Source organism: Pseudoalteromonas sp. Z1A2 (genome assembly GCF_011378755.1).
Lineage (GTDB): Bacteria > Pseudomonadota > Gammaproteobacteria > Enterobacterales > Alteromonadaceae > Pseudoalteromonas > Pseudoalteromonas distincta.
Genome location: NZ_WTKX01000005.1, coordinates 115,343 through 173,013, shown reverse-complemented (window position 1 = coordinate 173,013; position 57,671 = coordinate 115,343). Strand labels below are relative to the sequence as shown.

Sequence of the window (57,671 nt, the reverse complement as noted above, 5' to 3'; positions counted from 1 at the left end):
ATAGCCCTTGATGAAAATGGGTTAATTGATGAGAAAGCGCGAACTTTTTGGCTGCCAACTAATAAGCCTGCAGATGGGAATTTAGTAGCCCAGGGTGGCGTAAATTTACTTTTATCAACTTTAGACCCTGACAGTCGTAAAATTTACATAGATAAAACGGGCAGTATTATTGATTTTACTTTTGATAAAGTACAAACCATTTTAAATTTAGCGACAGGTACAGTTACCGATCTTGCCCCTGATTTGATTCCTAATATCGGGCTAACTTTACAGGAGAGTGATATTAGCTGGGCACGAGGGGTTGATGTTGACAATGAAGATGGTGATAACTCATCAGTAGATCAGCGAATCAATATTTTTGGCGACCCTTTGCATTCAAAGCCGGTATCTATAGATTACGGCGATGGAAGTATTCACATACTTGTTGGTACTAATGCCGGCTTTTTACATATGTTTGAAGACAAAGGCGATACTGTTGAAGAAAAGTGGGCTTTTACACCTGCTGCCTTATTAAAAAACATTCCTGCTTTGCGTAGTAATCTTGCAAATACAAAAGTGTATGGCATGGATGGGCCTATAAGTGTGTTCTTTAATAATAAAGGCTCAAATAGCGAAGGGTTAAACGATGGTGTTATTAGAGCAAGTGATGGTGATGAAGTGTGGGCATTTGCAGGTATGCGCAGAGGCGGTAAAAATTACTACGCGCTTGATATAAGTGACCCTAACGAACCTAAAAAATTATGGAATAAGCCTATTGTTGGTGGCTCAGAAGAATTTAAATATTTAGCGCAAACATGGTCTAAGCCTCAAATTGCATACATTAAAGCCTTTGGTGAGGATCCATTGCTAATATTTGGCGCAGGCTACGATACAAACAAAGATAATGCGATTAGAACAACAGATGAAACCGGGCTAGGTATCTACATTGTTAATGCTAAAACTGGCGAAAAGGTATGGGCGCTGACTCCAGATGAGCATGGTTTTACCGGAGAGCACAGTATTGCAGCGGATGTAACTACGCTTGACTCAGATTACGACGGGTATATCGACCGAATTTATGCAACCGATACTGGCGGTAATATTTGGCGAGTAGATATTCCTAGTGAAGATGAAGGTGATATTACCCATTTTAAACTTGCGGAACTTGGCAGTACATTAGCGTCGCAAGACAGACGTTTTTTTTACAAACCATTAGTTGCTAGAACGCTGTTTAGTAAAGTTACTAAAACCAATTATGGTGGTGAAATGATCACCACCCGTTTAGATACCCCGTACGACGCAATAGTTATAGGTAGCGGAAATCGTTCAAACCCACTTGCTACTAATGAGCAAGATCAGCTGTATATGATCCGTGATGAAAACACCCTAACAAAAATATTTACTGAATTTCCAGCCCCAATAATGCCAGATGATTTAATGAAAATGAATGAAGACCCATTTGGTAATGCACTTGATGACGTTGATAAATTTGTTAACCTTGAAGTTAAGTTAGCCGAATTTAAAGGGTGGCGATACGAATTAGGGACAGGCGAAAAGTCCCTTGCTGCAGCAACGGTCGTTGGTGGGGTTGCTTACTTTACTTCCTTTACGCCTGCATCTTCATCATCAACACAAAACCAATGTTCGTTAACGGGTGGTGGTGGTTCGCTTTACGCCTTTCATTTGCATTATGGAACGAAGGTTTATGACGATGTGAAATTTGCAACAAGTAATGATGTACCTGATACACCGAAACTATTTTTTGGGGAAGGCCCGTCGTGTGCAGATAATGATGCGGATGGTAAGTGCGATTGGGATGATGCAACGGATGTAACGCAAGTTAGTCAGTTTTATTTAATAGGCCCTGGGGTTAAAGGTTCTGATAAGCCGATAAAAGCTATTGAAATACTTGGGCCAAATTTAAATGTTGAAGGTGGAAAAGTTAAGCTAGTAAATGGCGCTGAACCAATTGGTTTTGGCTTTAAAACCCAACAAACCTATATTTATAAACGCGAAGAAAACGATACTCAGGCACTTTAGAAACACAATGCAATAAACATAAGCCACCTTAATTAGGTGGCTTTTTAATTTTAAGAGCGAATCAAAAATGCTAATGGTTTACTTATATAATTGGTTTAGAGTTTTCGAAGGGCTCTAAACCAACCTATGTATAATATACATTCGTTTACAAAACTCGGTCATCACTTGAGCCCTTTACTCTAGGTGCCTGTAGTCCATATTAGTTAAGAATAGCTGGCATTTGTTATATTTAATTAACAAATGTAAGAGCTAAATATAACATGCTGTGTCACTATATAGGTACAGGGCATGTTAACTTGTTGCCATCCCCCCATAAAAATTCAATAAATTTCTGTTGTTTAAATTTATACCAACCTGCATAAATCTTTGAGTAACTTAACAAATTAAATTGCACTATAACGTCGTTAAAATTTTATTTAGAACAACTAGATACAAAAATTTTTGCCTCGTTCTAGCGTAATTTCTTAACGTTAACTAGAACCCATATATAAGCAGATTGGCATTACTTATTTTGTATTAAAGTAACTTATTTAATTTATAACAATATGATTTTTAATAATAATTAAAGTGCAAAAAAGGAAGTCTTTGTATGTTTTTTAAAAAAAGTCAGTTAGCTATTTCATTAGCGTTTACGCTAGGCCTTGTTGGATGTGGTGGCGGTGATAAAGCGGCCGTTGTAGAGCCAGTTGTAGCTAAGCCAGATCCCGTGAAAGTAGAGCCCGTAGAAGTTAACACTATCTCTCTTACAGGAAAGGTTATTGATGGTTATGTATCTGGTGCAATAGTATGGCTGGATATTGATGGCGATGGTACTTTTGACGAGCAATCAGAACCTTCTGTAGTCTCTGAAGAATCGGGTAATTATAGTTTTAATTTTACAGAAGAGCAGGCGCTGTGTGTGCCGTATTCAACTATGTACGTTGATGTACCTGTCGGCGCAATTGACGAGGATTTAGGAGAGGTAACACAAGCGTATCAAATGTCATTTCCACCCTCAATTGAGGCTCTGACTGATGAAGATATTCGAAATATATCCCCTTTAACAACCGTTATTTGGGAACAGTTGAGCCTTCAATTACAAAAAATTGGTAACAATAATTTAAGTTGTGATGCACTTAAAGAAAATACTGAGCTACTGGCAAACCTTCAAAGCGAAATAACAAATGTTATGCAAAACTTGGTTGCGCATTATAATTTGTCGACGGAACAAATTTATTCAGATTTTATCGCTACTAACGACAGCGACGCTTACGACAGAGCACAAGCAATTGTTAAGGGGTTAAAAGCCGCCTATAAATTCAAGCAAGAGCTAGATGCTCAGTATCCTGATGCAGAAGAAGTAAGAGCAGTGATTTATCAAGACACAGCAAAAGATGCAGAGTATGGGTTTGAAAATGCATGGTACCGCGACAAAGTTATTTTTGCAGGCGCTGAACTTATTTATGAGCAAGTAAAGCTTCAAAATACAGACGAACTCGACAAAATTGACGTTATTTTGTCTCGATTGGATTCAATAGATACGCCTTGGGGCGAAGAATCGTTAAATGGAAAATTAACAGTTAGAGACGATGTTTACATTAACGCCGATCGTACTTACCGATGCTCTAGCATTGAGAACGTTAGTTTTGAGCAAAGCAATGTGCTTTATGGCGTTACTAATACTAGCCCATCGGTTAACTTCCCAACAGCAGATGAATGCGTTAGTGCTAATTTAGATACACCGTTCGAGCGAGGTTTTAGCATTAGCTATACTGAGTCAGGATCGTTTTACCAAATTGACTTTGCCTTTAGAGAAGAAAATGCCGACTTTCAAACATTATCTGATTGGGTAAATGTTAAAGACAAAGCTACTGACTTAGAAACTCAAGATTTAGTGACCGTACTCGCTGCTATGCCTTATAAGTTTGATGACGAAACATCTATTGATGCTAGCTTTTGGCGTAAATACAAAACCACAGACAACGTACGTATTATAAAAACAATTGAAGGGCAATGGTTTAGAGAGACTCGCCGAGAAGATGGAACAATGCTGTATGAATGCGGTGAAAACGGTGTTGATTGGGGGCCATGCGAATAATGTAAAAAGCACTTTAATGAATATTAGCTTAGTGCCAGTCAGTTAATAACTGACTGGCATTTTTTGTTTGAAAAAGCTTACTTTTATGTGCGCTTATAACTGTATACCTGATGAACTTTATTTTTAATCTGTTTTTTACTCGGGTTTACTGTAAAATTACTGGGTTAACATTTGTTAAGCAATGCTTACAATTGTTATTGCTCATTAAGTATTTAAACTAATTTAAGTAGAGCTTATGATTTTTTATATTATAGGGTTAAGTTTACTTGTTATTATTTTATGCGTTGCACTTTATGTAATTTACAGCAACGTACATAAAAGTCGGGTAAGAAAATCCAAGGAATACAACGTACTGTTTGATAAAGACACGATAGTTGATGAACTAATCACTCAACTAACAGAAAAAAATCAAACACAAGAAAACCAAGATAAAACAGCTAAAGGTAAAGAAGAAATCCTTGCAACATTTGTTGAGTTACATCGCTCTGGTAGCTTTTGCGCACATTTGAGTGAACAGGAAATTATTTACTTTGTTAAAAAGAAATTAAACATGGAGAGTAATAAAAATGGATAGCGAAAAAGCAGTCCCAGCAGTAAAAAGTGACTCATTTATGAGTCGATTTGGTCGTCGTAATGTAATTATAGTGTCATCAATTGTTGTTGTATTGGTAGTGATAGCAACCCTTACATCGCAAGTTGTTTCGTGGAATGAAGCAGATGAGCGTTTAGTACATCAATCGGCTTTTACAGGTAACTTAACCGTAATAAATCAAGCCGGCCCTTACTTAAAAGCGTTTGGTAGTACATCTGCTTATAAAAAAGTAATTTCGATTAACTTTACGGGCGATGCCGGTGCAACAGCAAGCGCAATTGTACCGCTAATACCAATTCGATTTTTAGATACCACAACAGGTGGCGCACGAGGTGTCTCTCGTTTTAGATTACCAGGCAATGTACCAGCAGCAGAGTCGGGTGCTCTACGTGGTTTACTTAAAATACACGAAGAGTTTGGTTCACAAGAAACATTAATATCTAATTTATTAATGCGTGCAACCACCGAAAATGTAAAAGCGTCGGCGCGAATGATGTCGGTAGAGCAACATTACTCTGGTGGTAATGGTCAATTAAGCCAAGATTTTGCAGATCAATTAACCAACGGTATTTTTGTTACTGAGCAAATTATTAGTACAGGTGAGCGCGATAAATCTGACGACTTAGGTAATTTAAGTAAACAGCAACGTGTCACTATTAATATTAAAATGGATGATGAGGGTAATACACTGCGTAACGCACCCATTTTAGGCGCTTACGGTATTACAGTAGTTGATGCCAGCATTATTGATATTGACTACGAAAGCAAAGTAAATGCTCGCCTTGAAGCCCAAAAGCAGGCTGCTGCTGATGAAGCGCTAGCGCGTCAAAACCTTAAAAAAGCAGAGCAACAAGCGCGTACTGAAGTGGCTTTAGGTGAACAAGCAATTGCTAAGCAACGTGCTGAATCTGAAAAGCTAAAAATAAAAGAGCAAATTGATGCTGAACGAATTAAGGCAAATGCCATTATTTCTGCGCAGCAACGAGTGGCTGTAAAAGCGGAGCTTGCGAAAGAGCAAGAAGAGATTCTAAAGCAACAACGTTTAGAAGCATTAGGTATGGACGTTTTAGCTGAGGCTCGTTTAAGAGCTAAGTCTGCTGCACTTGATCCAAAGTATGTATTTGATGAAACGCTAAAAGCAGAAGTTAAAATTCAAACCGCTTTATTTACAAGCCTAGGTAATAGCCGTTTAGTGCCTGAAATTGTAATAGGCGCAGGCCAAGGCGAGCAAAGTAATGGCTCTGAATTTATGCGTTTATTAGCCGCCGATGCTGCATTAAGTCTTAAAAAGCGTTTAGAAAAAGAGAAAAAATAAACGATTAGTTAAGTATTGCACAAACAATAAAAACGTTGGCTGATTCGCATTGGCCAGCGTTTTTTATTGCGTAAATTTTGTTATTGTATGGTGCGGCTTAGCTTGTGAAAACAAGCTTTTTAAATTATTAAATAAAAGAGTGAGCAGTACTTATGGACCCCAGTAATCAGTTTATTTTAGATTTAGGACAAGAGCATATTACCATCCAGCGACGATATGAAGCGCTGGGAGCGTTTAACGATTTTTTGATTGCTGTGTGGTTTTTAATTGGCAGTTTTTTCTTTTTAAATGACTCACTAATAGAAAGTGGCACATGGTTGTTTATAGCGGGCAGTGCTCAATTACTTATAAAACCTGTTTTGAAATTGATCAGCTTAGTACATGTTAGTCGGGTATTTCATTCAAATAAAACTTCATAAATAAAACCATAAATACGACTCATGATGAGTTCAGTTATTATGGCTAATAATTTACCAGTATAAGTTATTTAAATATCAAGGATAGAAAAGTGAAAGTACTTAAGTGGATTTCAATTGGAATAGCTACTTTACTAATTATAGGCTTACTAATTCCCGAAAAAATAATGATTCCGGTACAAGGTGCCACAAGTAAAGATTGGAACCATAACACGTTTTGGTACGAGCCTTGGGGTAGGTCGGGTGTGCACAAAGGAATTGATATTTTTGGCACAAAAAATACTCCCGTAGTTGCCTCAACAAGCGGTATTGTTATATTTGCAGGTGAGTTAACTCGTGGTGGTAAGGTGGTTGCGGTGCTTGGGCCTAAATGGCGCGTGCATTATTTTGCACATTTAAATAACTACTCGGTAAGTACAGGTGATGTAGTAAGCATAAACAGTCAAATTGGCTTACTGGGCGATACCGGAAATGCCGCAGGAAAACAGCCTCATGTGCATTATTCTATTTTATCGTTAGTGCCCATGCCGTGGCTTTTTACAACGCAAAACCAAGGGTGGAAAAAGATGTTTTTTTTGAGCCCACATAAAAAACTCACTGCTAAATAATAGTTTTAGCTGTTAAATCAAGATGTTTAACAGCTAGAATTAGTTAATAAGCAAGCGTGTATTTAAGCTAAAAATTAGCCTGCAACTGGGGTTTTACCCGCGCGAATATTTTTAATGCTTTTAATAAACATATAAATACAGGTAGTGATTAAACAGCCTGCTAAATAAAACACAATACCGTTGGGTGCATCAGATAAATTTGCAGCAAGCATAGGGCCAAATACCGACCCAATACTGTAACTCAAAAGCATTACCTCAGTTGCAGATACTATTTTTGCCATTGGTAATGAGTCGCACGCAAGTGTTATAGCAATCGGGTAAAGTGCAAAGCTGCATGCGCCTAGTATTAAGTAGCTTACTATTAATCCTGCTAAAGTGTTTGCTTGTAGTATACCCACAGCACCGGCTGCGCCTACTAAACAAAACATACCCATTAATAAGCTTTTTTCAAGCCGAGTAGATAAGTAACTCACAAGCGGCTGCACGACCATGCCGCCTAAGATAATAACCGCCATAAGTGTTCCTGTGTACTGAGCTTGATCAGCTTGTGCTGCAATATACACCGGCATTAAGCCGTAAATAGGGCCCAGTAATAAGCCCGATGCTAAGCATCCGAGCATAGCTGGGTGGCTTAATGTTTTTATTTCTTTTAGTGGTAGTTTTTCAAGGTGCTGTTTTTCGGGCTGACCTTTGGTTATTAATAAAGGGGCTAAAATAGCTAAAAATAATAACGAGGCTACAAATAAATAAGGCGTTGAACCTTCGGTGCCAAGCGGCCCTATAGCAAGTTGACCAACCGCGCTGCCCCCATAAAGTGAGGTCATGTATAAACCCAAACGTTTAGCACGCGACTTTGCTGTGTTGGTCATTAATAACCAAGACTCAACAACGACAAACACACCGGCAACAGCAACACCAGCTACAAATCGTGCAATTAACCAGTTAACGGTATTTGGCAGTGCAAGTTGTGCAAGCACGCTTGCTATTAATAGGCTTAAAAATAATATAAATGCGAAGCGATGACCCGTTTTTACCACAATGCGCTCTATTGTGGTGGCGCCAATAAGTAAGCCAAAGTAAAAAATGCTCGCAAGCCAAGGCGCTAGGTTTTCATCGAGTTTAAATGCGGGTAACGACAGCGGAATAAGGCTCATTAAAAAGCCGGATGCGATAGCAAAAAATGACAGCCCGATAACGGGTGCTAAAGGGTTATTAGAGGTGCTTGTGGCGGCTGATTCGGCCATGTGTGTTTATCGACTCATCAAGGTAAATAACCACTGTTTTAAAGTTTGAGAGGTTACTTTAATAATAAAATTTGCGCGAATTTAGAGCCAAATTAAAAATAAGTAAAGTGATATTTTATTAAATAATATAAATAAATTTAAAACGATCTTTTTGGTAAATTATCGGATCTATTATGCTTTTTATTGTAGTGTTTTTATGTAGATATTGTTTTATATTTGTGAGCATTTATGTCTGAATAGAGTTTTTTGTAATGCAAGCAGATAGGCACATATCGCATGCTGCACGTCACTTTTTAAAGTTTTCGCAGCAGCACGTAGAGCAATACGTAGAGCAATACGTAGAGCAATATTTAGATACGCAGTGGGTACGTAATGAGTTACATAACTTAGATTTAAAGTTAATTAATATCCGGTGTAGAGTCTCTTAAAATAAGCTTTGGCTGAAACACGTGCTTTACTGTTATGCCGCTTTTTTTGTAAATGTCTTTAAGCACTAAGTTAGCCGCAGCTCGGCCCATTTCGGGAACTGGGTTATCTATAGTAGTCAGTGTTGGGTAGAGATAATTGGTAAAAATTACGTTATCGAACCCAATAATGGCTAAATCTTTTGGCAGGTTAAAACCGTGTTCGCGGGCGTATTTCATAGCACCCGATGCCATTTCGTCATTGGCACATACAAGGGCGGTTATTTGCGCTTTATTTTGAATAAAATGCCTTAAGCCGTCGCTGCCGCCGGTTTCTTTAAAGTCGCCTATGTAAAATAAGTTTTCGTCAAAGGTTAGGTTGTATTCTGCGAGGGCTTTTTTGTGGCCTTTTAAACGATTTGACGCGTCTTCTTTAAACTGCGGGCCTGCTATGTACGCAATGTTTTTATGGCCTTTGTTGATCATGGCTTTAGTGGCTAAGTAGCCGCCCATTACGTTGTCGAGGCTAATGCAGTTTTCTTCAATTTCTTTAACGTAGCGGCTCATTAAGTAAATAGGGGTTTTGCCTTTACTTAACTCAATTAGGTACTCGTTTGATACCGCTTCTACGTGGGCAATAATAGCGTCGCAATTACGGCCTATTAAAAACTCAAAGCCGCTTTTTTCTTTTTTCTCGTCACTGTGCCCAGGGGTAATAATAACGTGTTTACCCGCAATACGAAGGTGCTCTTCAATGGCTGACATCATTTGACCAAAAAACGGACCATCCAACTCAGAAACTAAAATACCGACGCTGTTTGTAGTGCTAGACGCCAAAGAGCGAGCAATAGAACTTGGCTGATAGCCTAGCTCTTTCATTGCTTCTAATACCTTTTTTTTAGTTTTTTTGCTTACGTAGTCGTTGTCGTTAAGTACCCTTGAAACAGTTGATAAAGACACACCTGCCATTTCTGATACTTGATAAATTGTCGCCATTGATGTCCTAGCTTATATGTATTTTTACTCGCACTTTATAAAAAATATAAAGTGCGAAGGGTCATTAAAAGTTAATTTACACATTACTGCGTCTAATTGCTAAGTCTTCTGTTATTTTTTGCGTCATCGCTGAGGTTAGCGGATAAATAAGCATCAATGCGGCGCCTAAAAAAGCAAATGCGGCAGGTATCCAGCTCATAAGTAACTGCATACCAGGTAGGGCTTGTGTAATTGTTAGCTCATCCATACCGTTATAGCCGTAGCCTGCAAGTACCACCAATACTAATGCACCGGCAAAACCACCACCGGTTTTTTGCACAAATGTACCCGCAGAATAAATAAGGCCTGTAGCGCGGCGTTTGTTTTTCCACTCTGAATAATCGGCTGAATCACCAAGCATACTAAAAAATAATGTTGGCATCATCGCGGCAAAAAATTCAGCAGCGCAACCAAAGGTAAATACAGCAATAAGGTTATCACTAGGTACCCAGTAAAATGCAGTAGTGAGTATGCCGCTTAGCATTAATGAAGCAATAAATAGGTTTCGTTTACCCATAATTTCGGCCAGTTTACCTGTGGCAAGTGCGCCAAATATAGATACAACCAACAAAGCAATAAAGTATTGCCCAGCCATGAGTTCATTGGCTACGTGATACTTAAAGTAGTACGCAATTACACCGTATTTTATGCCATTAAACATCATGGTTAAAAAACCAATGCCGAGTAACACCAACCAAGGTTTGTTGGTCAGAAGATCAACCATGTCGCGCTGTGATCCCGTTAAGCTTTGTTTATCTTTATTGAGTAATTTTTTAATAACGAATGTCATTGCAGCCATAACAAGGGCAAAAAATACGCCGCTGTATAAATCGCGGTAATAAAAAAACAGGGTGGTAGCAAGCAAAGGTAGGATTATAAATGGCAGGCTTTTGGTTAAATCAAACAACTCTGATTTTAAATTCCCTTCATTTGAGGCATGCGGTGTTACACGCTCTTTGGTGGTCGCAAACGTTATAATCATTAAAATAATAAGTAAGCTGGCAAATAAGTACATAGTAAGCTGATAGCCTTTGGCGTTGTCGCCGCCACCAAAAAATGCCACTAGCTCAGGTAAAAAACCCATAACCAATAAGCCACCCGTAAACGCACCTGCAAACCTAAAACCAGAGAGCTTTGTGCGCTCTGTATCGTCTGGTGTCATTACGCCCATAAGTGCCGAGTAGGGCACGTTACTTACGGTGTAAGCAAGCGTTAAACCTATGTAAGTTACGTAAGCATAAATAAGTTTATTGGTGGTGCTAAAGTCGGGTGTAGTAAAACACAACACCATAAACAAGCCCAAAAACGGTGCCGAGTAGAGTATCCACGGGCGAAATTTACCAAAGCGCGACTGCGTTCTGTCGGCAATCATACCCATAATAATATCGGTTACGCCATCAGACAGCCTTACCACCAAAAACAACATGGCAGCGGCGGCTGCCGATATGCCAAATGTATCGGTGTAAAACACCGCTAAATAAGCAAGCGCGCCGCGCCATACTAAGTTAGCACCGGCATCGCCCATGGCGTAACCGACTTTTTCGTATAAAGGGAGTTTGTTCACAGTGTGTGTTCTTCTTGTTATAAGCCGATAAATTATCGGCTAGTTATTAGGTTACTGTACGCTTTACCGCTGGCTTTAACAGTTCGTTTTTGTGTGTTGTAGTCTACGTGTACTATTCCAAAACGTTTTAAATATCCTTCAGCCCATTCAAAGTTATCCATTAGGCTCCACGCAAAGTAACCATCTACTTTTACGCCTTGCTCTGTTGCGTTATGCAGGGCATTTAAATGCTCGTGGTAATATTCAATACGGTCGTTGTCTCTCACTTCACCGTCTGTAAATTCGTCAGCCATAGCTGCACCGTTTTCGGTAATATAAATAGGTGGTAGGGTGTATTTTTTGTTTAACGATACAAGTAATTCTGTAAGCGCTTTAGGATAAATTTCCCAGCCTATATCGGTCATTGGCGCTTTATGTGGCAGCTCATGGTAAAAGTCGGTATTGCTTGCTTGATAATGCATGCGGGTATAAAAGTTAACCCCTAGGTAATCTAGCGGTTGAGCAATTATTTCCATGTCGCCATCTAAAATATCTGGGCGGTGGGCTTTAGGTAATTGCTTAATAATATCAGGGTATTTACCTTGCATTACAGGCTGCATGTACCATTGGTTTATATAGTCATCAGCAAATGCAGTGGCTTTTAAATCGTCTTCACTTTGGGTAACTGAGTAACAAGGCGTAAAGTTAAGTACAATACCGTTTAGTGTATTTGGGCTATTTTTAGCAAGTACTTGCATAGCCAAACCGTGACCCAGTAATAAGTGGTGCGCGGCTTTACGACCAAATTCGCGACCTACTATGCCAGGAGCATGTACGCCAATTTCGTAGCCTAAGTAAGAGCTGCAAAAAGGCTCGTTTAAGGTGGCGTAAGAGTGTACGCGGTCACCAAATGCTTTTGTAATTAAATCTGTGTAATGCGCAAATTCGTAAGCGGTGTTACGGTTAAGCCAGCCACCTTCGTCTTCAATATGTTGTGGTAAATCCCAGTGGTACAGCGTTACAAAAGCTTTAATGTTACGGCGTTTTAATTCATCTAAAATGTCGGTATAAAACTTAACGCCTGTCGGGTTTAAGTGACCGCTTTTAGTCATTACACGCGGCCACGAAATAGAAAGTCTGTAAGCGTCTACACCTAATGATTCAATTAAGTTTATATCGTCTTTCCAGCGAGTGTAGTGTTCGCAAGCTACATCGCCATTTGAATTATCGACTATTTTGCCTTCTTTACTGCAAAAGGTATCCCAAATACATGGCAAGCGATCAGCTGCGCCGCCTTCAATTTGAAATGAGGCCGTAGCTACACCATAAGTAAAATTTTTGGCTAAAAGTGGTGAGCCACTAGGTAAAGATAATTGTTTCATTAAGAGAAAACCTCTGCTTCTTTTTTGGTAAAGTTTGCTTTGTATAGAGCGTATATTAAATTCATTATTGGAAGCGCTTCCATATTTAATTTGATTAATCACTAAGTATGGTATTTAATAACTTTAAGGAAGCGCTTCCATATTTAGGTTAGTGGCTATTGTTAAACAGGTCAATAGTTAAATTTAAATAACAAATAGGCGCTCACAAAATCACACTGACACAACACAGGGCTATAAAAATGAAAAAAAGCTTAAACACTAACAGGTTACACATGCTCCCCATTTTAATAGGCGGATTATGCGTTTTAAGTGCGTGTAATAAACAAGAGGTTAACGCTAATAATAGCCAAGGCGCCGTAGCCAAAAAGGCTGAGCATGAGCAAGGTGATTTATCACTTTGGCCAACGCTTAAAAGTAAGGTAGTGAAAACGCCTGAAATTGAAAATACGATTGCACAGTATTTAAAAACAATGACGCTTGAACAAAAAGTAGCGCAAATGATCCAACCTGAAATTCGCGATATAACCGCTTCAGACATGCGCAAATACGGTTTTGGTTCGTATTTAAATGGCGGTGGCTCGTTCCCAAATGCCAATAAGCATGCAACGCCTGCAGATTGGATAACACTTGCTGAGAGCATGTACCAAGCCTCGGTTGATGACTCAATTGATGGCAGTAAAATTCCAACCATGTGGGGCACTGATGCAGTACATGGCCATAATAATGTGATTGGGGCGACGTTATTTCCGCACAATATTGGTTTAGGTGCTGCTAATAACCCCGCATTAATTGAGCGCATTGCAGCAGCTACTGCAATAGAGGTAATGGCAACAGGCATAGATTGGGTGTTTGCACCGACTGTTGCGGTGGTGCGCGACGACCGATGGGGCAGAACGTACGAAGGCTACTCAGAAGACCCTGCAATTGTACGTGAGTATTCAGCCGCAATTGTAAACGGATTGCAAGGCAGAGCCGATGAAGACTTTTTAAGTGACAAACGCGTAATTAGTACCGTTAAGCACTTTTTAGGCGATGGCGGCACAGTAGATGGTGACGATCAAGGCGATAACATTGATAGCGAAGAGGTGTTATATAACATTCATGCGCAAGGTTATATAGGTGGCTTAACCGCAGGTAGTCAGTCGGTTATGGCATCGTTTAATAGCTGGAATGGTAAAAAAAATCACGGCAACAAATACTTACTTACCGATGTATTAAAAACAAAAATGGGTTTTGATGGCTTTGTTGTAGGAGATTGGAACGGACACGGACAAGTTGCAGGCTGTACAAATGAAAGTTGCCCACAGGCTGTTAATGCGGGGCTTGATATTTTTATGGTGCCAACGGGTGCTTGGAAGCCACTTTATGAAAATACAATTAAACAAGTAAAAGCGGGCACAATAACAATGGCGCGAATAGATGACGCCGTAGCACGTATTTTACGCGTTAAATTACGTGCGGGTTTATTTGATAAGCCAAGCCCTGCAAATCGAAAATATTCAGGTAAATTAAAACTAATAGGTGCGCCAGCACATCGCGATATTGCCCGCCAAGCGGTACAAGAGTCGCTAGTACTGCTTAAAAACAACAACCATTTATTACCGCTTAACCCATCAAGCAACATACTTATAGCAGGCGATGCGGCCGATAACATAGGCAAGCAATCGGGCGGTTGGAGTATTACATGGCAGGGAACTAATAATCAAAATGCAGATTTTCCTGGGGCAACGTCTATTTATGCGGGGCTAAAAACGCAAATAGATGCCGCTGGCGGTAACGCTATTTTAAGCCCAACGGGTGAGTTTAATACCAAACCCGATGTAGCCATTGTTGTATTTGGTGAAGAACCATACGCAGAGGGACATGGCGATAAAGACAACCTTGAGTTTGAACGTAACAATAAACGCTCTCTTAAAATATTAAAAACATTAAAGCAGCAAGGTATTGCGGTGGTGTCGGTGTTTATATCGGGCAGACCAATGTGGGTTAACAGCGAGCTAAACGCGTCAGATGCATTTGTAGCAGCATGGCTTCCTGGCACTGAAGGACAAGGCATTGCAGATGTATTATTAGCGGATGAAAGTGGGCAGGTACAATACGACTTTAAAGGTAAGTTGTCGTTCTCGTGGCCTAAATCGCCACTACAAACCGCAGTAAATAAGGGGGATGCTGATTACTCGCCATTATTACCCTATGGCTTTGGCTTAACGTATAAAGATGAAAGTACGCGTGCCAATAATCTAAATGAAGACTCAGGTGTTGATGTTAGTAACCTTGCGTCCTTATCTATATTTAATGGCAGCTTTAAAACACCGTGGCGTTTGTTTTTAAATTCAAACAGCGAGCAGCACCAAGTAGCAAGTAACAGTGTAAAGCTTGGCGGCATTACTTATCGCACTGAAGACAAAGCGATTCAAGAAGATGCGATGCAATTTAATTTTGATGGCACTGCAGCCAGCTACATCGAAATTAATAGCAACTTTACCGAAGACAAAGTGGCCTACATTGAAGCAAATTCGGCCCTTAGCTTTAGCTATAAAGTAAACCAAATACCTAGCTCACAGACATACCTTGCAATGAAATGCGAACAAGGCTGTGGTGGCGAGCTTGATATTACCCGTGATCTTGAAAATGCTGATTTAAATACATGGCAAACCATGAGCATAGATTTAACGTGTTTTGCTAAAAAGGGTGTTGATTTTGCCAGAGTAACCAGCCCTTTTATTATTAAAACGGCAGGCGAGCTTAACGTTTCAGTTGCAGATATTAGCTTTGAACCACAAGGCGCTGAAACAGCAAAAATAAAGTGTGAGTAGTAGAGTGCTTATAAGTTAAGTTTATTGTGTGTTGTCTCAAAGCCCTTAGTAATAAGGGCTTTTTTTAAAGAGGATATTTATGCTGGGCAATACTGCTTTAAAAACTCATGATGAGATGGTAATTGGCTGACGCGCTGCTCTATTTGTTGCTTAATACCGTGTAAAAAACGGGTGAGTTCTTCATCGCTCATCATGCTGGCTATTAAATGATGTTGATTAGGCTCAATACCCTGACCAAGCATAACTTGCACCCACGAGTCGACTCTAAAAATGTCGCCATCGTCTAAAAATACACGGCCGGTTTGTTTAAACAAATCAATTTTATGCTGAAGTGTTTTTGGCACTTCCATGGCATTACAATGCTGCCAAAACTCACTGTCATCGCGATTAGTTACTTTGTAGTGCAGCACAATAAAGTCGCGAATATTTTCAATTTCGCTTTTAAGCTGTTTGTTGTATTCGTCAATGGCGTGATTGGTAATGCCATTAAACGGAAATAAACGCATAAAGCGAATAATACCCGACATAATTAAGTGAATGCTGGTGGACTCAAGTGGCTCTACAAAACCGCTGGCAAGGCCAAGCGCTAGGCAGTTTTTATTCCAGCCTTTTAAGCGGCGCCCTGTTTTAAATTTAATAATACGTGGCTCTGTAAGCGCCTCGCCCTCAATGTTACTTAATAAGAGCGCTTTGGCTTGCTCGTCATCCATATATTGGCTGCAATAAACTAATCCGTTGCCTACACGGTTTTGCAGCGGTATACGCCATTGCCAGCCGCTTTTGTGGGCAATAGATCGGGTAAGTGGTAATACGGTCTCGCTGGTTGATTTTGTTTGCACCGCAATGGCGCTATTACACGGTAGTAAATGCGACCAGTCTTCGTAGCCAGTATGTAATGCTTGCTCTATTAATAAGCCTCTAAAGCCAGTGCAATCAATAAAAAAGTCGCCGTTAATGTGCTCGCCATTATTTAAAATCAATGATTCTATATGGCCCGTTTTAGGGTTTTTTACTACTTTTTGTATTTTACCTTCAATGCGTTTTACACCTAATGGCTCTGAAAATTCACGTAAAAACTGCGCGTAACGCGTGGCATCCATATGGTAGGCATAGTTAATAGGGTTTTGCTGATTAAACGCAAACTTACCGGCTTTAGCCGCTTGCAGCTCGTAGCAGTAATCGCCAAATGGGTTGTTTATTCCAAGTGCTTTACCTTGCAGCCAAAAGTGATGAAATTCACCCGCCCAACATTCTTTGCCCGTTGCGCCAAATGAGTGAATATAATGCGTGTTTTCATCGCCCCAGTTTTCAAAGCTAATACCTAATTTAAAGCTTGCTTGAGTGGCTTTCATAAATGCTTGCTCGTTTATACCCAGCAATTTATGAAATGTACGAATAGGCGGAATTGTTGCTTCGCCAACACCTACAGTGCCAATATCGTCAGATTCAACAAGGGTTATGTTTATATTGTTACCAACTAGTTTAGCAAGTGCCGCTGCGGCCATCCAACCTGCAGTGCCGCCTCCAGCAATTACTACGTTTTTAACAGCGTTTGTTTTAGTCATTATGTGGCTGCCCATTATTTGATAAAAGATGATTTAAAAGCGCGCGATTACTTGGCAGTCCATTTAAGCACTGCGCTATTTTTTCGCGATTTTGCTGATAATAGTAATCCCCAGCGCGTGGGTCGTTAAATGTATTTTGTGCAGATACTGTTTGTGTATCAAAGCCCATGCCATATAAAACGTATTGGTAACTACTTGATGAAAACACTTCTTCGTTTTCAATAAAATCAAAGCGGCTAGGGGGTTGAAATTGCCAAAGTTTAAGTAAGTTTTGCAGGCGCTCGGGCGCGGTATTTAAATTACTAATATCTTGCCAATAAGGAGTGTCGTCGCGCTCGCTTAGCACATAATGAAGTTTTAAAAACTCAATAACGCGCTGCCAACGAGTGCTAAAACGCTCATTAAAACGCGTTTCAAGCTGGCTCATGTGGGTGCGGTTTTGCGGGAGTTGCTCGCTTATCATGCTAATTGAAAGCTCAACCATAGCAAGAGCTGACGCTTCAAGCGGCTCTAAAAAGCCAGCAGACATACCCACGGCAACACAGTTTTTAATCCAAAATTTTTGCCTGTAACCAGGGCTGAATTTTAATACGCGGTAGTTAAGTTGCTCAGCTTGTTGCTCACTGGTAGTTTTAGCTATGTAGCTTTTTAGAGTATTTGTTGCGCTTTCATCACTTTGATATTTACTGCTAAATACATAACCTGTACCACGGCGCGTTGGTAGGGCTATATCCCAAATCCAGCCGTTACTTTGCGCTGTAGATAGCGTAGCAGAGGCAATTGGTTGATTGATGTGTGCATTAGGTATTTGCGCCGCAACAGCGCTGTTATTAAATAAAATATGATCTTGCGCTATAAACTCATTATTAAAATGCTCATCAATTAAACGAGCACGAGAGCCTGAGCAATCTATAAATAAATCACCTGTTATATCGCCATTATTATTTGTTTTTAATGAAGCAATATAACCATGTTCGTCGTTAATAACCTCGGTTACATCGTCAATAATATGTGTAACGTTTAGATTTTTAACACAGTGATTTTTTAAAAACTCAGCAAATTTACCCGCATCTAAATGATAGCCATAGTTGGTGACCGCTGCATATTCGGGTGTTTGTAATTGCTTTGGTGCAAGTGCTGCTTGGCATACAAAGCTTTGCATATTAACAACGTCGGCAAATTTTTGATCAGGTGCAATACGTTGCCAGCTGGCGTGTAAATTGGTTTGCTCATAGCCTTGTGGATTCATAAAAGGGTGGTAGTAGTTTTCTCCCTCACTGAGGTTGCGCCAATTTATAAATTTAGAACCTTGCTTAAATGATGCGTCGCACTGGGTTATAAAATCAATTTCTTTAATGCCAATGCGCTGCAGCGTGTTGCGCATTGACGGCCATGTACCTTCGCCCACACCCAATATAGGCACGTTTGCTGACTCCACTAACGTTACATTAAGGTGCGGGTGTTCGGCAGCTAATAAGCCTGCGCTTAGCCAGCCGGCAGTGCCACCACCTAAAACGACTATTTTTGTTATTGGTTTGGTCATGAGTTAACACCCTAAAGTTGATAACAATTAAACTAGCATTAATACTGTTTTAAATACAAAAAAGCCGCTAGTAAAAACTAACGGCTTTGCTTTGTATTACCTTTAGAAGTTGTAACGCATACCAATATTGTAACGTGCACCTAGCTGTTGTAAGTTCCACAATTGGGCTGACGTACGGCCATGTTCGCGGCTGTTTTGCTCAGTAATGTTAAGGCCTTCAACAAAAAACGATAGTTGTTCGCTGTAGTTGTACGCAACATTAAAGTCGATTTGATAATATTCTTCAGTAAAGCCTGGCTCATTTACGTATCGAGCTGCGCTATTTAAAAACTTATCACGCCAGTTGTAAGCAATACGTGCCTGAAAATCATCGTTTTCGTACATTGCAATAAAGTTAGCTGTATCGCTTAAACCCACTAGTGCAAATTGTGTTGTAGTAGGGTCAGCGTTTACATCAAAGTCTATGTCGCCATTAACTGTGGTGTAGTTTGCTTGCACACCAAAACCGCTTTCACCAAAAAAGTGCTGAAAGGCAATTTCGAAACCATCAATGGTGGCATTTTTATTGTTGGTAGGTACTTGCGCTGTAAATTCTAGTAATGGGTCATCGCTGTTAGCAATTACATCGTAAGCGGCTTCAAACTCTTCGTAGGTCATAGAGTCAAAATCAACGCCATTTTCTGTTGCGGCAACCATTTGAAATAAGTTTGAATCGGTTAGAGCAAGTCCGCGAGATTCTAGCTCAGCAATGGCAGCTTGTGCGCGAGGACCCGCTGTTGCATCGCGTAATCCGTAGTAGTTTTGCGTCATTGGTGTTAAACCAATAAAGTTTTCAATGTCTTTAGTGTAATAACCTACCGACACATAACTTGTTTCTGCAAAGTACCACTCAGCCGATACATCAATATTATCTGATTCAAGCGGCACTAAACCAGGGTTACCTGTTGACGCTGTAGCCGGTGAAGAACCCGCTAAAAGAGTAGGGGCACCTGGTACACCAACAGTAGCTGCTGAACTTAAGTTATCGTAAGTTGGGCGAGCAATTGTCGTGCTATAAGAAAAACGCGCTTTCACGTTTTCGATTACTTCTATGTCAAAGTCAAAGCTTGGTAAAAAGTGATCGTAGCTAGATTTAAGCGTGAAATCTTCTTTAGCCGAGCCAAAACGAACATTAAAGTCGTTATTACCTTCCCACGCTACTGCGTTAGGTAAATCGATATTAGCCGTTGAGGTAATGTCGGTAGACTCTTGCCGCGCGCCAATAACAATGTTGTATGGCATATCGCCAATGTAACCGTTGTAAGTAAATTGCACAAACGCAGCGGTTATGTCTTCTTCAATGGTGCGGTTAGTTGCAAATGCGCCATCGGCTGCAAAGTTAAAGCCGTATTCTTCACCTGCCCAGTAACCAATTTGAGATGCGCTGCCAGTATAACCTTGGTTGAACGAGCCCGATGTATCGTAGTCGTCAAACTCAGCTAAAAAGTTTGTTGGGTTTAGGTAGCCATCAGGTAGTTCGCCTGGGTTTTCTATACCCCAGTTACCCATTGTATTACGTGTAAGTGATTGCAGTGAATGGCTTTCCATAGAGCGAGACTCTATACCAAAGTCAATTGCCCCGTTTTCAATTTCGTATTTACCATGGATTCTAAATTCTGTGATTTCAGATTCTTGGCGAGCAAAGTTAGAATCTAAAATAGACGTACCCACATCAGAGGCATCTAATGTGTTATTACAATTTAGGTTGTCTCGGCGGCAATCATCAAAATCGATACTCATTGATGGAAGCTCGCGGCTAAAATCAACTTCTTGTGCGTTAACTACGTTTGCGCCTAAGCCTGCGTTTACCCAGCTGCCGTAAGGTGCATCTGGTTTGCTAGTGGCTTTTGAATTGTGCGCATCAAACATAAAGCTTAATTCTGAGTTGAAATAGTACTCAACGTTTAAACCAATAGAATCGTTTTGGTTAACTTGGTTTAGCTCTTGAAACGCTAAACCTAAATCGCGTGTTTGCTGATCGCGACGTTCTTCTCGGTAATAAATCGGGGTTTTTACCGTGTTATCGTCAAACGTTAGCGCGCTTTTGTAGTTATCCATCCAAATTGATTGCTCAGCACGGGCTTCGAATAAATCTTGCTTAGAATATGTGTAATCAAGCGTGGCTGTTAAATCGTCAATAGGGCTGTATTGCAGCGTTAATTGCGCGTTTGTACGAGTACGTTCTCTGTCGGCAATGGTGTAGCGCAAATCTGATGGCATTGAATAAAGCTGGCCAACGGCGGGTGCATTAGTTAAAACAATATCGTCTGCAGCTTGTGGGATTGTGCCGTCAAAAGCTGATGTATTCCATTGATTTACAAACGCACCTGTTGATGAGCTATCGCGCTGTTGCATGCTTGCAGTTAACGAGGCACCAAATTTAGCTTCACTGTCGGTCCAGCTAATTAAGCCCGAAAGCTCAGGTGTTATGTCATCACCAACGCGGTTTGTTGAGTCGTGTAAAGCTTTTACGCCAATGCTTGAAACAAAGCCTGGGTTATCAAGTGGGCGAGCGGTATTAATATTAATTGTTGCGCCAATACCACCTGATGCAATGCTTGCTTTACCAGTTTTATATACTTCAACCGATTTAACGCTATCAGACGCTAAGTTTGCAAAATCAAATGCACGAGAGCTGGGTGTACCACCGCCTGCAGGCAAAGATGCCGCCGGCATTGTACGCCCGTTTAGGGTTACCATATTGTAGTCGGGGCCAAAACCACGAACCGTTACTTTAGAGCCTTCACCATTTGAGCGATCAATCGACACACCCGTAATACGCTGTAGCGACTCGGCTAAGTTGGTATCTGGGAATTTACCAATATCTTCAGCTGATATAGCATCTACAACACCGGCGGCGTCGCGTTTTAAACGAGTCGACTCTTTAATACTGCTTTTAAAACCAGTAACTTGGATTACTTCAACATCTGTATTTGCTTCTTGTGCATATACAGGCAAAGAGATTGATGCACCTAAAATCAGAGATAGGCTGGTCGCTATCTTTGTTTTTCTTACAATATGGTTGGACATTCGGTTTCCCTCGCGCTTTTATCATTATTATTAACAGCTTGTATGGGGCTGTTATTGTGTAGTTATAAACATTGTCAAATGTGTGGAAGCGCTTCCAGAAAAATCTGTTTAACTAGGATTTGTGGAAGCGCTTCCAGAAATGCTAGTTTATATTTTGAATAGGGTCAACTGTTGTTTTAATAAAATGAGACTAAATTGTTTTTAAAATGTATGTTTTTTGGATTTAATTTTATTTAAATCATAAATTACAATTGGTTATAAAAAGCCGTTTGCAATAGTGCTGTAACAACATTTTATTATAAGAAAACCAATTATTGATTAATTTAGTTATTTACACATTTTTATAAGGTGTTTAAATCAGCTTTTAATACTAGCTAAAATTAATAAATCGGCCGTTGGTCACTCAACAAAAAATAGGTACATTTGCTAACTTAGCGAAAATGCCGATGTAGTGATTATGTACAACGCAATTGAAGCAATCGCATCAAGCGGCGGTTCTATCTCAGTTTATGTATCGGTCATTAAAAACCAGTAGTTGTTTAAAAAATCGTTAATTAAATCACTAAAAAGTAACGTAGTTTTTGCAGAAGATGGTTTAAAAATAAACTTATAAAGTATTGCGCATAAGGTGTTGCGAGTCGCTAGTTTTATCGCTATTTTAAAGGCTCTCTCATAGATGGATTTTATTATGCGCATTAAATTTTTAGCGAGCTTTTATTCTTTCTTCTTGTTTGCATTGTTTGGTTGTGACGACCAAAGTATGGCAATTCAAGGTAGTCCTCAGCTAAATAATAATGTAAGTAACTCACCCTCTAATCTCAAAGTAAACACGCCTTCAGCAGCTCAAACACACGAACCCGCTTTAGTGGTCGGTATGCTAGCAACACATTGTAAAAGTAATGAAGCAGCCTACATTAACGCAAAAATGCATAAAGTTGTGCGTAACCCAGATGAAAATACAGCCTACAAGTTAGAGCCTACCGATAAAGTGCTTTCTATTTGTGTTGCAAAAGATGACTCATCGCTTAGTTATCGATTTGGTAGAGTTAATGACATAGGGCTTGAAAAAGAAGCAACACCGAATGCTCCATTTGGCAGTTACTACAGGCAAGTAGGGCGTATTGGCGAGAGTATTTTATTTTTTAGTAACGGCGAATATCACTACTATATTATTAACTCAGGCGGTATGGGCAGCGGTGTAACCGTTAATGTTTATAAAAACGATACATTAATAACTGAGCTGTTTTCGGGTAATGATCCTTACGATGATTTTGTTATAGCAACCGATTTAAATTTCCCTAAAAAATTGGTTATCGAAAAACAGCCATTTAATAAGCAAATGCAGTAAATAATGACTCCACAGCAGCAAAACGTTATAGAGCAAGGGCATTGGTTTAAAAACCGTAGCGCTTATTTAAAAAGCTTTTTATTAACGCAGGGCAAAACGCTCTCACTAAAGGCTCAGCAATCATTATTTTTGCGAGGTGATAAGCACGATGGAATTTATGCCGTACTTAGCGGCGTGGTGCGTATTAGTGGCGTAAGTAACGAAGGCAAAGAAGCTGTATTGAGCTTTATTGATTCATCACTGTGGTTTGGCGAAGTTACCTTGTTTGATGGTGGCCTGCGCACTCATGATGTATATGCACAAACTGATGTTGTGCTTTTTTACGTGCCCCAACGCGAGCTTGAACAGCTATTAAACAAGCAGCCACAATATTGGCAAGAGTTTGGTTTATTGCTGGCACAAAAGTTACGCCTAATGTTTACCTCAATGGAAGATCACGCATTACTAAGCGCTGAGCAAAAAGTATGCAATCGACTTTTAATGCTTAGCGAACATACTGAGCACTTAACACCGCTTGTTTTATCTCAGCAGCAACTTGCTGATATGACCTACCTAACGCGCCAAACTATTAATCAAATACTGCAACAGCTTGTTAGCCTACAAGCCATTAGTTTGGGGTATCAACGCATAACTGTTTTAGATAAACAAAAGTTACAGGCGCGTGCTACACAAGCTTAAATAGAGACTTTTTTATTTAGTTGGAACCAAAATTGCTACAGATAATGTAACGCAACAATGGATTTGACCTAATGACTACAATAACCTTTAAAAATCAATATAGTAATTATAACTCTCCTACAGTAAATAAAGCGGCAGGTTCAAGCGAAGTTGCGGCAACTAATACCCTCCCTAATGAAAAACCAAATGGTGTTAAAGGCATAAGCTCAACGCCTAAAGATCAAACGTTTTTAGAAGGTGCCCAAGAAGCGCTGGTTTATCAGCGCTTAGGTGTAAACAAAGACAAAATAGACGAGCTAAAAGCGACAATAGAAGAGCTCACTAAAGAGCTACAAGGTCAGGGCGCAGACCCTAGCGCAATTGCTAATAAAATAGAGGAACTTCAAAAAATGCTTGAGCAAGAGTATCAAAAAGGGCGCGAGCGAACGGATATGCAAGATGAGCATGAGCCGGGTAAAATAATTTCTGCATTTGTTTAATTTACAAAATGTCGGATACCTGACATTGTTGCTATGCTTACTTTTGCTAAAGTAAGTTTTATATATAAAAATAAAGGCAAAACAATGAAAACACTTCAACAGCAACTTGGTAAATATGGTTTATATCATCGTTCTAAACGTAATGTACTAACGCACTTTATTGGTATTCCGCTCATTGTATTTGCAGCGTTGTGTTTACTAGCGCGTATTCAAATCCCCCTTGGTAGTGTAGTAATTGATGGCGCACAACTTTTTGTATTAGCGTCGGTTGTTTATTATTTTATGCTGAGCTTTTCGCTTGGCTTTATTATGGCCGTGATATTCACTTTACTCCTTGTTGGTGCTCAGCCTATTGCGGCAATGTCGTTTTGGCCTTGGTTGAGTATTGGCCTAAGTGTGTTTGTATTTGGTTGGGTACTGCAGTTTATTGGGCACTATTACGAAGGTAAAAAACCAGCGTTTGTAGATGACCTAATGGGTTTAATTATTGGCCCTTTGTACGTAACTGTTGAACTACTATTTTTAATGGGTTTTTACAAAACATTAGAAGATGAAGTAAACGCGATAGCTGGTCCTACAAAGGCGTAAAATACTTTTCTAAGTACCTTAATAAAACTTAATAAATAATAATAAAAGGCAGATAACGCATGCAATATAATAATAAAACCGTGTGGATCACCGGCGCATCATCAGGTATTGGTAAAGAGCTTGCTATACAATTTGCCGAGCTTGGCGCGCGCGTTATTTTATCGGCGCGCAATGTAGATAAACTAAACGATTTAAAAGCAACGCTTAAAGGCGAAGGGCACTTAGTTTTGCCGCTGGACTTAGCCCAGCCAGAGCATGTACTGAGTACAATAACAGCAAACATGAGCGAGCTTCCTGTAATAGATATTTTAATTAATAACGGCGGCGTATCTCAGCGTAGCTTATTTTTAGAAAACGACTTTAACGTGTACCGCCAATTAATGGAGGTTAATTACTTTGGCTCAATTGCACTTACTAAAGCTGTATTGCCTACTATGGTGGCAAGGCGCAGTGGCTCAATTGTGTCTATTAGTAGTGTGGCGGGTAAAGTTGGGTCAAAATTTAGAACAGGTTATTCGGGTTCTAAATATGCGGTGGTTGGTTTTATGGATTGCCTACGAGCAGAAGTAGCACAACATAACATTCATTGTTTAACAATTTGCCCAGGCTCTATTAAAACAGCAATTGCGCATAACTCACTAAACGAGCAAGGCATAGCTCAAAATAAACCAGAAGAATCGATAGAAAATGGGATGGATGTAAGCGTAGCTGCTTCAAAAATGATTCGTGCCATTAGCAATAAAAAAGACGAAGTGATTATTGGCAAAGGTTTGAGTGGTTGGGCGCCTACAATTAAGCGCTTTTTTCCTACTTTGTTTAATCGCATTACTGCAAAAACAAACTATAGGTAGCGTCGTTTATTTCAAAGGCGTAAAATGCCGTAAATTTGATCAATTTAGAAAAGGATTCTAAATGAAGTATTTATGGTTGAGCCTGTTTTTTATTGTATTAATTTGGTCTGGTATTAACCCAAAAGATCAATTTACATGGCTGCTTGAAGTTATCCCCGCAATTATTGGTTTAGTGCTGCTAGCAAGTACCTATAGCCATTTTAAACTTACCCCTATTTTATATACATTTATTTTAGCGCATTGCATAGTGCTGATGATTGGCGGGCATTACACCTACGCCGAAGTCCCTTTTTTCGATAACCTATTTGGTAGCGAGCGTAATAACTACGACAAGGTAGGGCACTTTTTTCAAGGTTTTGTACCAGCACTACTAGCACGCGAAATTTTACTGCGCAAAAAAGTAGTAAACGGCAAAGGTTGGTTAATCACCTTTGTTATTTCGGTATGTTTAGCATTTAGCGCGTTTTACGAATTAATAGAATGGTGGGTTGCAGTATTAAGCGGCGAAAACGCAGAAGCATTTTTAGGCACGCAAGGTTACGTGTGGGATACCCAATCAGATATGGGACTGGCGTTATTTGGGGCTATTTGCTCGCTATTAGTACTTTCAAAGGTACACGACAAACAGCTTAAAAACGTTAAAAATTATTTATAGACTATAGGAACGTTAAAGACTTTCTATAAGAATGTTTATAAAAACATTGGTAAAAAAGACTATTAACTTATGACCGCAAACATTAGTGATTACTCAATCAGCACAGACAAAAGTAAACTTAACTTTAACGTTATTTATAACTTTATTGCTAATAGCTATTGGGCCAAAGGCATTCCTAAAAGCGTGATGCAATCAGCTATTGATAACTCAATGTGCTTTGGTGTTTACAGCGCTCATAACGAACAAGTTGGCTTTGCCCGAGTAGTGACCGATAAAGCAACCTTTGCCTATTTAGCCGATGTATTTATTACTCCGCACTTGCAAGGTAATGGGCTGAGTAAGTTACTTATTAAAACAATAGTAGAGCACCCTGAGCTGCAAGGGCTCAGGCGCTTTTTATTAGCGACTTCTGATGCGCATGGTCTTTATGCGCAATACGGGTTCAAACCGATAGATAACCCCGCACTGCTAATGCAAATAAATCCTGAGAATGTGTATGGGAAATAGCAGCGTATTTCTACTTTTTCCTCCTCGATGTTAAGAGGAGGTGTTCACTAAATTGGGGGAAAACCAAAATCCCATTTCAATGGCTTGTTATGCCGCATTGATTGGTTTACTAGATGAGATAAGTACTCGATGTGCTAAGAAATTAGCCAGTTCAATATCATAACCCAAATTTTTAACTTCTTTACTTTGAGGGTGAAGTACATCTAACTCTCCCTCTGCTCCTTTTGTATGTACTATTCGACATCTTATATTATAAAACCTTTGCCATACCTGCTTTAATAAATCACCATCGTCTGCATTGGAATTTACTTGATATTCAGAAAGTTTAACTGCATTTTTTGACCGAAAATATTCCTCTCTGTTATTTTCAGACTTTAGCCAGTCTCGAAGCAAACTTACATCGATGCATTCCCTGAAGGTAGACTCCAGTTGAGAAAGTTCTGACCGAGCAGATGAAGCAGACTTAACTATATTAAAAATTCTAGCTATATCTTTTTCATTATGAGAATTGAAGCAAGGGTCTTTAAGAGTATTGGCAACTTTCTTTTGAGCAGCCAACTCAGAATATATTGGATAGTAAAATTCAATGACTTGGTATAAAGCTAAATACTGTAACAGTGGCATGCCAATAGAAGATTGTGCATACCAATATAATGACAATGCTTCGGTATCATACTTCTGATTAACTGCAGTTAACTCTAGGTTTTCCGTGGCTGAGTTATCAGTTTTAACGCTTGAAAAACTTCGCTCTACCGCAAGCATTAATGGGAGATTTGTTTTGCAGTCAAACTGGAAGCATATTGATGCAAAAATAGTCTCTATTATTTCTTTTGCTTTGTCATGGCTAGTAACATTCACCCCTGTAATCTTTAGAGAAGTAGCCCAGTTTTTTCTTCTATCAAACCGTTCAATATCCATCATTGGTCGAGAACGAGCTGTATCTTTATATATATCTAGGAGGTGAAACTCATATGATACTTCAGATAGTTCGACCTTTACATTCGTAAGGTGTGTATCAATAATTAGTTTCCCAGCTTCAGAAACATCTTTATTGCTGCGAAAAATTCGATCAAAAACAAAGCCTCTTTGTGGTAGTTCTATCTCACATTCAATAACATCATGCTCTTGTGACCAAATAGCTTCATAACCTTCAATAAACCGATAATCAAGAAAGTTAATATTACGCTCTACAGCGAACTGAGCAATTCCTTCATTTAAAGTGATATATTTAAAGGCACGAGCTTTAGGGATTTTTATTTTTAATAAATTGCGTTCTGTTACCTGTTCACATTCTATAGACTTTGTTAGACAGTTCGTGGAAATAATTTCGATGCTCAATGAACACTCCTTTGCGGCATAAAACTTTATTAAATTTTACTTTAGGGTTTATAATTCCCCAAAATAGCTTGCATTACATTATCTAATAATTCCACTTAAAAACGCTATTGTAAACAGTTGTTTATACGAGTTGTAAAATAAGCTTTGTTGTCAAATCTCAAAACGACTTTTAATAATATTATGAGACAATATATAAAACAGTTTAGACCCACAGTGATTTATTTTGTTTTATGAAGTGAGATTTGGCTGTTTATCTGAAGTTTTAAAGTAATGGTAGGGTGATATTTAATGACTACTTTTACTTGGCAGTAATTAAAAAATACTAAACCTGTATAAGTAGGGGCTATACGAATTTACGATTTATTTACTAAACGAAGCTCTGTGCTTTTATAGTAGAGCCTCGTTTAGCATATTTACTCACTTGGCTTTTTTAGCCTCTAGAGTTTCTATTTCACTCCAGATTTTTTCGGCTTCTGCACTTAACATTGCAAAGCTTTTAATGTCGCCTTTTCTTTGTGCCTGCATGCCTTGCTCTAGTTTTACGTCGTATTCTTTACGCAGTTTTTTTATTGGGTCAGGCTTTAAAAATGAAAACATTATTATTCTCTTAATTTATTAAATTATATGTATTTAGTGTACGCATTAATTGGCTTAATAGTTCTTTGTTTGGTGAAAATGTTTACTTTGCGCTTTAAAAGCGCAAAGTAAACACGGTGTAGTTATTAACGTACTGTGTGCTAGTTCTGGTTCTAGTGCTTACGTTTCTGGCTCTAGGCGTTTAATACCTTGTCCATCAATACCTAAATAAATAAAACCATCGCTGCCTTGGGCTAGGCTGCGTACTCTGCCAATTCCATCGAGTATTTTATATTGCTTAACAACCTTGCCCTTTGAGAGTTCTAGTGCGCTAATGAATGCAAATTTCATTGATGCTAGTAATAGCTTACCTTTAAGCTTTGGGTATTTATCACTCGTTACATACAACATATCGGAGGGGGCAATTGAAGGGGTCCAATGTAATACAGGCGATTGCATGCCGTCTTTTTCTTTAAGGTCGGTAAACTTGGTACCACTGTAGTTAACGCCATAACTTACTAAAGGCCATCCGTAGTTAGCGCCTTTTTTTATAATATTAAGTTCATCGCCGCCGCGTGGTCCGTGCTCGTGAGACCATAAAATATTGTTTTGATTATTAAACCACATGCCTTGTGGATTACGGTGCCCATAAGACCATGCCGCATGTTTTGCATCTTTTTGTTTAACAAACGGATTGTCGCTTGGGATACGGCCATCATCGTGTAAGCGATAAATTTTACCGCCATCGCGAGTGAGATCTTGCGGGTTTATGTCGCGCGAGCCGCGATCGCCAATTGAAAAATAAACATAACCTTCATTATCAAACACAATACGGCTGCCGTAGTGCTGGCCTTTGGTACTATTATGCTCGCCTTTGTATAGCAATTGCTGATCAGACAACTGCGTATGATCGCTATTTAGCTTGGCGCGCATTAAGGCGGTGTTACTTCCGCTTCCTTTGCCTTCACTACTTGCGTAACTAAAATACAGCCATTGGTTTTGTTTACTGTCGGTGTGTAGTGATAAATCAAGCAATCCGCCTTGGCCATTTGCATCAATGTTTGGTAGGCCCTTCACTTTAGTTAATGTAGTGGTATTTTTAGGCAATAAAAATAACGTTCCGCTGCGCTCAGATATTAATAAGTCACCGTTAACTAAAGGTTCAATAGCCCAAGGTATAACTACACCTTCTGCCGCTGTTACTGCGTTAACGCTAAGCGATAAAGTATCGAGCTGTTTATAGTTTTTTACGTAATCGCTTTTTGCATTTGCGGGGGCGTTAGTAGCAAACATAGCAACGGCTAAGCCTGCACTTATTAGTTTAGGGAGTGTGTTATGTGACATTAAATTTATCATTATGGCTTCCAAAATTAATCCAATCTTACATAACCTTATCATGGCATAAATAAATTTGTTAAGTGTTGAGTTGAATGAAAAACACACACTTCTATTTATAAAATTACCTCTTCACAGGAAATTGTTTTAGCAATTAGCGCTAATAAAAAAATTGAATAATTACTCTATTGGGGTTGAAAACTTGAAATTTGAGCGTACACTTGTGCGCTGAAGTTTGGGCGTACACGTGTAAGTTCAAAGCAATTAAGATTTGATAGAGATTTAATCATGATGACTCAAGTATTAAACCAATTTTCAAAATGGTTTTTACACCATCAAAGTTTTGCAGGCTACATAGAGCCCGTAATGCAGGTGTTTAAACCTGCGTGGCGTGCAGGGCAGTTTAGAGCGCAAGTAGTTAGTACCGCTGTGCTTGATGGCGGTTTTTTAAGTGTACAACTTAAGCCAAGCAAACAATGGCAGGCGCATACGTCAGGGCAGCATATAAGTTTAACGGTTGAAATTAATGGGCGATTATTAACACGCGTTTTTACCGTGGCCTCAAGCGCTAAGCAATTTAAAAATACAGGTTTGGTGCGCTTACTAATCAAAACAAATGCGCAAGGGCGCTTTACAGGCTTACTCAGCAGTGCATTAAAAGCGGGGTTGTGGTGCAATATTTCTGCGCCAAGCGGCGACTTTGTGTTTAAAAACACACACACGCCAGCCACTTTTATTGCAGGCGGCTCGGGTATAACACCTATGCTGGCTATGCTTGATGATTACTTAGGCCAAACTACGCAAAAAGTGTCGTTAGTGTATTACGCAAAAGCCACTGAGCATCAATGTGTTGATGAGCTAAGTGAGTTGGCAGCGCAATTTGAGCATTTTTCGTTTTTATTATTAACGCGCGAGCAATCAAGCGATATAACCAGCAATATTAAGCCGTGGGAAAACCCAGACATTTACTGCTGTGGCCCTGCTGCATTTATGCAAACGGTGAGCGATTTTGCTAAAACGCATAAGCTAAATTACTACCAAGAAGCATTTGGTTTAGCGCTGCCTACCTTAAACGACGACAGCCAATTTAATGTAAAAATTAACGCCAGTGCCCATGTTGTATCGGGCAACGATGTTTTACTGACTCAGTTTGAAGAAAAAAAGCTCCCCGTTAAACGCGGTTGCGGTATTGGTATTTGCCATCAATGCCAATGTATTAAAAAGTCAGGCGTGGTACGTAATTTAAAAACAGGTGAATTGAGTGACAACGGCGAGCAATTAATACAACTTTGCGTAAGCCAACCTGTTAGTGATTTGGAGTTACAATTATGAAAAACATTAACTACGACATGCTCGCAAGCGAGCTAGATGCCATTAAAATGGACACCCTTGGCAAAGTTGGCCAACAAGATGCTGACTATATTCGCTCTGTTGTGCGCAAACAGCGAGTGTGTGAATGGAGCGGGCGAATTTTGCTTATGCTTGGTTTTATTCAGCCACTATTGTGGGTTGCAGGCGTGCTGCTATTAGCGCTTGCTAAAATTTTAGACAATATGGAAATTGGCCACAATGTAATGCATGGTCAATACGATTGGATGAACGACAAGCAACTTAACTCACAACATTATGAGTGGGACATAGCGTGCGATGGACAAAGTTGGCACCGCGTTCATAACTTTGAACACCATACGTATACTAATATTATTGGTAAAGACAGAGACTTTGGTTATGGCTTGTTGCGTTTAAGCGATGATTTTAAATGGCGCTTTAAAAATGTATGGCAGTTTTTTACATATATTAATTTAAGTGTGCTATTTCAGTGGGGCGTGTCGTATCACGAGTTAGCTGCAGAGCGTGTTTTTATTGGTAAAAAGAAAGAAAACCGCGAAGGGCTTGTATCACACTCTACATTAAAGCAGCGCTTTTTTAGTAAAGGCGCTCGCCAGTTAATTAAAGATTATGCGATATTTCCGTTACTTGCAGGGCCTTTATTTTTATGGGTGTTAGCGGGTAATTTAGTGGCAAACTTAATCCGTAATTTATGGACATCAACCATAATATTTTGTGGTCACTTTACTGAAGAAACGCAAACCTTTAAACAAGAAGACTGCGTAAACGAAACGCAAGGACAGTGGTATTACCGCCAAGTACTGGGCTCGTCAAATATTAAAGGGTCGCATTGGTTTCATGTTTTAACGGGGCATTTGAGCTGCCAAATAGAGCATCACTTATTTCCTGATATGCCGTCTTCGCGCTATCAAGAAGTTGCACCTCAAGTACAAGCCGTTTTGAAAAAACACGGTATTGATTACCATACAGGTAGCTTTTTTAAACAGTATACCTCGGTGTTAAAACGTATTATTAGATATTCGTTCAAGTAAATTATTTACCTTTAAGAATCGGCTAGTGCAACTGTATTAGCCGATTTTTTTGTTTATAGCACCCAAAGCGGTTGATTAGTAAACAGCACTTGCAAAAAATTCTCATAGTTAATTAAAAAAGCCTTACTTTAGCTATGGTTAAATAGCGTGTGATTGTCATACAATGGAGGGAAATAGACCACACAAGAGAGATTAAAATGGCCGCATTTGGTACCGTGTTTATGCCGCAGATGATTCAAGCTCGTTTTTCTGATAATAAATGGAGCGAAAGCTCAATTGTCCCTTCCGATAAACTTGAACTTCATGCTGGTGCGCACGTTCTTCATTATTCAAGTACATGTTTTGAAGGCTTAAAAGCCTTTCGCCATGAAGATGGTTCTGTTTATCTTTTTAGAATGGATGCAAATATTGCACGCATGCAACAAAGCTCAGCGCTATTAAGCTTACCGAGTTTTGACAGCGATATGCTAAAAACGATGATTATCGATATTATGCGCGAATACGCAGATGAAACGCCATTACCGCCGGGCTCTATGTATATTCGTCCAACGCACATTGGAACTGAGGCTGCAATTGGTAAAGCGGCAGCGCCATCAATGAGCTCGCTTTTGTACACGTTACTATCGCCAGTAGGAGATTACTTTGCCGGTGGTGCAACTGCACTGCGTGTACTGCTTGAAGAAGATGGCATGCGCTGCGCCCCGCACATGGGAATGGTAAAAAGTGGTGGTAACTACGCCAGTGCTTTAGCACCTATTAGTGCTGCACGAACTAAGTATCAAGCAGATCAAATTTTATTTTGCCCAGGTGGCGACGTACAAGAAACCGGTGCTGCTAACTTTATACTTATTGATGGCAACGAAATTATTACTAAAGCGCTTGATAGCACGTTTTTACATGGTGTAACGCGTAATAGTATTTTAACCATTGCAAAAGATTTAGGTATGACGGTAAGCGAGCGTAACTTTAGCGTTACTGAGCTACTAGAGCGTGCTGCTAAACCTGGTACTGAAGCGGCGCTTTCGGGCACTGCAGCTGTACTAACTGCTGTGGGTACGTTTATTCATAACGATAAAGAATACAAAGTAGGTACTGGCGAGCCAGGCCCAACTACTGCGCGCCTTCGCCAAGCATTGAACGATATTCAATGGGGTAAAAGTGAAGACAAGCACGGCTGGTTAACTAAAATCTAATAATAGATTTAATAATAGATTTAGTAATAGATTTAATAGTAACTCGCATTAAAAAGCCACCTAATCGGTGGCTTTTGTGTGTTTGGTTACTTTAAGCTGTGCTTATTAAAACTTCATTTCTATTTTGCCGTACACGTAGCGTCCGTTAAATCCATACGGTGAAAAGCTTGAGTATGCGAACAAGCGTGAGAAAGTGCTTACTTCGTCAACATTTTCGCGTGTTGCGTCTGGGTAAATATCAAAAATGTTATTCGCTCCCAAGCTTAACGATACGTTATTGGTAAGTGCATAAGCTACGTCTAAATCAGTGATCCATTTTGGTTTTAGTACTTCATTTAGCTCTGCCGTTGATGATGGATCTTGAGTTTCACCGTAACGTGTTGTTCTAAGCGTGGTACGTATGTCGTCGTTAGTCCATGTTGCGCTTAAGTTGTACTTATTACGCGGTGTGCTTACTTCAAAACGACGTAGCTCAGTGCCTGAGAACAAGTTGTCTTGATCAAACCCAGCACCTTGCAGCTCTGCTGGTGGGTCGATAATATTTGTTACTTCATTTTTACCGTAGTTGTAACCTAGGTTAAAGGCTAAATCGCCATAACCATCAGTTGCTACATTATAAGAGGCAACCACATCAACACCACGGGTTTTACTGTCAATTGCATTTAAGAAGAAACGACCTTGGTTAGCGCCTGTGCCTTGAAGTAAATCGGCAATAGCATCGCCCGATAAGTTGTTTGATAACACAATGCGGTCATCAATTAATATTTGGTAGTAATCAACCGATAAGCTGAAATTAAAGTCGGTAGACCATGTAAAACCAACGCCGTAGTTAGTAGCTTCTTCTGCATCAAGACCAGGTGAGCCCAGTGCTTTTGCTACATCGCTGCTTGGTGCGAACGTACCTGTTTCGGTTGGTTCGCCATCAACAAATACAGTGGCCACTGAGGTAAAGTATTGTTGCTGCAAAGAGGGTGCTCTAAAACCAGTTGATACAGAGGCGCGCAGCGCTAAGTCTTCAGTTAATGAATAACGAGTCGCAACTTTACCGTTAAGTGTATCGCCAAAGTCTGAGTAATCTTCATAACGGGCGGCAACCGCTAAATTCCAATCGTCGGTTAGGTAGGTTTCAAGGTCTATATACAAGCTCACGTTATGGCGGCTATTGTCGCCCTCTGATTCGGGTGTAAACCCCGGGAATACTTGTGCGCCCGCTGCGCCAAATGGGCCATCGACTGGGTCGGTTACTGCGCCTCCTGGGCCAAATGTGCCTTGTGCATATGAAGCTTCTTCGCCTGCATCTATTTGGTATCCTTCGCGGCGATACTCAGCACCTACAGCTACACTTACCGAGCTTTCTAAAAAGCTGACGTCTACTTCGCGACTAAAATCAACGTTTAAGGTAAGTTGATCGTAGGTAAGTGTTCCGGCATCAAAGCTTGTTTGGCTAGTAGGGCCGTATGAGGTATTTAAGCTATTTATAACGCCAAACTCGAACGCATCTTGACCATATACAGCCGATACATCGTAATTCCATTCACTTACAAAACCTTTAGCGCCAAGTGCCAGTGAAAAGTCATCTATGTCTGAGGTGATAACAGGCAAAAAGCCATCAGGGTAAACTTCTTCTATATTACGGCTATCGCTTGCACGGCGATAAAAACCACCGCCTTCGCCTTCGCGTTTGCTGTAAGAGCCAAACGAATATAAATCTACTTCGTTTGTTAACTGGTAACCTGCGTTATAAAACACTGAAAAGTCTTCAACATCGCCATTACCAAAGTTATGGTTATATCGATTTACGGTAAGTTCACGCGGGTCGAGAGAGCCATCATCTGATCGTGCGTAGTTTTCACGATTATCGTAGTCAGAGCGGTTAGTTGAATGGCGGTCGCGGTATTCTGTTGAAATGTTTAAAAAACCATTATCGCCAAGTTCAAAACCCATGTTACCTTGCAGCGTTAGTGTTTGGCCGTCTGTTAAAGAGCGATCGCCCCCTTCGGTAAAGGCTAAATTACCATCACTGCCTTCAGATACAGACTCAAGCTGTGGTACACCGTCCATTTCGGTTACGTTAGCACCATATATAGCCGCAACTGAACCACCGCTGCTGGCACTTTTAAGCACAATATTAATAACACCGGCTATAGCATCAGAGCCATATTGGGCTGCTGCGCCATCACGTAATACTTCAATGCGGTCGATAGCATTTGCAGGTATCGCATTTAAATCAACAGATGATGAACCACGACCCGTTGAGCCATTTAAGTTAAGTAATGCGTTGCTATGGCGGCGCTTACCATTAACAAGCACTAAAGTGTGATCGGGTGCTAAGCCACGAAGTTGAGCAGGGCGTACATGGTCACTACCATCAGTAAGTGATGCTTGCGGGAAGTTAAAGCTAGGTAATAAATTGCTAAGTAGGGCATTCGTTTCAGTAAAGCCTGAATTTTTAAGTGCATCTGCACCAATTATATCGATGGGTACTGCACTGTCTTCTACTGTACGGCCTAATCGGCGAGAGCCAATTACGCTTATTTGTTCGATGTTTTCTTCTGCTTTAGTGTCTTGCTCTGCAGCATTTACGCAGAGCGAACCAAGTAGTGCAGCAGACGCGCTCATTGCGAGTAATATTTGTGGTACCGATTGCTGTAATTTAAATAACGGTTTTCTATTCATGCTGTATTTCCCCATACCCATTGAATTATTTTAGTTTTGTACAAAAAGATTAATACCAACCCGCAATAATACTTAATCATTTTTAGGGGCTAAACGTGCCGTTACCTGCGTTAAAAAATTCTCATTTACGACTGCATGGATGCAGAAGGTAGAGCAATGCAGGAGCAATTGCCGAGAGCAACTAAATAGCGAATTTTTTGCCTAGCTATCAACACGTTTTTCCATCCTCAAAATAGATCACTTAATTAAGCGGATTGGTATAAACTTTTTTGTTACCTTGAACATATACTTAATTAACAAAGTCAGTCAATTGAATAACATTCAATTAATTTAAGGGTTTTTATAATTACATTTGGTTGTTTTTTATAATGATCATTGTTTTAGTTATATAGCGAAGGTAATTGCTAAGTAATTGACGAATAATGAATTATATTTAAAAGTTAAATTTAACGTTTAATTAACTGGTAAGATGAGGTGGATGGTTTAAATTAATTATGGGTAGGGAACCATTTTTATTGGGCTGGCAATAAATAGCTGTTGAGCTATAAATATTTTTTAAAATTTAAAATACAAATAAACCCATTAGATGTTAACTAAATTAACATTTAACAGGTGTGTTATAAATTATGTACTACTTATTAGAACCTATACTTTAAAGCATGAAGCAATTTTGTTTTTATAAGTAATTGGTATAAAAAAAGTGCTAAAAATAGTGTTAAAATTTAATTTTTCCAACAAGCATATCTTTAAACATTACCCAATCTCCCCATAAACTGTAAAAAGGGTGTTTAAAAGTAGCAGGGCGGTTTTTTTCAAAAAAGAAATGTCCGACCCACGCAAATCCATATCCAATAACAGGTAATAGCCATAATAAACTGTAGTGTTGTTTTAATAATGCTATTGCGATTACAGCAAGAACGAGGGTGCTTCCTATAAAATGTAAGCGGCGGCAAATCACGTTGCGGTGTTCTTTTAAATAATAAGGGTAGAAGGCTTTAAAGCTTTTAAACGTGGGGTTTTTACTTTGCATAGTGTGCTCTTTTATTGTTTTTTATTTTAATGAGGGTCGTGCTATTAAAGCGTAAGTTTACATTTGTTTACAGCGATAAATGGCGCTTAACGCATCTAAATAGACAAAAGGGCTAAAAGTTAATAACTTAGGCGCACTATTAATAAATAAGAATGGAACTCAGGATGTTTAAACATACTCTAGCGTGTGCTGTAATTGTAGCGCTTAGCGGCTGTTCAGAGCCAACTAATACGGTAACTCAAGAAGAAGTAAAAGCACCTATGAAGCAAGTTAATGCAGTTATATACCCAGAAACAAAAAAAGGCGATGTAGTAGATACCTACTTTGAAGAAGCCGTTAGCGACCCATATCGTTGGCTTGAAGATGATATGAGCGACGAGACTGCCGATTGGGTTAAAACGCAAAACAATTTAACATTTTCTTATTTAGAACAAATCCCTTATCGCGATAAGTTAAAGCAGCGCCTTGAAAAACTAATGAACTACGAAAAAATAGGCGCTCCTTTTACTGAAGGCGATTACACCTATTTTTATAAAAACGATGGCCTGCAAAATCAATATGTTTTGTACCGCAGTAAAGATGGCGGCGACGTTGAAGTATTTTTAGATCCAAACAAGTTTAGTGACGATGGTACGACGTCTATGTCGGGTTTATCGTTTTCAAAAGATGGGTCATTACTCGCGTATCAAATATCTGAAGGCGGCAGCGATTGGCGCAAAATTATAGTTATTGATGCACATACTAAAGAGCAAGTTGAAGAAGCGCTTGTTGACGTTAAATTTAGTGGCATTGATTGGTTAGGCAACGAAGGTTTTTATTATTCAAGTTACGAAAAACCTAAAGGGAGTGAACTTTCGGCTAAAACAGATCAGCATAAAGCGTATTACCATAAGCTAGGTACTGCTCAGTCTGCTGATAGTGTTGTATTTGGTGAAACTGATGAGCAAAAACATCGCTATGTAGGCGCTGATGTAACTCAAGATGGCCATTACTTACTTATTTCAGCTAGTACGTCTACTTCAGGCAATAAGCTGTTTATAAAAGATTTAACAAAAGAAAACAGTGAGTTTGTAACGGTTGTTGGAAATACTGATTCAGATACATCGGTTATTGATAACGAAGGCAGCAAGCTGTTTTTAGTTACTAACCTTAATGCACCAAATAAGAAAGTAGTGACGGTTGATGCAAGTAACCCAAGCCCTGAAAATTGGGTTGATTTAATTCCTGAAACCAAAAACGTACTAAACCTTACAAAAGGTGGCGATACCTTTTTTGCCAACTACATGGTTGATGCTATTTCGCAGGTAAAACAGTACAACAAAAAAGGCGAGCTAATTCGCGAAATTACATTACCAGGCGTGGGTACAGCACGTGGTTTTGGCGGTAAAAAAGATCAAACAACGCTTTATTATTCGTTCACTAACTACAAAACACCAGGTACTACTTATACGTTTGATGTAACTACGGGTGAATCGGGTGTTTATCGTAAGTCGGCTATTGATTTTAATAGTGATGATTACACGTCTGAGCAAGTGTTTTACACATCAAAAGACGGTACTAAAATACCGATGGTAATTACCTATAAAACAGGCATTAAGCTTGATGGTTCAAACCCTACTATTTTATACGGTTACGGTGGTTTTAATATTAGTTTAACGCCAAGCTTTAGCCCTGTTAATGCAGTATGGCTTGAGCAAGGTGGTGTATACGCCGTTGCTAATATTCGCGGTGGTGGTGAGTACGGTAAAGACTGGCACAATGCCGGCACTAAATTGCAAAAGCAAAATGTGTTTGACGACTTTATTGCGGCAGCTGAGTACTTAAAAGATAAAAAGTACACGTCTAAAAAGCGTTTAGCACTTCGCGGTGGATCTAATGGTGGTTTGTTAGTTGGCGCAGTGATGACGCAGCGCCCAGACTTATTTCAGGTTGCTCTACCTGCTGTAGGTGTACTTGATATGCTGCGCTACCATACATTTACTGCAGGCGCTGGTTGGGCATATGACTATGGTACCAGTGAGCAAAGCAAAGAAATGTTTGAATACATAAAAGGTTATTCACCACTTCATAATGTAAAAGCAGGTGTCGAGTATCCAGCCACTATGATCACAACTGGCGATCATGATGACCGCGTTGTCCCTTCGCATTCGTTTAAGTTTGCTGCTGAGCTTCAAGCAAAGCAAACAGGTAATAACCCAACGCTTATCCGCATAGAAACAAATGCGGGGCATGGTGCAGGTACACCAACGAGTAAAACAATTGAGCAGTATGCTGATATATTTGGTTTTACGCTATATAACATGGGCGTAGAGTCGTTATAAAAGCGCTTTAACAAAATAGCTAACTTTAATAGCTGAGCAAAAGGCCGAGTAAATTTAATTTACTCGGCCTTTTTAATGTTTGTTAGTAGTTAGTAGTTAGTAGTTAGTAGTTAGTAGTTAGTAGTTAGTAGTTAGCAGTTAGCTATTGCATAGGTGAAAACAATCGTTGATACGTTTTATAAGCGTATTCGTCGGTCATTCCGCTCAAATAATCGCAAATTATGCGCATCCCTTGATTTTGTTTTTCGGCTTCTATGTATTGTGCTTGTGTAGTTTCGGGCAATAAACGCAGCGGATCGCTAGCAAACGCGGTAAATAACTCTATTAGTAAGTTTTGACCTTTGAACTCTATTTGCTGCATTTCGGGGTCACGTATTAAACGTTGAAACACAAAATGCTTAAATATTTGCAATACATTGTCGTATTGGGCATCTAATTTAGCGGTGTACTTTAAAATAGGGCATTCAAAATTATCGTTTTGAATATCTAAATGTATATGAATAATAAAGGTATTAACCAGCTCACCTATGGCATCTTTTCGCTCATAATCATTTTTTGAAAACAAGCGCTGGGTCAGCGATTCAAGCATGGCGTTTAGCCAGTCAAAGTTTAGTGCTTTTAAATGGGGCAGAGCATGAGTTTGCCAATCGTCTAACGTAAGTACATGGGTTGCAATGGCATCTTCTAAGTCGTGTACGGCGTATGCTATATCGTCGGCATGTTCCATTATGGCGCTGTCGAGCGATTTATACGTTGTTTTAGCGCGGTACTTATCAATAGCGGCATGGTTACCCAGCAACGTTTTATCGTTTTGACTCAGTGGCTCTACTATCCAGTTGAATATGGCTGCATCGTCGTTGTATAACCCTTTGGCTGGTCGCCAATCATCTGCTTTTATAAATGCACGACCGGTTGTGGCATCGGGAATGGTATGCCAAAGCGTATTAATAAACGCGGGGTATTTTATAAAACCTAATAGAGTACGACGAGTTAGGTTCATGCCGTGGCCATTACTGTAGGGCTCAAGTTTTGCAACTATGCGCAGTGTTTGTGCGTTACCTTCAAAACCACCGTGATCGCGCATCATGTAATTTAGCGCTATTTCACCACCATGACCAAAAGGCGGATGGCCAATATCGTGCGCTAAACACAATGTTTCGAGCAATCCAGTTGATGGAAAGTGCGTAAAGTCGATATGTTGCGCTTTTAAATGGCGCAATATGCCGGTACCAATTTGCGATACTTCTAAAGAGTGGGTAAGGCGAGTGCGGTAAAAGTCGTTTAGGCCAATGCCCATAATTTGGGTTTTAGCTTGCAAACGCCTAAATGCAGCGGCATGAATAATGCGCGAACGATCGACCTGCCACGGCGAGCGGTTATCGTTAGGGCGATGTTTATATTGCTCTATTATTCGGCTTTGCCATTGTTTATCCATACTGCTTACTCACACATAGTTAATATTATTAAACTTTGCTCAGTATACCCATGGACTTATAAATTGCGAATGAACAAATGCACTACATAGGCTCTGTTTTATCTAAAACCCAAATACATTGCTGAAAATTCAACCGTAAAAGGTCATCAAACCCCAGTTATTCGCGTTTATAAAGTGGCTTAGGTATAATGCGCCTTCGTATGCTTGTGTATTAACCATGCATAGTTGTTGTTTCAAAGAGAGAATACATGTTAAAAACGATTTTTAAGCTTTTACTAACCGTGTTTTTTGTATGGGCGCTTGCTTACCCGTTTATACAAAGTGACGATGTTGAACTAGATGAACAAACGTCAGAACAACCAAAAAAAGTGAAGAAAAAAGAAAAACCATTACATAATGTAAAACTGCCAAAGTTTTCAGAATTTAGTGATGTTAAAGAAAAAAAACATGCATTTTTTAGCTTTATTCGTCCGCACGTTGAAGCCGAAAACAAAAAAATATTACAGCAACGCGCTAAGCTTGAAATAGCACGCATGATGCTACAAAACGAATTACCTTTAGAAAAAAAGCAAAGCAAAGATATTGCAGCAATATTAAAGTCGTACGGCTTACCAGCCACCATTGATACGCTAATACTTACGCAAGCACTACGCCGTGTTGATATAATTCCTAAAGAATTAGCGCTTATGCAAGCTGCGAATGAATCTGCGTGGGGCACATCGCGTTTTGCACGTATTGGCCTTAATTTTTTTGGTCAGTGGTGTTACACAAAAGGCTGTGGCATGGTACCAAAGCGCCGTAATACTGGAGCTGCACACGAAGTTGCTACGTTTAAATCGGTAAGAGCTGCTATAAACTCTTATTTTAAAAACATAAATACGCATCCTGCTTATAAAGATTTGCGCGCAATACGTGAAAACTTACGTCTTGAGCAAAAACCAATTTTAGCGACTGAACTTACACATGGTTTAATGTCTTACTCTGAGCGCGGTGAAGCGTATATAGAAGAGCTAAACACGATGATTAGCCAAAATAGAGCCTACTTTGATGAATAAATACATTTTTAATTGCACCAACGCCATTGCGTTAGTGCTGCTGGGCATGAGTGCATTTAATGTTAATGCAAGAGAATTTGTTATGTCGTATGACGGTTTTTATGACCGATTAAAAGTTGTTAACAAAGGCGACTTTCAATATGCGCGAGTTAATTTTTATATAAGTGATATAGCAACTAATGAAGCGTGTGCCATTAAAAGCGGCACTATTTTAACTGAAAGAAACGAGTACCCACTTAACTTCACCGATAAAGCACAGCTATTATTACCGTTCGATAAGCAACTTGATACAGATAAAGCCGTCATTGTGGTGCAGCCACAAAATCCAGATCATGATTGCCAATTAAAACTTCAAATAGAAGCAAACGAACTTGAAGACTTAACGTTTTCAAAGCAGTCGTTATATACCATTAACGAAGAACTTGATGAGCTGTTAACTGATTTATCGGGCTTTTTTGTAAGTAAATTAATGTGGTTTTTATTACCAGAGCAAAAGGGCGTAGCAGTTACATTTAAAAGCCCAATGCAATTTGATGATGAAAATATAACGTGTGAAAAGTCTGTGTGTTACTTTGCAGTTGAAGATAGCTGGGAAGATGATACCGCGTCACTTGGCGATATATCGCAGGTTATTAAAGTAACGCCTTGGATTGTTAAGTAGCTCACATATAAAAAGCGGCATTTAGCCGCTTTTTTGTACCAAAATTAGTATTCGCTTTTAGTTTTTACTTGATAAGTGGTGCAGATGAATCGCGCTGCATTAAAGTAGGTTCAAAAAAGCGATTTATAACAAGGTTTTTATTTTGATAAACATCTTTAAGCACTAATTTAGCAGCCATTTCGCCCATTTTTCCGATCGGATTATCTATGGTCGTGAGTGTAGGGTACAGGTAGTTTGCAAAAATAACGTTATCAAATCCAACAATCGATAAGTCGTTTGGTAAATTATAACCGTGCTCTCGAGCATATTTCATAGCACCGGAAGCCATTTCGTCATTGGCGCACACTAGTGCAGTAAAGCTGAGCTTTTCATCAATAAAATGTTTTAAGCCTTTACTACCGCCGGTTTCGTTAAAGTCCCCAATGTAATAAAGCGCAGGATCAAATTTAATACCAGCCTCTGTGAGTGCTTGTTTATGACCCTCTAAGCGGTTAAAAGCATCTGCTTTAAACTGCGGACCTGCAATGTACGCTATTTGTGTATGGCCTTGATTTAATATCGATTTAGTGGCTAGGTAGCCACCTAATTGATTATCTAGGCTGATACAGTTGTCTTTTAATTGCTCTACGTAACGGCTCATTAAATAAACGGGCGTAGAGCCTTTACTTAGTTTTATTAGGTAGTCGTCTGAAACGGCTTCAACGTGCAAAATAATAGCATCGCAGCGTCTGCTAATTAAAAACTCAATGCCTTCTTGTTCTTTGTCTTCTTCACTGTGCCCGGTGGTAATAATAACGTGTTTACCCGCAGCACGAAGCTCCGACTCAATACCTGCCATCATTTGGGCAAAGAAAGGACCATGTAACTCAGACACTAAAATACCGACACTGTTAGTACAGTTAGAGGCTAAAGATTGCGCTATTGAGTTAGGCTTGTAGCCAAGCTGCTCCATGGCATCAAGCACTTTTTGTTTGGTTTTATCGCTTACACGGGTATTTTTGTTCATCACGCGAGAAACGGTGGCTAACGATACGCCCGCAAGCTCTGAGACTTGATAAATTGTTGCCATGTTATTTGTTCACTCGCTTATCCTTAACTACTTCGGCTAAATAATACCTTAGAGTATATATCTTAACTAGCTGTTAGTTTAGATTGAATATTTTCAACAACCTGATTAGTCAGTGTATATTTTTTCATTATGTAGGCAACAAATAAAGATCCAAAAGCAGGTAACACAGTAAATGAAAGTAAAATACCGTGTTGAGTATCAAGTGTTTGTACTACATCGGCCTGATAACTGTAAAAAGATAACAACCAGCCTGCAATTGCGCCGCCTACCGCCACGCCCATTTTAATAAAAAATATGACGCCTGAATAAACTAAACCCGTAATGCGTACACCTGTTTTTTCATGCCCGTAATCTATGGTGTCGGCCATTTTTGCCCACAACAAAGGGGTTGCCATATCTAAAAAGAATTTCCATAAAATAAAGGCAGTAAATGCGAGTACTAATTGATCTTTACTAATAAAGTAACTAAAACCACAAATAGCGGCGGCAATAACTTGTAAGCTTATATAGGCTTTTATTTTACAAAAGCGCTTTGCAAGCGGTTGAGCTAAAGCACACCCTAGCATGCTTGCTGCAACGCCTAGTGTCATAAATAAGGTGATTAAATCGTCTCGACCTAAATAGTATTTTACGTAGTAAACAGCAAGCGTAAGCCTTAATACTTGACCGGTAAGTAAAAAAAACGCAGCTAAGCAAAGCGTTCGCCATTGATCGTTTTTAATTAATGCTTTAACACTTTGGGCAAAAGGAATGTTTTGCTCTTTTGGCTGTTGTATACGCTCTTTTGTGCCTAAAAAACAAAGTAAAAAAAGTACAAAGCCTAAGATGCTCATTGCAGTCATGGTGAATTGATAGCCCTTAGCTGCATCGCCTTGGCCAAAGTACTCAACCATTGGCATAGTACAACCCGCTACTATTACGCCGCCTAACATACCAAATACAAAGCGGTAAGACTGAATAGTCACGCGCTCTTTTACATCTGCAGTAAGTACACCGCCCAGTGCACAATAAGGAATATTGATAGCGGTGTAAGCCACCATAAGAAGTGTGTAAGTAGTAAAGGCGTAAATTATTTTATCGGTGCCTTCTAAATCAGGCGTAGTAAACGCTAAAATACTAATAATGGCAAAAGGAAGTGAAAGCCAAAGTAGGTAGGGGCGAAAGTGCCCCCAGCGCGTATGTGTTTTGTCAGCAAGGTTGCCCATTAATGGGTCGGTTACGGCATCAAAAATACGTACTGCTAAAAACATAGTACCGACAACAGCGGGTGATAAACCCACTACGTCTGTGTAGTACAGCATTAAAAACATCATAACTGTTTGAAAAATAATATTACTGGCGGTGTCGCCTAAGCCATACGCTATTTTTTCTTTTACACTGACCATGATTATTTATCCCGCTTTATACTTGTTTTTAGTTATGGGTATGCTCTTATCTTTTAGAGATGAGTTCTTTATAAGCTAAGCCACTGTTTTTAATAGTGCGTTGCTGGGTTTTATAATCTACATACACAATACCAAAACGTTTTAAATAGCCTTCTGCCCATTCAAAGTTATCCATTAGGCTCCAAGCAAAGTAGCCATGTATAACAACACCTTGTTCAATTGCATTATGAACCGCGTTTAAATGAGTATTATAATAACTTAAACGGTCTAAGTCGTTAACTTCACCATTATTATATGTATCGGGCATTGCTGCACCATTTTCGGTTATATAAATAGGCGGTAAGGTGTATGTTTTATTAAGCGATACGAGCAAGTCAGTGAACGATTGCGGGTAAATTTCCCACCCCATATCAGTTAGCGGGCCCGTAGGTGCAATAGGCTCATAAATGTCAGCAGGGTGCGCTTTATAAACTTGGCGGGTATAAAAATTAATACCTAAGTAATCAATAGATTGAGAAATTAGTTCCATATCGCCCTCAAAAATCTCAGGCTGATGGTTTAATGGTAATTGATTAATTATATCAGGATATTGGGCATCAATTATTGGTTTTATATACCACTGATTAAGATAGTCGTCTGCAAATGCAGTGGCTTTTAAGTCTTCATCACTTTGAGTAAGGCTATAACACGGCGTAAAGTTAAGCACTATGCCATTTAATGTATTAGGCGAGTTTTGCTTTAATACGCTCATAGCGAGTCCGTGGGCTAATAATAAATGGTGCGCTGCTTTACGGCCATATTCTTTACCCACTTTACCTGGGGCATGAATACCAATTTCGTAACCTAAAAACGCACTACAAAATGGTTCATTCAATGTGGCATAAGAGTGAACGCGATCGCCAAAGGCTTTGGTAATTAAATTTACGTAATGTTCAAAAGCGTAAGCTGTTTGTCTGTTAAGCCAACCGCCTTCATCTTCAAGGTGTTGCGGTAAATCCCAGTGGTACAAAGTAACAAAGGCTTTAATATTGCGACGTTTTAGCTCATCTAAAATATCAGTATAAAACTTCACGCCTACAGGATTTAATTTTGCGTCTTGGGTCATCACGCGCGGCCATGAAATAGAAAGCCTGTATGCATCTACGCCAAGTGACTCAATAAGGTCTATATCATCACGCCAAAGGTTATAGTGATCGCAGGCGGTATGACCGTCTGAGCTATCGACTATTTTATTGGGCGTATCGCAAAAAGTGTCCCAAATACATGGGAGACGATCTTGTGATCCGCCTTCTATTTGAAAAGAAGCTGTGGCCACACCGTATACAAAGTTTTTAGATAAAAGCGGTGAATGGGGTGGTAATGATAATTTTGTCATTAATAACAAACCTTTTGTTAGTCATTTACAGAGAAATCAGCTCTGTGTTTTTGCTTAATTAATGCTGTATGCGTGGTACAAAAAATAAAAAGTGTTGAAATATACAGCTTGTTCGTATTTAATTGCATATGAAAGCGCTTACATTTAAGGTTAGTGTTTATTAATTCTTAGGTCAACTCTTTAATGCTTCTGGATGGTTTAAAGACAGCTGAAAACTAAAACAGGGCACCTTAAGAATAGATTTATAATAATAAAATACGGAGAACACATGGCAAGTTCAGCACCAGTGACAACACACACACAGTCGCAAAACTATCAGGATAAAAATTACAGTTTTGCATTAACTTCTCTAACAACATTATTTTTTATGTGGGGATTTATAACCTGCTTAAATGATATTTTAATCCCACACTTAAAAGCCGTATTTAACTTAACGTATGTACAAGCCATGTTGGTTCAGTTTTGCTTTTTTGGCGCTTACTTTTTAATGTCACTTCCAAGTGGTTATATAGTTAAAAAGGTGGGCTATAAAAAAGGCATCGTGATTGGATTATTAATTGCAGCAGTCGGGTGTATATTATTTTACCCAGCAGCGTCTTTACATAGTTACCCTGTATTTTTATTCGCTTTATTTGTACTTGCCAGCGGCATAACATTATTGCAAGTATCTGCTAATCCTTACGTAAGTTTGTTGGGCTCACCAAAAACTGCGTCATCTCGACTTACGCTTACCCAAGCTTTTAATGCATTAGGTACCACTGTTGCGCCATCATTTGGTGCTCTGTTAATTCTAGACTCAGCGTCAGAAGCCTTTTTAACACCGGCTCAAAATGCAGAGTCAGTTCAACTTCCTTACCTCCTTTTAGCTGCAATGCTTATTTTACTAGCCGGTATTTTTGCTTGGCTTAAATTACCAGACATTATGAGCGAGCAAAAAGCAGAAGCCGAAAAATCAGAGGCAATTGAAGGCAGTGCTTGGCAGTATCGCCATCTTGTATTAGGTGCTGTGGGTATATTTATGTATGTAGGCGCCGAAGTTGCAATTGGTAGCTTTTTAGTAAGCTTTTTAGTACAAGAAAATATAGCAGGGCTAAAAGAGAATGTTGCAGCTCATTACATCACTTATTATTTTGGTGGTGCTATGGTTGGGCGTTTTATTGGTGCTGCTGTAATGCAAAAACTACCCGCAGGTAAAGTACTTGGCTTTAACGCAACCATGGCTATTATTTTAGTCATTATTGCCATGAGCACGTCGGGTCAATTAGCAATGTGGTCAATACTATTGGTTGGTTTATTCAATTCGATTATGTTCCCAACTATTTTTAGTTTAGCGTTAAATGGACTTGGTAAGCATACCGCTCAAGGCTCTGGTATTTTGTGTTTGGCGATTGTAGGTGGTGCAATAGTGCCACTTTTACAAGGTGCGCTTGCTGATAGTGTGGGTGTTCAACTTTCGTATGTTTTACCTATTTTATGTTACATATTTATTGTTTTTTACGGCCTACGAGGCAGCAAACCAGTATTAGTGAAGGAGCCATCATAATGAAAACGACTTTTAAACTTAATGCATTAGCAATTGCAACGTTAGTAGGAAGTGTTACTGCACTAAGCGGATGTACTAACGAAAGCAATGTTGAAAAAGTAAATGTTGAAGCGCAATCAAAGCTTGAGAAAATTTGGCCAAAGCTTTCAATTGCAGTGAAAAAAGACCCTGCTATTGAAGCTCAAATTGTCACGTTTTTAGAAAATATGACGCTTGAGCAAAAAGTAGCGCAAATGATTCAACCAGAAATTCGTGATATTACCGTTGAAGACATGCGCAAATATGGTTTTGGCTCTTACCTCAATGGCGGTGGTGCTTTTCCTAATGGCGATAAGCATGCAACGCCAGAGGATTGGGTTGCACTTGCAGAAAAAATGTATCAAGCATCTATTGATGACTCAGTGGACGGCAGCAAAATTCCAACTATGTGGGGCACCGATGCAGTACATGGTCATAATAACGTAATTGGCGCGACACTTTTTCCACATAATATTGGTTTAGGTGCGGCTAATAACCCAGATTTAATAGAGCAAATAGCGTCTATTACCGCAGTAGAAGTAATGGCTACGGGGATAGATTGGGTATTTGCACCCACTGTAGCAGTAGTACGAGACGACCGATGGGGCAGAACGTACGAAGGCTATTCTGAAGATCCAAAAATTGTTCACGATTACTCAGCAGCGATTGTAAATGGATTGCAAGGTAAAGCCGATGGCGACTTTTTAAGTGATAAGCGCGTTATTAGCACGGTTAAGCACTTTATTGGCGATGGCGGCACCGTTGATGGAGATGATCAGGGAAATAATATAGACAGCGAGCAATCGCTATTTGATATTCATGCCCAAGGTTACGTAGGTGGTTTGTCGGCGGGTAGTCAATCTGTTATGGCATCTTTTAATAGCTGGAATGGCGTTAAAAATCACGGCAATAAATACTTACTTACAGATGTATTAAAAACACGTATGGGTTTTGATGGTTTTGTAGTGGGAGATTGGAACGGCCATGGGCAAATTAAAGGCTGTACTAACGAAAGCTGCCCAGAAGCGGTAAATGCTGGCCTTGATATTTTTATGGTGCCAACAGGTGCGTGGAAGCCGCTATATGAAAATACAATTGCACAAGTAAAAGCAGGTAAAATAAGTATGAGCCGCATTGATGATGCGGTTGCACGTATTTTACGCGTTAAGTTACGCGCTGGGTTATTTGATAAACCAAGTCCGGCTAAGCGCCTGTACTCGGGTAAAACAGAGCTTATTGGCGCTCAAGCGCATCGCGAAGTAGCACGCCAAGCTGTGCGCGAATCGCTTGTATTACTTAAAAATAAAAATAACCTATTACCTATCGCAGCTAATCAACACGTACTTGTTGCAGGTGATAGTGCCGATAACATAGGTAAACAGTCGGGTGGTTGGAGTATTACGTGGCAAGGGACTAATAACAAAAATGCAGATTTCCCAGGAGCAACGTCAATTTACAAAGGGCTTGAAGAGCAAATATCTGCAGCAGGTGGAAGTGTTACTTTAAGTGCTGATGGTACGTTTGAACAACGTCCTGATGTTGCCATTGTTGTATTTGGTGAAGAACCTTACGCAGAAGGGCACGGCGATAAAGATAATCTAGAGTTTGAGCGCGGAAATAAAAAGTCATTAGCACTTTTAAGCTCGCTAAAAGAGCAAGGCATCCCTGTTATATCTGTGTTTATTTCTGGTCGCCCTATGTGGGTGAACAGCGAACTTAACGCATCTGATGCGTTTGTGGCTGCTTGGTTACCTGGTACAGAAGGTGCGGGTATTGCTGATGTGTTATTAAAAGCGGCAGACGGTACCATCCAAAATAACTTTAAAGGTAAGCTATCGTTTTCTTGGCCTAAATCGGCGGTACAAACTGCGGTTAATAAAGGCGATGAAAATTACGATCCATTACTTCCTTATGGTTTTGGTTTAACGTATGGCGATAAAAATGTGCTAGCTGACGACCTTGATGAAGACTCTAAACTTGATAACTCAGGGCTTACGAGTATGGATATACTTGTTGGTGCACCTGTAGCACCATGGCGCTTATTGTTAAAATCGGGCGATGAGCTTTTAGATGTATCGAGTAGTACGCATGAATTTGGTGCAATTAAATACCGTACTGAGGACAAAACAGTACAAGAAGACGCGCGCCAATTTAACTTCAGCGGTGCAGAAAAAGCCAGTGCTGAAATAGTAACAAGCTTTGCAGAAGATACCATTGCCTACGTTGAAGCAAACAGTGTGATTAGCTTTGATATTAAATTAAACGAAGCACTAACGAGCGATGTAGCCCTTGCTATGACTTGTTCTGGTGAGTGTGGTGCAAGCATTGATTTAGCAAACGTCGTGGATAAAACTATTGAAAATAAATGGCAGTCAGTATCAATCGATTTAGATTGTTTTGCTGATAAAGGTGTTAATTTTGCAAGCCTTACAAGCCCATTTAGCTTGCACAGCAATGGTAAAGCATCAATTTCTGTAGCTAATATTCAGTTTGTACCAAATAAAGCGGACGAGGCTACGCTGTCTTGTAAGTAGTTTATTAACTCTATTGTGTGTATACCAAAGCCCTTCTGTTGAAGGGCTTTTTTTATGGATAGATGTTAGCTAGATAAAATATGGTAGTTTAAATATAGTTGTTTTTAATGCGCTTATAAGTCACTTAAAAGCAATTAACTTTTCGTGAGTAAGTTTTTTTCATCAAAGGTTACTACTTTGTCTCGGCCAGTTTCTTTAGCTAAGTAAAGGCGTTTATCGGCATAAGCGAGCAGTTCTTTTATAGTTGCATTCCCATTAATTGCATTACTTACCCCAGCGCTTACGGAAAGTTTTATATGCTGATTTTCATGATAAAAAGCTTGAGTGCTTATATTCTTTCTTAATAGCTCAGCATCACTTTTTGCTGCACTAAGGGTGTAATCAGGTAGTAAAATGGCAAATTCTTCTCCGCCAATTCTGGCACTAATACCTACATTTAAAAATTGCTCTTTAATAAAGTGAGATATCCACTTAATTGCGTGGTCGCCCGCTTCGTGACCAAACTGATCGTTTACACGTTTAAAAAAATCAATATCGAGCAAAATAACAGACACATTTTTGTCTATATTTTTAGGATCACTTAGTGCTTCTTTACTTTTTGTAAAAAAGCCACGGCGATTAAGTAATTGGCTTAAAGTATCGGTGTTAGCAAGGCTTGAAAGTGTATGCTCTGTATTAGAAGCCAGCAGGTATGGCAATATTAGTGCGCTACAAGTGGCCAAAATTAAATGACTACTTAAGATAAGTTGCAGTGGCTCTATGTAGTTTGGCGAATTAATACTAAAAATAGATATTGCCAATAGTGTTGTTTGTATGAGCATTAAAATGCTGTGAATTGAAAAACAAACTATCAGCGCTTTTTTTTGCAAAGTGGCTACAAAGTTCATCTGCTTAATAATATATGCGGAATATAGGTATAAAACCGAAATAATTAAGCTTGTCAGCATTTGCCCTGCAGGGTCTGAATATATGGGTAATAAAGCAACCCCCGTTAATCCAAGGAGACAATAAAGAGGTTTTAAGTTTAGTGCCTTACTGTGCTTATATTTATTTAACCCAATAATAATTAACAATGGACTTAGTAATATGAAAATATCAGCCAAATAGTGTGTAATAAAAGGCGCGTCTATTACTAACTTTAAACAGGCAAGTAACTCGGCAAATGCAAAGGTAATGCATGCTAGGCCAAATAATAAAAATGATGTTTGTTTTTTAAAGTTATGTACGGATAAAAAAAACAAGCCTATTAATACGTTAAGAATAAAAGAGAGACTGATCACAGTAGGCAGGTGTAGCATTTAAGATTCTCTTTTATTAAAGATAGGCGTGGTTGGTGTGGAAAACTTGCTGATTATTATGTATTAATGTTTAAAGGTCAATATGGGTAAAAAGTAGTAATTTACCCATATATCTAATTTGAAAGGGATTTTAACTGAACGAATATTAACGCCCGCTAAACCAAGCTCTCTAAAGCCGATTTTATATCAGGATGATGAAAACTATAATTGTTAACGAGTGCCTTTTTAGGGACTACAAATTGCCCCGTTGTTAGTAAGTCTGACATTTCACCCATTAATAGTTTAAGTACTGGGGTTGGCATAGTGATAAATGCAGGTCGAGAGAGCGCCTCGCCTAAGCTTTTACTAAATTGAGCATTGCTTACAGGGTTGGGTGCTGTTGCGTTAACAGGGCCTGATATTTCTGGGTGTTTAATAATAAAGAGTATTAGCTGAATCATATCGTCGATGTGTATCCACGACATGCCTTGCTCGCCATTACCAATCGGGCCACCCAGGCATAATTTAAAAGCAGGTAACATTTTTCCAAGTGCACCTCCTTTTTTAGCTAAAACAATACCCGTTCGCAAAAGGCATACTCTGGTTTGTTCTGATTGGGCGAGTAGTGCTGCATTTTCCCAGTCTTTACAAAGCTGGTGGCTAAATTCATCGTGTGGGCGTTCAAAAGTTTCATCAATAGGATTACTATTTTGTCGACCATAAAAACCAATTGCACTGCCAGATATAAAAGTATGCGGGGGTATACTACAGGCTTTAATTGCTTCACTAATTTGCTGTGTAATATCAATACGACTGTTTCGTATTATTTGCTTTTGTTTGTCGCTCCAGCGTTTATTTACAATCGGCTCGCCAGCGAGATTAATAACGATATCAACAGTGTTAAAGTCAACATCACGAATGTCACTTACGGCTTTAACTTTGTGGCCTAATAATACGTTTGCTTTAGTTGGATTGCGGCTAAGTACATTAACAGTATTATGATGAAGTAAAAAAGGGCATAAGTGCTTACCAATTAATCCGGTCGCGCCAGTTATAAATATATGCATTATTCATCCTTACAATAAAATAGAAGCAAGTGATTAAAAAACATACTCGCTAGCAAACAGCTTTGCAAATTTATACGTAAAACAGGCTTTTATGATCACTTCGTAATTATTTCATTTAATTACCTTTTGCCTTACACTGGGACGATATAGTTAATAAAAGGATTAATAAATTGGCAAGTTTAACTGGAGTAAATAAAAGCTTAATAGTTTTTGCTTCCTTGGTAGTGGTCCTCGCTGGAATAAAAGCCGCGAGTGTAATTATTATTCCGTTTATTTTGGCGGCATTTATTGCCATTATTTGTAACCCGCTTATCAAGTTTTTTGCGCGCTACAAAATTCCTAAAGGCATTGCTGTTATGTTGGTCGTGCTGATTATAGTTGGCTTAGGGGTAAGCCTTGGCGGGCTTGTAGGGCAATCTATCAACGATTTTTCTCAGCAGCTTCCTGAGTATAAAACACAACTTAAAGAAGAATTTGTGTGGCTGGTCGATTTAGCATCTCAATACAACATACTGATCAATAAAGATCAGTTAATCAATATGTTCGACCCTGGCAAAATGGTTGATGTGGCCACTAATATGCTCACTGGATTAGGTGGCGTAATGGCAAACATGTTTTTAATTATTTTAACGGTTGTTTTTATGCTTTTTGAAGGGCCAATGCTGAGCAAGAAAATACATATGGCACTTGAAGACCCTGATAGTAAAATGAAGCAAATTGACCGCTTTTTAGAATCTATTAATTCATACTTGGCAATTAAAACGCTAGTAAGTTTAGGGACGGGTATTATTGCTGCGTTTTATTTATGGATTTTAGACGTTGACTACTTTGTGCTTTGGGGCGTTTTGGCATTTATGTTCAATTACATTCCAAATATAGGTTCAATTATTGCGGCTGTACCAGCTGTATTACTTGCCCTTATTACTCAAGGCCCATTAGTGGCAGGACTTGTTGCTGCAGGATATTTAACAATAAATACGGTAATGGGTAATATTGTAGAGCCTAAATTTTTGGGTAAAGGGCTGGGTCTTTCAACGTTAGTGGTGTTTTTATCATTAATATTTTGGGGCTGGTTATTAGGTACTGTGGGTATGCTTTTATCTGTACCATTAACAATGATTGTAAAAATAGCCCTAGAAGCCAGTGCAGAAGGTAAGTGGGTTGCCACTTTACTAGGCAGTGGTGAAGACGTTACTAAAAACAACTAACATTTATAACCATCAAGGGCTGTAAAATTAAAACCCTTGATGGTTAAGTTATCAATAAATACAGGGCTATTAATTAATAAACGATTTAATTGCGTCATCCACAGCGTTTATTGCGCCTTCTAAATATCCAGCTTCTTGTTTTGCAAACTCACTCGCTACAAAATGAATATTGAGGTTACTTAATTGCTCTTCCAAGTTTGAAAAATCAAATTCTGGGTGCTGTGAAGGCTGAGTTTGATCGTCTCTATTAGCTACAAATTTATCCTCTGCCCAGTCTTTAATAAAGTATCCGGTTGCCTTTTCAGCATCCTTACCATAAAAGTAGCTGAGCTGTTGGGCACAGGCTTGAATTAATTGCTCTTGAGTTACTTGGTTTCGTGATAAGTAGGGCACACCTATAAAGCCAAATAATGCGGCGTAATTACTATCCTCAGCACTGGCATCGTGAATCTCGACCATAGGGCCTACGCGGCTAAAGCTTTGCCCAGATAAGTTTTTATCACGCCAAAATGCATGTTCAAAAGTAGCTATAAACTTGGCTTGTCCTGCCATCCATGTAGGTACGCTGCTAAGGCGGTTTATGAGTGTTGGAGTCGCCCATAGTTCAGGTGTTAAATGCGTTGTAACCATACGAGGAGGAATTGCTGAAATTAATTTGCCAGTAGTAAAGTGCTTTATATTGCCTAAGTGATTAACCGTAATTAGCCAGTTATTATCACCTTTTTTAAGCTCAGTGACATTATGTTCTAATAATATTGAATCAGGATTAAGCTGCTCATATAAGGCAGTTATTAAGGTATTCATGCTGTGTTTGAGTCTAAATAGTTGCATATCTCCAGCACCTGCAATTTGTTGAGGTTGCTTGGAGTTAGGTGCTTGATATAACACATCACCTTTATGGTATTGCTCAAATATACTTAAGTTGAGTGACTTTATTAGCGCTTGAATTTTTGGTTGGTGGGGAAATATCCACGTAGGACCCAAATCAAAACTAACATCGTTATTTATTGGTGATTGCGCGGCAAAAATTCGGCCACCTAATTGCGATTTAGCTTCTAATAATAAGTACTCAATATTAAGTAGTTGTAATTTATACGCACTGTATAAACCAGCAAGTCCGCCACCTATAATAATTACTGGTTTGGTCATCTGTTTATCCATTAGTTTTTAGCAATCTACTAGTAGGTAGTTTGTTTTGGTATGAATAAATTGTCAAGTAAGCTATAGGGAGTGAGTAAAGAAACGTAACTAGTTTAGTGTGCTTAAGTTACGTCAAAATGGGTGTTTTAGTGATTCTGTAAATTGATTTATAAGCTCAATTTCACACAGTTTATAGCTAATGGCTGCGGTTGTCGCATTAGGAAGTTTTATTAAGTAACGCCATTGGCAGGCGCTCTCAAGGTACTTTTCATTATTTTTAATGCTGCGCATAAATAACGGCAGCACTTGCGTATTGCCTGTGCTTTCTTGTGACTTAGTTAGCTCATATTTACGCTTTTGTATCCAACTGCCTTGTGCTTGTTTTGCTTTATCAATTTGGCTATCTAGGCATTGAATATATCGCTTAGCTTCATCGGTTGTTGCTTTAGCGGCTAAAGTACATGCTTCATCTGCAAAGCTGTATTGGCTTGAAGCTAATAACACAATGGCAGTTAGTTTTAATAAATAGTTACTTTTTGTCATTGTAATTAAACTCTAAAATAAATTGAGCGCCGCCTAAGTTATCAGCTTCTGTAATAGTAAGTGTACCGTGATAGGACTTAACCAAGTCAGATACAATTGCCATCCCTACGCCGTGTCCGCTTTCGTATGTATCCAGACGAGTACCCCGTGTAAGTAGAGATTCACGTTTGTCCTCTGGCACGCCAGGACCATCATCGCTAATTCCAATACATAAAGTTTTGCTTTGAATAACTTGTATTGCTACTTGTGAGCGACACGCTTTACAGGCGTTATCAATCAAGTTACCGAGTAATTCCATTAAATCTGTTTGATCGCCTAAAAAATAATCTTTTTCGGTTACGGTGCAGGTAAAAATAATATCTTTATCACGATATACTTTTGCCATAGCACTGAGTATTGAATCGAGTACTGGCTTAATAGGTGTTTGTTTTTTCCACGTGTCTGATGCACCGGTTGCAGCACGCTTTAATTGGTGCTCGATCATCACATTAATGCGGTCGAGTTGTTCTTGTGCATCGGCATCGTTTGCCAATGGACTTGATTTTAATACAGCAAGCGGCGTTTTGAGTGCATGAGCAAGATCGCTCAATGAGGCTCTATAGCGTTCTTTTTGGCGCTGTTGCGACTCAAGTAGCAAGTTTAGGTCTGCTTTTATTGTTTGCAGTTCTACAGGGTAGAGGCCTTTAATTTCTTGAATATCACCCGATTCAATTGCTTTTATTTCTTTATCGAGTCGTTGGAGTGGGCGAGCGCTCCAAATAAAACCAATCGCCATAAGGCCTGCAATTGCAATGCCCATTATAAACATCCAATCTACAAGGGTTTGCTTAAAGCCATCCATTAAACGAAGCAGAGCGTCATTACGTTTAACTAATATAAAGCGAGCTTGTTCTGATTGATCTATGTTATTTAAAATTACAGTCAGGCTAAGTTGCCAGTACGCGGTGTTATTATACTCCACGCGCCTGAAATCGGCAGCACCGGCTTTGGTTTCTATTTGTTGAGGTACATAGTTTAAGTTTACAGCCGATTCTGAGTTCCAAACAGGATCATCATCGCGGTAAATCATAGCGTAGGTATCTGAATTTAATCTGTTTAACTCAGGCGCTAAAATAGTGCTGGGCATAATAATACCATGCTCAGTAAAGTCGACTTCAGATATTAGCGAGTAAAGCTGTGCTTCGAGAGTTTTTTCTGTCGCATCAACAAGTGAAGCGTAATACGCCTTACCAATTGAATAAAATAAGATAGGAAGTGCGACTAACAAAACAAAGACAAGGATAAATCCTTGCCTTATTTTTAACGATATTTGCGGTATTACCACTGGCTTTTAAGCCTGTAACCACGCCCACGTAGTGTCTCTACTGGGTTTAGCACGCCATCAGGGTCAAGTTTTTTACGCAAACGAAGTACAAATACTTCAATTACGTTTGAATCAAGATCGAAATCTTGGTCGTAAATATGCTCAGTAAGTTCTGATTTAGAAATTACTTTTTGCGGATTTACCATTAAGTATTCAAGTACTTTATATTCGTAAGCTGTAAGGCTAAGCTCTTTATCATCAACCCATACTTGTTGTGAACGTGTATGAATTTTAATTGGGCCCGCAGTCATTTCTGGATTTGCTTTACCAGCACTGCGACGAATTAATGCATTACAACGGGCAATAAGCTCTTCAACATGAAATGGCTTAGTAAGGTAGTCATCAGCACCTGCATCTAAACCTTCTACTTTATCTTGCCAGCGATCGCGCGCTGTTAAGATTAAAATAGGAATA

Annotated in this window: 45 protein-coding genes and 1 pseudogene (2 of these 46 running past the window's edge); 24 read left to right on the top strand and 22 right to left on the bottom strand. The window is 39.4% G+C overall.

Features of this window, described 5'->3' with window-relative positions:
* The 6 genes from GQR47_RS06215 to GQR47_RS06190 form a co-directional block, all read left to right on the top strand.
* Positions 1–2,019, top strand: partial view of a PilC/PilY family type IV pilus protein gene (locus GQR47_RS06215; RefSeq protein WP_024595219.1) — the 3' portion only. The gene continues 1,074 nt to the left of window position 1, outside the view; the window shows 2,019 of its 3,093 coding nt (coding positions 1,075–3,093); its start codon lies off the left edge, out of view; its stop codon occupies positions 2,017–2,019.
* Between the two features lie 589 nt (positions 2,020–2,608).
* On the top strand, positions 2,609–4,096 hold the full coding sequence (locus GQR47_RS06210) for a hypothetical protein (RefSeq protein WP_024595218.1): 1,488 nt from the start codon (positions 2,609–2,611) through the stop codon (positions 4,094–4,096).
* Positions 4,097–4,331: 235 nt separating this feature from the next.
* Positions 4,332–4,670 (top strand): hypothetical protein, encoded by a 339-nt coding sequence (locus tag GQR47_RS06205; protein ID WP_024595217.1) that lies wholly within the window; start codon positions 4,332–4,334, stop codon positions 4,668–4,670.
* Positions 4,663–6,003 carry an SPFH domain-containing protein gene (locus GQR47_RS06200; protein WP_002961828.1) on the top strand — a complete coding sequence of 447 codons (1,341 nt, stop codon included), beginning with the start codon at positions 4,663–4,665 and terminating at the stop codon, positions 6,001–6,003. The genes GQR47_RS06205 and GQR47_RS06200 overlap by 8 nt, the downstream gene beginning before the upstream one ends.
* 152 nt (positions 6,004–6,155) lie before the next feature.
* Complete coding sequence (locus tag GQR47_RS06195; protein ID WP_002961829.1) at positions 6,156–6,422, top strand: YrhK family protein; 267 nt, start codon at positions 6,156–6,158, stop codon at positions 6,420–6,422.
* An 89-nt stretch (positions 6,423–6,511) separates the two neighbouring features.
* Positions 6,512–7,027 carry a M23 family metallopeptidase gene (locus tag GQR47_RS06190; protein WP_024595216.1) on the top strand — a complete coding sequence of 172 codons (516 nt, stop codon included), beginning with the start codon at positions 6,512–6,514 and terminating at the stop codon, positions 7,025–7,027.
* A 74-nt stretch (positions 7,028–7,101) separates the two neighbouring features.
* Here GQR47_RS06190 and GQR47_RS06185 read toward each other — a convergent pair whose 3' ends face one another.
* Positions 7,102–8,271, bottom strand: a complete 1,170-nt coding sequence (locus GQR47_RS06185) for an MFS transporter (RefSeq protein ID WP_024595215.1) — start codon at positions 8,269–8,271, stop codon at positions 7,102–7,104.
* A gap of 242 nt (positions 8,272–8,513) precedes the next feature.
* Here GQR47_RS06185 and GQR47_RS06180 point away from each other — a divergent pair.
* Positions 8,514–8,699, top strand: a pseudogene (locus GQR47_RS06180) (hypothetical protein); the annotation flags it as partial.
* On the opposite strand, the gene GQR47_RS06175 reads toward GQR47_RS06180, so the two are convergent.
* The 3 genes from GQR47_RS06175 to GQR47_RS06165 all read right to left on the bottom strand — a co-directional run bounded on the left by GQR47_RS06175 (position 8,670) and on the right by GQR47_RS06165 (position 12,635).
* Positions 8,670–9,671: a LacI family DNA-binding transcriptional regulator gene (locus tag GQR47_RS06175; protein WP_002961833.1), complete on the bottom strand. Its 1,002-nt coding sequence runs from the start codon at positions 9,669–9,671 to the stop codon at positions 8,670–8,672. The pseudogene GQR47_RS06180 and the gene GQR47_RS06175 sit on opposite strands and share 30 nt — an antisense overlap.
* A gap of 76 nt (positions 9,672–9,747) precedes the next feature.
* Complete coding sequence (locus GQR47_RS06170) at positions 9,748–11,274, bottom strand: MFS transporter (RefSeq protein ID WP_149604933.1); 1,527 nt, start codon at positions 11,272–11,274, stop codon at positions 9,748–9,750.
* Between the two features lie 32 nt (positions 11,275–11,306).
* Positions 11,307–12,635 carry a GH1 family beta-glucosidase gene (locus GQR47_RS06165; RefSeq protein WP_154903756.1) on the bottom strand — a complete coding sequence of 443 codons (1,329 nt, stop codon included), beginning with the start codon at positions 12,633–12,635 and terminating at the stop codon, positions 11,307–11,309.
* 239 nt (positions 12,636–12,874) lie between these two features.
* On the opposite strand from GQR47_RS06165, the gene GQR47_RS06160 reads away from it, so the two are divergent.
* Positions 12,875–15,451: a glycoside hydrolase family 3 N-terminal domain-containing protein gene (locus tag GQR47_RS06160; RefSeq protein ID WP_024603325.1), complete on the top strand. Its 2,577-nt coding sequence runs from the start codon at positions 12,875–12,877 to the stop codon at positions 15,449–15,451.
* A 77-nt stretch (positions 15,452–15,528) separates the two neighbouring features.
* On the opposite strand, the gene GQR47_RS06155 is transcribed toward GQR47_RS06160, so the two are convergent.
* The 3 genes from GQR47_RS06155 to GQR47_RS06145 all read right to left on the bottom strand — a co-directional run bounded on the left by GQR47_RS06155 (position 15,529) and on the right by GQR47_RS06145 (position 21,628).
* Positions 15,529–17,016 carry a tryptophan halogenase family protein gene (locus GQR47_RS06155; RefSeq protein WP_154903757.1) on the bottom strand — a complete coding sequence of 496 codons (1,488 nt, stop codon included), beginning with the start codon at positions 17,014–17,016 and terminating at the stop codon, positions 15,529–15,531.
* Positions 17,009–18,559, bottom strand: coding sequence for a tryptophan halogenase family protein (locus GQR47_RS06150; RefSeq protein WP_024603217.1), 1,551 nt, complete (start codon positions 18,557–18,559; stop codon positions 17,009–17,011). Before GQR47_RS06150 ends, GQR47_RS06155 begins: the two co-directional genes overlap by 8 nt.
* A gap of 102 nt (positions 18,560–18,661) precedes the next feature.
* Positions 18,662–21,628 (bottom strand): TonB-dependent receptor, encoded by a 2,967-nt coding sequence (locus tag GQR47_RS06145; protein ID WP_154903758.1) that lies wholly within the window; start codon positions 21,626–21,628, stop codon positions 18,662–18,664.
* Between the two features lie 688 nt (positions 21,629–22,316).
* Here GQR47_RS06145 and GQR47_RS06140 point away from each other — a divergent pair.
* From GQR47_RS06140 to GQR47_RS06110, 7 genes are all read left to right on the top strand, one after another.
* A complete protein-coding gene (locus GQR47_RS06140; RefSeq protein ID WP_240915870.1) occupies positions 22,317–22,976 on the top strand; it encodes a hypothetical protein in 660 nt (219 codons plus the stop codon).
* Between the two features lie 3 nt (positions 22,977–22,979).
* Positions 22,980–23,654 (top strand): Crp/Fnr family transcriptional regulator, encoded by a 675-nt coding sequence (locus tag GQR47_RS06135; RefSeq protein WP_002961843.1) that lies wholly within the window; start codon positions 22,980–22,982, stop codon positions 23,652–23,654.
* 71 nt (positions 23,655–23,725) lie between these two features.
* Positions 23,726–24,133: a hypothetical protein gene (locus GQR47_RS06130; RefSeq protein ID WP_024595496.1), complete on the top strand. Its 408-nt coding sequence runs from the start codon at positions 23,726–23,728 to the stop codon at positions 24,131–24,133.
* An 84-nt stretch (positions 24,134–24,217) separates the two neighbouring features.
* On the top strand, positions 24,218–24,721 hold the full coding sequence (locus GQR47_RS06125; RefSeq protein ID WP_024595497.1) for an Mpo1-like protein: 504 nt from the start codon (positions 24,218–24,220) through the stop codon (positions 24,719–24,721).
* A 59-nt stretch (positions 24,722–24,780) separates the two neighbouring features.
* The gene (locus GQR47_RS06120) at positions 24,781–25,572 is read left to right on the top strand and encodes an SDR family oxidoreductase (protein ID WP_024595498.1); all 792 of its coding nucleotides are present in this window, start codon (positions 24,781–24,783) and stop codon (positions 25,570–25,572) included.
* A 61-nt stretch (positions 25,573–25,633) separates the two neighbouring features.
* Entirely contained in the window at positions 25,634–26,227 is a 594-nt protein-coding gene (locus GQR47_RS06115; RefSeq protein WP_024595499.1) for a DUF2238 domain-containing protein, read from the top strand.
* Between the two features lie 69 nt (positions 26,228–26,296).
* Positions 26,297–26,734 (top strand): GNAT family N-acetyltransferase, encoded by a 438-nt coding sequence (locus GQR47_RS06110; protein WP_029753188.1) that lies wholly within the window; start codon positions 26,297–26,299, stop codon positions 26,732–26,734.
* An 87-nt stretch (positions 26,735–26,821) separates the two neighbouring features.
* Here GQR47_RS06110 and GQR47_RS06105 read toward each other — a convergent pair whose 3' ends face one another.
* From GQR47_RS06105 to GQR47_RS06095, 3 genes are all read right to left on the bottom strand, one after another.
* Entirely contained in the window at positions 26,822–28,072 is a 1,251-nt protein-coding gene (locus tag GQR47_RS06105) for a hypothetical protein (protein WP_024595500.1), read from the bottom strand.
* Positions 28,073–28,489: 417 nt separating this feature from the next.
* Positions 28,490–28,669 (bottom strand): DUF6435 family protein, encoded by a 180-nt coding sequence (locus GQR47_RS06100; protein WP_002959772.1) that lies wholly within the window; start codon positions 28,667–28,669, stop codon positions 28,490–28,492.
* Between the two features lie 159 nt (positions 28,670–28,828).
* The gene (locus tag GQR47_RS06095) at positions 28,829–30,004 is read right to left on the bottom strand and encodes a PQQ-dependent sugar dehydrogenase (RefSeq protein WP_154903764.1); all 1,176 of its coding nucleotides are present in this window, start codon (positions 30,002–30,004) and stop codon (positions 28,829–28,831) included.
* 267 nt (positions 30,005–30,271) lie between these two features.
* Between GQR47_RS06095 and GQR47_RS06090 the strand changes: the two genes are divergently transcribed.
* The 3 genes from GQR47_RS06090 (at position 30,272) to GQR47_RS06080 (ending at position 33,557) form a co-directional block, all read left to right on the top strand.
* Positions 30,272–31,315, top strand: a complete 1,044-nt coding sequence (locus GQR47_RS06090) for an iron-sulfur cluster-binding domain-containing protein (protein ID WP_154903765.1) — start codon at positions 30,272–30,274, stop codon at positions 31,313–31,315.
* Entirely contained in the window at positions 31,312–32,364 is a 1,053-nt protein-coding gene (locus GQR47_RS06085; protein WP_024595642.1) for an acyl-CoA desaturase, read from the top strand. Before GQR47_RS06090 ends, GQR47_RS06085 begins: the two co-directional genes overlap by 4 nt.
* A 191-nt stretch (positions 32,365–32,555) precedes the next feature.
* Positions 32,556–33,557 (top strand): branched-chain amino acid aminotransferase, encoded by a 1,002-nt coding sequence (locus GQR47_RS06080; protein WP_257983256.1) that lies wholly within the window; start codon positions 32,556–32,558, stop codon positions 33,555–33,557.
* 105 nt (positions 33,558–33,662) lie between these two features.
* Here GQR47_RS06080 and GQR47_RS06075 read toward each other — a convergent pair whose 3' ends face one another.
* Both GQR47_RS06075 and GQR47_RS06070 read right to left on the bottom strand, forming a co-directional pair.
* Positions 33,663–36,233: a TonB-dependent receptor gene (locus GQR47_RS06075; RefSeq protein WP_165723652.1), complete on the bottom strand. Its 2,571-nt coding sequence runs from the start codon at positions 36,231–36,233 to the stop codon at positions 33,663–33,665.
* Positions 36,234–36,948: 715 nt separating this feature from the next.
* A complete protein-coding gene (locus GQR47_RS06070) occupies positions 36,949–37,263 on the bottom strand; it encodes a DUF962 domain-containing protein (protein WP_165723651.1) in 315 nt (104 codons plus the stop codon).
* A gap of 164 nt (positions 37,264–37,427) precedes the next feature.
* Here GQR47_RS06070 and GQR47_RS06065 point away from each other — a divergent pair, with 164 nt between their 5' ends.
* Positions 37,428–39,584, top strand: a complete 2,157-nt coding sequence (locus tag GQR47_RS06065; protein ID WP_165723650.1) for a prolyl oligopeptidase family serine peptidase — start codon at positions 37,428–37,430, stop codon at positions 39,582–39,584.
* Positions 39,585–39,726: 142 nt separating this feature from the next.
* On the opposite strand, the gene GQR47_RS06060 is transcribed toward GQR47_RS06065, so the two are convergent.
* Positions 39,727–41,019, bottom strand: a complete 1,293-nt coding sequence (locus GQR47_RS06060; protein ID WP_165723649.1) for an anti-phage deoxyguanosine triphosphatase — start codon at positions 41,017–41,019, stop codon at positions 39,727–39,729.
* 248 nt (positions 41,020–41,267) lie between these two features.
* Here GQR47_RS06060 and GQR47_RS06055 point away from each other — a divergent pair, with 248 nt between their 5' ends.
* Both GQR47_RS06055 and GQR47_RS06050 read left to right on the top strand, forming a co-directional pair.
* On the top strand, positions 41,268–42,074 hold the full coding sequence (locus tag GQR47_RS06055; RefSeq protein ID WP_165723648.1) for a glucosaminidase domain-containing protein: 807 nt from the start codon (positions 41,268–41,270) through the stop codon (positions 42,072–42,074).
* A complete protein-coding gene (locus GQR47_RS06050) occupies positions 42,067–42,735 on the top strand; it encodes a DUF2987 domain-containing protein (RefSeq protein ID WP_277344982.1) in 669 nt (222 codons plus the stop codon). The genes GQR47_RS06055 and GQR47_RS06050 overlap by 8 nt, the downstream gene beginning before the upstream one ends.
* A gap of 64 nt (positions 42,736–42,799) precedes the next feature.
* Here the strand turns inward: GQR47_RS06050 and GQR47_RS06045 are convergent, their stop codons facing one another.
* The 3 genes from GQR47_RS06045 to GQR47_RS06035 form a co-directional block, all read right to left on the bottom strand.
* Positions 42,800–43,804 (bottom strand): LacI family DNA-binding transcriptional regulator, encoded by a 1,005-nt coding sequence (locus GQR47_RS06045; protein ID WP_002959786.1) that lies wholly within the window; start codon positions 43,802–43,804, stop codon positions 42,800–42,802.
* A 62-nt stretch (positions 43,805–43,866) separates the two neighbouring features.
* Entirely contained in the window at positions 43,867–45,189 is a 1,323-nt protein-coding gene (locus tag GQR47_RS06040; protein ID WP_024595426.1) for an MFS transporter, read from the bottom strand.
* A gap of 46 nt (positions 45,190–45,235) precedes the next feature.
* A complete protein-coding gene (locus tag GQR47_RS06035; RefSeq protein ID WP_024595425.1) occupies positions 45,236–46,564 on the bottom strand; it encodes a GH1 family beta-glucosidase in 1,329 nt (442 codons plus the stop codon).
* Between the two features lie 268 nt (positions 46,565–46,832).
* On the opposite strand from GQR47_RS06035, the gene GQR47_RS06030 reads away from it, so the two are divergent.
* Both GQR47_RS06030 and GQR47_RS06025 read left to right on the top strand, forming a co-directional pair.
* Complete coding sequence (locus tag GQR47_RS06030) at positions 46,833–48,107, top strand: sugar MFS transporter (RefSeq protein WP_024595424.1); 1,275 nt, start codon at positions 46,833–46,835, stop codon at positions 48,105–48,107.
* Positions 48,107–50,659: a glycoside hydrolase family 3 N-terminal domain-containing protein gene (locus GQR47_RS06025; protein WP_024595423.1), complete on the top strand. Its 2,553-nt coding sequence runs from the start codon at positions 48,107–48,109 to the stop codon at positions 50,657–50,659. The genes GQR47_RS06030 and GQR47_RS06025 overlap by 1 nt, the downstream gene beginning before the upstream one ends.
* A 134-nt stretch (positions 50,660–50,793) precedes the next feature.
* Here GQR47_RS06025 and GQR47_RS06020 read toward each other — a convergent pair whose 3' ends face one another.
* Together GQR47_RS06020 and GQR47_RS06015 are read right to left on the bottom strand one after the other, a co-directional pair.
* Positions 50,794–51,957 (bottom strand): GGDEF domain-containing protein, encoded by a 1,164-nt coding sequence (locus GQR47_RS06020; RefSeq protein ID WP_024595422.1) that lies wholly within the window; start codon positions 51,955–51,957, stop codon positions 50,794–50,796.
* 155 nt (positions 51,958–52,112) lie between these two features.
* Positions 52,113–53,003 carry a TIGR01777 family oxidoreductase gene (locus tag GQR47_RS06015; RefSeq protein ID WP_024595421.1) on the bottom strand — a complete coding sequence of 297 codons (891 nt, stop codon included), beginning with the start codon at positions 53,001–53,003 and terminating at the stop codon, positions 52,113–52,115.
* Positions 53,004–53,173: 170 nt separating this feature from the next.
* Between GQR47_RS06015 and GQR47_RS06010 the strand changes: the two genes are divergently transcribed.
* The gene (locus GQR47_RS06010) at positions 53,174–54,211 is read left to right on the top strand and encodes an AI-2E family transporter (RefSeq protein ID WP_024595420.1); all 1,038 of its coding nucleotides are present in this window, start codon (positions 53,174–53,176) and stop codon (positions 54,209–54,211) included.
* 69 nt (positions 54,212–54,280) lie between these two features.
* Here the strand turns inward: GQR47_RS06010 and GQR47_RS06005 are convergent, their stop codons facing one another.
* From GQR47_RS06005 to GQR47_RS05990, 4 genes are all read right to left on the bottom strand, one after another.
* Complete coding sequence (locus GQR47_RS06005; protein ID WP_024595419.1) at positions 54,281–55,360, bottom strand: FAD-dependent oxidoreductase; 1,080 nt, start codon at positions 55,358–55,360, stop codon at positions 54,281–54,283.
* 123 nt (positions 55,361–55,483) lie between these two features.
* Entirely contained in the window at positions 55,484–55,894 is a 411-nt protein-coding gene (locus tag GQR47_RS06000; protein WP_024595418.1) for a hypothetical protein, read from the bottom strand.
* Positions 55,881–57,218, bottom strand: a complete 1,338-nt coding sequence (locus GQR47_RS05995; RefSeq protein ID WP_024603392.1) for an ATP-binding protein — start codon at positions 57,216–57,218, stop codon at positions 55,881–55,883. Before GQR47_RS05995 ends, GQR47_RS06000 begins: the two co-directional genes overlap by 14 nt.
* On the bottom strand, positions 57,212–57,671 hold the 3' portion of the coding sequence (locus tag GQR47_RS05990; RefSeq protein ID WP_002959806.1) for a response regulator transcription factor. Its footprint extends 215 nt past the window's final position; only the last 460 of its 675 coding nucleotides appear in the window; the start codon falls outside the window, past its right edge; it ends in the stop codon at positions 57,212–57,214. The genes GQR47_RS05995 and GQR47_RS05990 overlap by 7 nt, the downstream gene beginning before the upstream one ends.

Excerpts from the sequence above, each read along its gene's own strand:
- GQR47_RS06000 (WP_024595418.1), bottom strand. The coding sequence starts at position 55,894 with ATGACAAAAAGTAACTATTTATTAAAACTAACTGCCATTGTGTTATTA.
- GQR47_RS06125 (WP_024595497.1), top strand. The coding sequence starts at position 24,218 with ATGAAAACACTTCAACAGCAACTTGGTAAATATGGTTTATATCATCGT.
- GQR47_RS06050 (WP_277344982.1), top strand. The coding sequence starts at position 42,067 with ATGAATAAATACATTTTTAATTGCACCAACGCCATTGCGTTAGTGCTG.
- GQR47_RS06040 (WP_024595426.1), bottom strand. The coding sequence starts at position 45,189 with ATGGTCAGTGTAAAAGAAAAAATAGCGTATGGCTTAGGCGACACCGCC.
- GQR47_RS06015 (WP_024595421.1), bottom strand. The coding sequence starts at position 53,003 with ATGCATATATTTATAACTGGCGCGACCGGATTAATTGGTAAGCACTTA.
- GQR47_RS06030 (WP_024595424.1), top strand. The coding sequence starts at position 46,833 with ATGGCAAGTTCAGCACCAGTGACAACACACACACAGTCGCAAAACTAT.
- GQR47_RS06055 (WP_165723648.1), top strand. The coding sequence starts at position 41,268 with ATGTTAAAAACGATTTTTAAGCTTTTACTAACCGTGTTTTTTGTATGG.
- GQR47_RS06100 (WP_002959772.1), bottom strand. The coding sequence starts at position 28,669 with ATGTTTTCATTTTTAAAGCCTGACCCAATAAAAAAACTGCGTAAAGAA.
- GQR47_RS06060 (WP_165723649.1), bottom strand. The coding sequence starts at position 41,019 with ATGGATAAACAATGGCAAAGCCGAATAATAGAGCAATATAAACATCGC.
- GQR47_RS06130 (WP_024595496.1), top strand. The coding sequence starts at position 23,726 with ATGACTACAATAACCTTTAAAAATCAATATAGTAATTATAACTCTCCT.
- GQR47_RS06020 (WP_024595422.1), bottom strand. The coding sequence starts at position 51,957 with ATGCTACACCTGCCTACTGTGATCAGTCTCTCTTTTATTCTTAACGTA.
- GQR47_RS06160 (WP_024603325.1), top strand. The coding sequence starts at position 12,875 with ATGAAAAAAAGCTTAAACACTAACAGGTTACACATGCTCCCCATTTTA.
- GQR47_RS06045 (WP_002959786.1), bottom strand. The coding sequence starts at position 43,804 with ATGGCAACAATTTATCAAGTCTCAGAGCTTGCGGGCGTATCGTTAGCC.
- GQR47_RS06145 (WP_154903758.1), bottom strand. The coding sequence starts at position 21,628 with ATGTCCAACCATATTGTAAGAAAAACAAAGATAGCGACCAGCCTATCT.
- GQR47_RS06210 (WP_024595218.1), top strand. The coding sequence starts at position 2,609 with ATGTTTTTTAAAAAAAGTCAGTTAGCTATTTCATTAGCGTTTACGCTA.
- GQR47_RS06175 (WP_002961833.1), bottom strand. The coding sequence starts at position 9,671 with ATGGCGACAATTTATCAAGTATCAGAAATGGCAGGTGTGTCTTTATCA.
- GQR47_RS06135 (WP_002961843.1), top strand. The coding sequence starts at position 22,980 with ATGACTCCACAGCAGCAAAACGTTATAGAGCAAGGGCATTGGTTTAAA.
- GQR47_RS06090 (WP_154903765.1), top strand. The coding sequence starts at position 30,272 with ATGATGACTCAAGTATTAAACCAATTTTCAAAATGGTTTTTACACCAT.
- GQR47_RS06195 (WP_002961829.1), top strand. The coding sequence starts at position 6,156 with ATGGACCCCAGTAATCAGTTTATTTTAGATTTAGGACAAGAGCATATT.
- GQR47_RS06085 (WP_024595642.1), top strand. The coding sequence starts at position 31,312 with ATGAAAAACATTAACTACGACATGCTCGCAAGCGAGCTAGATGCCATT.
- GQR47_RS06075 (WP_165723652.1), bottom strand. The coding sequence starts at position 36,233 with ATGAATAGAAAACCGTTATTTAAATTACAGCAATCGGTACCACAAATA.
- GQR47_RS06200 (WP_002961828.1), top strand. The coding sequence starts at position 4,663 with ATGGATAGCGAAAAAGCAGTCCCAGCAGTAAAAAGTGACTCATTTATG.
- GQR47_RS06035 (WP_024595425.1), bottom strand. The coding sequence starts at position 46,564 with ATGACAAAATTATCATTACCACCCCATTCACCGCTTTTATCTAAAAAC.
- GQR47_RS06025 (WP_024595423.1), top strand. The coding sequence starts at position 48,107 with ATGAAAACGACTTTTAAACTTAATGCATTAGCAATTGCAACGTTAGTA.
- GQR47_RS06205 (WP_024595217.1), top strand. The coding sequence starts at position 4,332 with ATGATTTTTTATATTATAGGGTTAAGTTTACTTGTTATTATTTTATGC.
- GQR47_RS06110 (WP_029753188.1), top strand. The coding sequence starts at position 26,297 with ATGACCGCAAACATTAGTGATTACTCAATCAGCACAGACAAAAGTAAA.
- GQR47_RS06155 (WP_154903757.1), bottom strand. The coding sequence starts at position 17,016 with ATGACTAAAACAAACGCTGTTAAAAACGTAGTAATTGCTGGAGGCGGC.
- GQR47_RS06005 (WP_024595419.1), bottom strand. The coding sequence starts at position 55,360 with ATGACCAAACCAGTAATTATTATAGGTGGCGGACTTGCTGGTTTATAC.
- GQR47_RS06120 (WP_024595498.1), top strand. The coding sequence starts at position 24,781 with ATGCAATATAATAATAAAACCGTGTGGATCACCGGCGCATCATCAGGT.
- GQR47_RS06065 (WP_165723650.1), top strand. The coding sequence starts at position 37,428 with ATGTTTAAACATACTCTAGCGTGTGCTGTAATTGTAGCGCTTAGCGGC.
- GQR47_RS06095 (WP_154903764.1), bottom strand. The coding sequence starts at position 30,004 with ATGATAAATTTAATGTCACATAACACACTCCCTAAACTAATAAGTGCA.
- GQR47_RS06165 (WP_154903756.1), bottom strand. The coding sequence starts at position 12,635 with ATGAAACAATTATCTTTACCTAGTGGCTCACCACTTTTAGCCAAAAAT.
- GQR47_RS06115 (WP_024595499.1), top strand. The coding sequence starts at position 25,634 with ATGAAGTATTTATGGTTGAGCCTGTTTTTTATTGTATTAATTTGGTCT.
- GQR47_RS06150 (WP_024603217.1), bottom strand. The coding sequence starts at position 18,559 with ATGACCAAACCAATAACAAAAATAGTCGTTTTAGGTGGTGGCACTGCC.
- GQR47_RS06140 (WP_240915870.1), top strand. The coding sequence starts at position 22,317 with ATGCGCATTAAATTTTTAGCGAGCTTTTATTCTTTCTTCTTGTTTGCA.
- GQR47_RS06185 (WP_024595215.1), bottom strand. The coding sequence starts at position 8,271 with ATGGCCGAATCAGCCGCCACAAGCACCTCTAATAACCCTTTAGCACCC.
- GQR47_RS06070 (WP_165723651.1), bottom strand. The coding sequence starts at position 37,263 with ATGCAAAGTAAAAACCCCACGTTTAAAAGCTTTAAAGCCTTCTACCCT.